At 43.7% G+C, this 57,671-nt stretch carries 57 protein-coding genes and 2 tRNA genes (1 of these 59 running past the window's edge); 42 read left to right on the top strand and 17 right to left on the bottom strand.

The annotated features are described in order from the left end of the window. The 3 genes in view from CSW98_RS10600 to lolB are tightly spaced (at most 55 nt apart) and all read right to left on the bottom strand, a layout consistent with a single transcriptional unit that may run on beyond the window. Nucleotides 1-942 carry the 5' portion of a ribose-phosphate pyrophosphokinase gene (locus CSW98_RS10600; protein WP_100800667.1) on the bottom strand. Its footprint begins 6 nt before the window's first position, so 942 of the gene's 948 nt are visible here — the first part of the coding sequence; it begins with the start codon at nt 940-942; the stop codon falls past the left edge of the window. Nucleotides 943-997: 55 nt separating this feature from the next. Next, a complete protein-coding gene (gene ispE, locus CSW98_RS10595; protein WP_100800666.1) occupies nt 998-1,870 on the bottom strand; it encodes a 4-(cytidine 5'-diphospho)-2-C-methyl-D-erythritol kinase in 873 nt (290 codons plus the stop codon). Next, a complete protein-coding gene (gene lolB, locus CSW98_RS10590) occupies nt 1,867-2,487 on the bottom strand; it encodes a lipoprotein insertase outer membrane protein LolB (protein ID WP_100800466.1) in 621 nt (206 codons plus the stop codon). Before lolB ends, ispE begins: the two co-directional genes overlap by 4 nt. Nucleotides 2,488-2,646: 159 nt before the next feature. Between lolB and hemA the strand changes: the two genes are divergently transcribed. From hemA to ybaK, 7 genes are all read left to right on the top strand, one after another. Then, complete coding sequence (gene hemA / locus CSW98_RS10585) at nt 2,647-3,903, top strand: glutamyl-tRNA reductase (RefSeq protein WP_100800665.1); 1,257 nt, start codon at nt 2,647-2,649, stop codon at nt 3,901-3,903. 18 nt (nt 3,904-3,921) lie between these two features. Continuing rightward, nucleotides 3,922-5,010, top strand: a complete 1,089-nt coding sequence (gene prfA, locus CSW98_RS10580) for a peptide chain release factor 1 (protein WP_100800465.1) — start codon at nt 3,922-3,924, stop codon at nt 5,008-5,010. Between the two features lie 4 nt (nt 5,011-5,014). Further along, nucleotides 5,015-5,896 (top strand): peptide chain release factor N(5)-glutamine methyltransferase, encoded by an 882-nt coding sequence (gene prmC / locus CSW98_RS10575; protein ID WP_232733511.1) that lies wholly within the window; start codon nt 5,015-5,017, stop codon nt 5,894-5,896. Between the two features lie 6 nt (nt 5,897-5,902). After that, nucleotides 5,903-6,712, top strand: coding sequence for a SirB1 family protein (locus CSW98_RS10570; RefSeq protein ID WP_100800464.1), 810 nt, complete (start codon nt 5,903-5,905; stop codon nt 6,710-6,712). Nucleotides 6,713-6,731: 19 nt separating this feature from the next. Continuing rightward, nucleotides 6,732-7,583: a 3-deoxy-8-phosphooctulonate synthase gene (gene kdsA / locus CSW98_RS10565; protein WP_100800463.1), complete on the top strand. Its 852-nt coding sequence runs from the start codon at nt 6,732-6,734 to the stop codon at nt 7,581-7,583. A gap of 201 nt (nt 7,584-7,784) precedes the next feature. Continuing rightward, nucleotides 7,785-9,443 carry a bifunctional UDP-sugar hydrolase/5'-nucleotidase UshA gene (gene ushA, locus CSW98_RS10560; protein ID WP_100800462.1) on the top strand — a complete coding sequence of 553 codons (1,659 nt, stop codon included), beginning with the start codon at nt 7,785-7,787 and terminating at the stop codon, nt 9,441-9,443. A gap of 86 nt (nt 9,444-9,529) precedes the next feature. Further along, entirely contained in the window at nt 9,530-10,003 is a 474-nt protein-coding gene (gene ybaK, locus CSW98_RS10555) for a Cys-tRNA(Pro) deacylase (protein WP_100800461.1), read from the top strand. Here ybaK and rluF read toward each other — a convergent pair. Then, nucleotides 10,000-11,001, bottom strand: coding sequence for a 23S rRNA pseudouridine(2604) synthase RluF (rluF, locus tag CSW98_RS10550; RefSeq protein WP_100800460.1), 1,002 nt, complete (start codon nt 10,999-11,001; stop codon nt 10,000-10,002). The genes ybaK and rluF overlap by 4 nt on opposite strands. 59 nt (nt 11,002-11,060) lie before the next feature. Beyond that, nucleotides 11,061-11,642, bottom strand: a complete 582-nt coding sequence (gene smrA / locus CSW98_RS10545; protein WP_100800459.1) for a DNA endonuclease SmrA — start codon at nt 11,640-11,642, stop codon at nt 11,061-11,063. A gap of 493 nt (nt 11,643-12,135) precedes the next feature. Here smrA and CSW98_RS10540 point away from each other — a divergent pair. Continuing rightward, nucleotides 12,136-12,212: transfer RNA gene (locus tag CSW98_RS10540), tRNA-Pro, on the top strand. Nucleotides 12,213-12,280: 68 nt separating this feature from the next. On the opposite strand, the gene CSW98_RS10535 is transcribed toward CSW98_RS10540, so the two are convergent. Beyond that, on the bottom strand, nt 12,281-13,147 hold the full coding sequence (locus CSW98_RS10535; protein ID WP_100800458.1) for a TraB/GumN family protein: 867 nt from the start codon (nt 13,145-13,147) through the stop codon (nt 12,281-12,283). A gap of 223 nt (nt 13,148-13,370) precedes the next feature. Between CSW98_RS10535 and gltX the strand changes: the two genes are divergently transcribed. Continuing rightward, the gene (gltX, locus tag CSW98_RS10530) at nt 13,371-14,798 is read left to right on the top strand and encodes a glutamate--tRNA ligase (RefSeq protein ID WP_100800457.1); all 1,428 of its coding nucleotides are present in this window, start codon (nt 13,371-13,373) and stop codon (nt 14,796-14,798) included. A gap of 42 nt (nt 14,799-14,840) precedes the next feature. Here gltX and CSW98_RS10525 read toward each other — a convergent pair whose 3' ends face one another. Then, entirely contained in the window at nt 14,841-15,347 is a 507-nt protein-coding gene (locus CSW98_RS10525; RefSeq protein WP_100800456.1) for a Fe3+-citrate ABC transporter substrate-binding protein, read from the bottom strand. Between the two features lie 220 nt (nt 15,348-15,567). Here CSW98_RS10525 and CSW98_RS10520 point away from each other — a divergent pair, with 220 nt between their 5' ends. From CSW98_RS10520 to CSW98_RS10470, 11 genes are all read left to right on the top strand, one after another. After that, nucleotides 15,568-16,188, top strand: a complete 621-nt coding sequence (locus tag CSW98_RS10520) for a thermostable hemolysin (RefSeq protein WP_100800455.1) — start codon at nt 15,568-15,570, stop codon at nt 16,186-16,188. Then, nucleotides 16,185-17,699: an AMP-binding protein gene (locus tag CSW98_RS10515; protein ID WP_100800454.1), complete on the top strand. Its 1,515-nt coding sequence runs from the start codon at nt 16,185-16,187 to the stop codon at nt 17,697-17,699. The genes CSW98_RS10520 and CSW98_RS10515 overlap by 4 nt, the downstream gene beginning before the upstream one ends. Nucleotides 17,700-17,709: 10 nt before the next feature. Continuing rightward, nucleotides 17,710-18,393, top strand: coding sequence for an iron-containing redox enzyme family protein (locus CSW98_RS10510; protein ID WP_100800453.1), 684 nt, complete (start codon nt 17,710-17,712; stop codon nt 18,391-18,393). 9 nt (nt 18,394-18,402) lie between these two features. Continuing rightward, nucleotides 18,403-19,236 carry an SDR family oxidoreductase gene (locus CSW98_RS10505; protein WP_100800452.1) on the top strand — a complete coding sequence of 278 codons (834 nt, stop codon included), beginning with the start codon at nt 18,403-18,405 and terminating at the stop codon, nt 19,234-19,236. Then, nucleotides 19,233-19,868 (top strand): tetratricopeptide repeat protein, encoded by a 636-nt coding sequence (locus CSW98_RS10500; protein ID WP_100800451.1) that lies wholly within the window; start codon nt 19,233-19,235, stop codon nt 19,866-19,868. Before CSW98_RS10505 ends, CSW98_RS10500 begins: the two co-directional genes overlap by 4 nt. A 3-nt stretch (nt 19,869-19,871) precedes the next feature. Beyond that, nucleotides 19,872-20,528: a response regulator gene (locus CSW98_RS10495; RefSeq protein WP_100800450.1), complete on the top strand. Its 657-nt coding sequence runs from the start codon at nt 19,872-19,874 to the stop codon at nt 20,526-20,528. After that, a complete protein-coding gene (locus tag CSW98_RS10490; protein ID WP_100800449.1) occupies nt 20,518-21,936 on the top strand; it encodes an ATP-binding protein in 1,419 nt (472 codons plus the stop codon). Before CSW98_RS10495 ends, CSW98_RS10490 begins: the two co-directional genes overlap by 11 nt. 304 nt (nt 21,937-22,240) lie before the next feature. After that, the gene (locus CSW98_RS10485; RefSeq protein ID WP_198517326.1) at nt 22,241-24,202 is read left to right on the top strand and encodes a methyl-accepting chemotaxis protein; all 1,962 of its coding nucleotides are present in this window, start codon (nt 22,241-22,243) and stop codon (nt 24,200-24,202) included. Between the two features lie 201 nt (nt 24,203-24,403). Further along, nucleotides 24,404-24,640, top strand: coding sequence for a hypothetical protein (locus CSW98_RS10480; protein WP_100800447.1), 237 nt, complete (start codon nt 24,404-24,406; stop codon nt 24,638-24,640). A gap of 59 nt (nt 24,641-24,699) precedes the next feature. After that, complete coding sequence (locus CSW98_RS10475; RefSeq protein ID WP_100800446.1) at nt 24,700-25,182, top strand: DUF2059 domain-containing protein; 483 nt, start codon at nt 24,700-24,702, stop codon at nt 25,180-25,182. 212 nt (nt 25,183-25,394) lie between these two features. Next, nucleotides 25,395-26,282 carry an energy-coupling factor ABC transporter permease gene (locus tag CSW98_RS10470; RefSeq protein ID WP_100800445.1) on the top strand — a complete coding sequence of 296 codons (888 nt, stop codon included), beginning with the start codon at nt 25,395-25,397 and terminating at the stop codon, nt 26,280-26,282. A 46-nt stretch (nt 26,283-26,328) separates the two neighbouring features. On the opposite strand, the gene CSW98_RS10465 is transcribed toward CSW98_RS10470, so the two are convergent. After that, on the bottom strand, nt 26,329-26,931 hold the full coding sequence (locus tag CSW98_RS10465) for a helix-turn-helix domain-containing protein (RefSeq protein WP_100800444.1): 603 nt from the start codon (nt 26,929-26,931) through the stop codon (nt 26,329-26,331). A 44-nt stretch (nt 26,932-26,975) separates the two neighbouring features. Here CSW98_RS10465 and CSW98_RS10460 point away from each other — a divergent pair, with 44 nt between their 5' ends. The 3 genes from CSW98_RS10460 (at nt 26,976) to CSW98_RS10450 (ending at nt 30,011) form a co-directional block, all read left to right on the top strand. After that, nucleotides 26,976-27,680, top strand: a complete 705-nt coding sequence (locus CSW98_RS10460) for a B3/B4 domain-containing protein (RefSeq protein WP_100800443.1) — start codon at nt 26,976-26,978, stop codon at nt 27,678-27,680. Between the two features lie 259 nt (nt 27,681-27,939). After that, a complete protein-coding gene (locus CSW98_RS10455) occupies nt 27,940-29,277 on the top strand; it encodes a tyrosine-type recombinase/integrase (protein WP_100800442.1) in 1,338 nt (445 codons plus the stop codon). Continuing rightward, on the top strand, nt 29,274-30,011 hold the full coding sequence (locus CSW98_RS10450) for a hypothetical protein (RefSeq protein ID WP_100800441.1): 738 nt from the start codon (nt 29,274-29,276) through the stop codon (nt 30,009-30,011). Before CSW98_RS10455 ends, CSW98_RS10450 begins: the two co-directional genes overlap by 4 nt. Nucleotides 30,012-30,372: 361 nt before the next feature. Here CSW98_RS10450 and CSW98_RS10445 read toward each other — a convergent pair whose 3' ends face one another. The 4 genes from CSW98_RS10445 to CSW98_RS10430 are packed head-to-tail and all read right to left on the bottom strand — an operon-like array spanning nt 30,373 to nt 34,331. Next, entirely contained in the window at nt 30,373-30,936 is a 564-nt protein-coding gene (locus CSW98_RS10445) for a phosphoribosyltransferase (protein WP_025524475.1), read from the bottom strand. A gap of 13 nt (nt 30,937-30,949) precedes the next feature. Beyond that, entirely contained in the window at nt 30,950-32,200 is a 1,251-nt protein-coding gene (locus tag CSW98_RS10440) for an AAA family ATPase (RefSeq protein ID WP_157810382.1), read from the bottom strand. Next, complete coding sequence (locus CSW98_RS10435; RefSeq protein WP_100800439.1) at nt 32,197-33,105, bottom strand: radical SAM protein; 909 nt, start codon at nt 33,103-33,105, stop codon at nt 32,197-32,199. Before CSW98_RS10435 ends, CSW98_RS10440 begins: the two co-directional genes overlap by 4 nt. Continuing rightward, nucleotides 33,102-34,331, bottom strand: a complete 1,230-nt coding sequence (locus CSW98_RS10430) for an ankyrin repeat domain-containing protein (protein WP_100800438.1) — start codon at nt 34,329-34,331, stop codon at nt 33,102-33,104. Before CSW98_RS10430 ends, CSW98_RS10435 begins: the two co-directional genes overlap by 4 nt. A gap of 805 nt (nt 34,332-35,136) precedes the next feature. Here CSW98_RS10430 and CSW98_RS10425 point away from each other — a divergent pair. The 3 genes from CSW98_RS10425 (at nt 35,137) to CSW98_RS10415 (ending at nt 38,015) form a co-directional block, all read left to right on the top strand. Next, nucleotides 35,137-35,349, top strand: a complete 213-nt coding sequence (locus CSW98_RS10425) for a helix-turn-helix domain-containing protein (RefSeq protein ID WP_232733510.1) — start codon at nt 35,137-35,139, stop codon at nt 35,347-35,349. Between the two features lie 13 nt (nt 35,350-35,362). After that, the gene (locus CSW98_RS10420; protein ID WP_100800436.1) at nt 35,363-36,631 is read left to right on the top strand and encodes a VapE domain-containing protein; all 1,269 of its coding nucleotides are present in this window, start codon (nt 35,363-35,365) and stop codon (nt 36,629-36,631) included. A gap of 412 nt (nt 36,632-37,043) precedes the next feature. After that, a complete protein-coding gene (locus tag CSW98_RS10415) occupies nt 37,044-38,015 on the top strand; it encodes a competence protein CoiA family protein (RefSeq protein ID WP_100800435.1) in 972 nt (323 codons plus the stop codon). A gap of 146 nt (nt 38,016-38,161) precedes the next feature. Here the strand turns inward: CSW98_RS10415 and CSW98_RS10410 are convergent. Together CSW98_RS10410 and CSW98_RS10405 are read right to left on the bottom strand one after the other, a co-directional pair. Further along, a tRNA-Arg gene (locus CSW98_RS10410) sits at nt 38,162-38,237 on the bottom strand. Between the two features lie 180 nt (nt 38,238-38,417). Further along, nucleotides 38,418-39,557, bottom strand: coding sequence for a flagellar assembly protein FlgT (locus tag CSW98_RS10405; RefSeq protein ID WP_100800434.1), 1,140 nt, complete (start codon nt 39,555-39,557; stop codon nt 38,418-38,420). A 206-nt stretch (nt 39,558-39,763) separates the two neighbouring features. On the opposite strand from CSW98_RS10405, the gene CSW98_RS10400 reads away from it, so the two are divergent. Together CSW98_RS10400 and CSW98_RS10395 are read left to right on the top strand one after the other, a co-directional pair. Continuing rightward, nucleotides 39,764-40,399, top strand: coding sequence for a FlgO family outer membrane protein (locus CSW98_RS10400; protein ID WP_100800433.1), 636 nt, complete (start codon nt 39,764-39,766; stop codon nt 40,397-40,399). An 18-nt stretch (nt 40,400-40,417) separates the two neighbouring features. Continuing rightward, nucleotides 40,418-40,852, top strand: a complete 435-nt coding sequence (locus CSW98_RS10395; RefSeq protein WP_100800432.1) for an LPP20 family lipoprotein — start codon at nt 40,418-40,420, stop codon at nt 40,850-40,852. 106 nt (nt 40,853-40,958) lie between these two features. Here the strand turns inward: CSW98_RS10395 and CSW98_RS10390 are convergent, their stop codons facing one another. The 3 genes from CSW98_RS10390 to flgA form a co-directional block, all read right to left on the bottom strand. Beyond that, on the bottom strand, nt 40,959-41,384 hold the full coding sequence (locus CSW98_RS10390; protein ID WP_100800431.1) for a flagella synthesis protein FlgN: 426 nt from the start codon (nt 41,382-41,384) through the stop codon (nt 40,959-40,961). Nucleotides 41,385-41,434: 50 nt separating this feature from the next. Continuing rightward, nucleotides 41,435-41,746, bottom strand: a complete 312-nt coding sequence (flgM, locus tag CSW98_RS10385) for a flagellar biosynthesis anti-sigma factor FlgM (protein WP_100800430.1) — start codon at nt 41,744-41,746, stop codon at nt 41,435-41,437. A gap of 120 nt (nt 41,747-41,866) precedes the next feature. Beyond that, nucleotides 41,867-42,586, bottom strand: a complete 720-nt coding sequence (gene flgA, locus CSW98_RS10380) for a flagellar basal body P-ring formation chaperone FlgA (protein WP_100800429.1) — start codon at nt 42,584-42,586, stop codon at nt 41,867-41,869. 103 nt (nt 42,587-42,689) lie between these two features. On the opposite strand from flgA, the gene CSW98_RS10375 reads away from it, so the two are divergent. The 14 genes from CSW98_RS10375 (at nt 42,690) to CSW98_RS10305 (ending at nt 57,237) form a co-directional block, all read left to right on the top strand. Beyond that, nucleotides 42,690-43,637: a chemotaxis protein CheV gene (locus tag CSW98_RS10375; RefSeq protein WP_100800428.1), complete on the top strand. Its 948-nt coding sequence runs from the start codon at nt 42,690-42,692 to the stop codon at nt 43,635-43,637. After that, complete coding sequence (locus tag CSW98_RS10370) at nt 43,637-44,464, top strand: protein-glutamate O-methyltransferase (protein WP_100800427.1); 828 nt, start codon at nt 43,637-43,639, stop codon at nt 44,462-44,464. Before CSW98_RS10375 ends, CSW98_RS10370 begins: the two co-directional genes overlap by 1 nt. A gap of 346 nt (nt 44,465-44,810) precedes the next feature. Next, nucleotides 44,811-45,206, top strand: coding sequence for a flagellar basal body rod protein FlgB (gene flgB / locus CSW98_RS10365; protein WP_100800426.1), 396 nt, complete (start codon nt 44,811-44,813; stop codon nt 45,204-45,206). A gap of 4 nt (nt 45,207-45,210) precedes the next feature. Then, entirely contained in the window at nt 45,211-45,627 is a 417-nt protein-coding gene (flgC, locus tag CSW98_RS10360; RefSeq protein WP_100800425.1) for a flagellar basal body rod protein FlgC, read from the top strand. Between the two features lie 18 nt (nt 45,628-45,645). Further along, nucleotides 45,646-46,350 (top strand): flagellar hook assembly protein FlgD, encoded by a 705-nt coding sequence (gene flgD, locus CSW98_RS10355; RefSeq protein ID WP_100800424.1) that lies wholly within the window; start codon nt 45,646-45,648, stop codon nt 46,348-46,350. Nucleotides 46,351-46,378: 28 nt separating this feature from the next. Beyond that, nucleotides 46,379-47,683: a flagellar hook protein FlgE gene (gene flgE, locus CSW98_RS10350; protein ID WP_100800423.1), complete on the top strand. Its 1,305-nt coding sequence runs from the start codon at nt 46,379-46,381 to the stop codon at nt 47,681-47,683. A 270-nt stretch (nt 47,684-47,953) separates the two neighbouring features. Beyond that, nucleotides 47,954-48,703, top strand: coding sequence for a flagellar basal body rod protein FlgF (locus tag CSW98_RS10345; RefSeq protein WP_100800422.1), 750 nt, complete (start codon nt 47,954-47,956; stop codon nt 48,701-48,703). Nucleotides 48,704-48,724: 21 nt separating this feature from the next. Continuing rightward, a complete protein-coding gene (gene flgG / locus CSW98_RS10340; protein WP_100800421.1) occupies nt 48,725-49,513 on the top strand; it encodes a flagellar basal-body rod protein FlgG in 789 nt (262 codons plus the stop codon). A gap of 43 nt (nt 49,514-49,556) precedes the next feature. Next, a complete protein-coding gene (flgH, locus tag CSW98_RS10335) occupies nt 49,557-50,333 on the top strand; it encodes a flagellar basal body L-ring protein FlgH (RefSeq protein ID WP_100800420.1) in 777 nt (258 codons plus the stop codon). Nucleotides 50,334-50,381: 48 nt separating this feature from the next. Further along, nucleotides 50,382-51,473, top strand: coding sequence for a flagellar basal body P-ring protein FlgI (locus CSW98_RS10330; protein WP_100800419.1), 1,092 nt, complete (start codon nt 50,382-50,384; stop codon nt 51,471-51,473). Nucleotides 51,474-51,484: 11 nt separating this feature from the next. After that, nucleotides 51,485-52,420 carry a flagellar assembly peptidoglycan hydrolase FlgJ gene (flgJ, locus tag CSW98_RS10325; protein ID WP_100800418.1) on the top strand — a complete coding sequence of 312 codons (936 nt, stop codon included), beginning with the start codon at nt 51,485-51,487 and terminating at the stop codon, nt 52,418-52,420. 79 nt (nt 52,421-52,499) lie between these two features. After that, nucleotides 52,500-54,425 (top strand): flagellar hook-associated protein FlgK, encoded by a 1,926-nt coding sequence (gene flgK, locus CSW98_RS10320; protein ID WP_100800417.1) that lies wholly within the window; start codon nt 52,500-52,502, stop codon nt 54,423-54,425. An 11-nt stretch (nt 54,426-54,436) separates the two neighbouring features. Then, nucleotides 54,437-55,657, top strand: a complete 1,221-nt coding sequence (gene flgL, locus CSW98_RS10315; RefSeq protein WP_100800416.1) for a flagellar hook-associated protein FlgL — start codon at nt 54,437-54,439, stop codon at nt 55,655-55,657. 422 nt (nt 55,658-56,079) lie between these two features. Further along, on the top strand, nt 56,080-57,237 hold the full coding sequence (locus CSW98_RS10305; RefSeq protein WP_100800414.1) for a flagellin: 1,158 nt from the start codon (nt 56,080-56,082) through the stop codon (nt 57,235-57,237). Nucleotides 57,238-57,671 lie beyond the last annotated feature (434 nt).

Raw genomic sequence — 57,671 nt, 5'->3', positions numbered from 1 at the left:
ATTAAACATCGCTGATACTGATTCTTCATTACTGATACGGCGAATTGCTTCAGCCAGCATGCTGGAAAGAGTTAACTGAGTCACTTTACCGGTCGCAGCCATCTCTTTGGTCAATGGTATTGAATCGGTAACAATAACCTGATCCAGTACGGAGTTTTTGATGTTTTTCGCAGCGCTGCCAGAGAAAACCGGGTGTGTCGCATAGGCAAATACGCGTTTTGCGCCCCGTTCCTTCAGTGCCTCAGCTGCTTTGCACAGAGTACCACCGGTATCGATCATGTCATCAACGATCAGACAGTCACGACCTTCTACTTCACCGATCAGGTTCATTACTTCAGAAACGTTTGCACGAGGGCGACGTTTATCGACGATAGCAATATCGATGTTGTTCAGAGCCTTCGCAGTAGCACGAGCACGAACAACACCACCCAGATCCGGGGAAACAACGACAGGGGACTCCAGATCACGAGCCAGCATATCTTCCAGAAGTACCGGAGTACCGAAGATATTGTCTACAGGAACGTCGAAAAAGCCCTGAATCTGTTCTGCGTGTAGGTCAATAGTCAGAACGCGGTCAACACCAACGTTGGAAAGGAAATCTGCAACAACTTTAGCAGTGATTGGCACACGAGCGGAACGTACACGACGATCCTGACGCGCATAACCGAAATACGGGATAACAGCGGTAATACGGCCCGCTGAAGCTCGGCGCATTGCATCAATCATTACAACCAGTTCCATCAGGTTGTCGTTGGTCGGGGCACAAGTTGATTGAATGATGAAAACATCACTACCACGAACATTCTCATTGATCTGCACTGCGATTTCTCCATCGGAGAAACGGTCAACAGTAGCATCACCAAGAGAAATGTATAGACGGTCAGCAATACGTTGGGCTAGTTCAGGTGTTGCGTTACCAGCAAATAGCTTCATATCAGGCACGGTGGAAACCTCAGGGTTGCGTCCAGTTTTTAAAAGAGGGTGGCTAGGGGACTGATTATTCATCTGAACAGTATTTCGTCAGGTATTCAGTCAGTGTCTCATGCAGGGGAGAAACATTTTTTCCCTGTGCGATAAACGCAGAGACATCGTCAGATAGTTTAGCACGGATTTCTTGCGCTTCCTGTTGAGTATCAAATACGGAAAAAACGCAGGAGCCGGTGCCCGTCAATCTTGACGGCGCGTATTGTAGCAGCCATGAAACTTGCTTATCAACCTCTGGATACAGCATTCGGACGATTTTTTCGCAATCGTTTTCCTGTGATCTGCTTAACAGCTCCGGGAGAGCGCGTTTTGGGGTGTTTCTGGGCAAATCCGGGTGAGTGAAAATTCCAGCGGTAGAGATACTGACATCCGGACGAACAACCAGATACCATTTCTCATCCGGCTCAGATTTTATCAGTTTTTCGCCCACCCCTTCGGCAAAGGCAGCAAATCCTCTGACAAAAACAGGAACATCTGCGCCCAACTGTAGCCCGAGCTCTGCCAGTTGTATTTCACTGAGACCGGTTTGCCATAAAAAATTCAATGCGACCAGAACGGTTGCTGCATTAGATGATCCCCCACCGATACCGCCTCCCATTGGTAGATTTTTTTCCAGTTCAATATGGGCTCCACAGTGACAGCCGGTTTTTGCCTGTAATGCTGTGGCGGCTTTCCAGATCAGATTATCCTGCAATGGTACGCCTTCGAGAGCCGGGCTCAGGGATATATCACCGCTATCATTCGCAGTGATCGTCAGTAGGTCTCCGTAATTCAGAAACTGAAACAGAGTCTGCAGATCGTGGTAACCATCGGCTCTTTTTCCTGTGATATAGAGGAAAAGGTTTAGTTTTGCCGGTGATGGCCAGCGGGTGGTATCGGTTATCATTGATTTAGAACCCATTTTGAAATCATGATCTTCAGCGTAAAGTTACCTTGATCCAGCTGCATTTTATACGGCAGAGGAAGGGTTTCTGCTTCGGTTGGTGTGATAGCCTGATATCCCAGATAATGTACGTTCCAGCGTTGTGAGCCGGCTCGTTTATTCAGTGTTGCCAGGGTATTGGTTTCATTGAGAGTATACTGGTCAGCAGCAGTAGGCAGACCTTTTATCCAGTCCCGCATATAGGTGACGGGAAGAATCAGCCCCGTCAGTTCGTATACCAGTGCTTCTGGGCTGCTATGATGATGGGTGATACCGTCACGGGTTATCGCTTCTGTCCCTTGTGCTGTAACGGTTAGGTTAAGCACTGTTTGTCCCAGAAAAGTTGTCAGGCGCAGTTCACTGCTTTCGGCGGATTGTTTCCAGGAAAAATTCAGATTCTGTCTTTGTTCCGGAGAAATGATGCCCAGTTTACCGCTAAGCTGATATTCCTGCAGCTCGTCTAAACGTCGATGGTGGGATTGCCACAGGACACTAAGACCGGGTTCTTCCGGGACGGATTCACAGCCGGCCAGATAAAAAACGGTCAGAAACAGGAGAAAATGCAGTCTGAGGGTTTTCATTACAGATTAATCTTTATTCATTTCGGAATCATCAGGCTGCAAACTATATCATTTAAATCACGAACACAGGAAAACAAATCCCCTTCACTCTTTTATTACAACAGGCCATCAAGTAAAATTCATTTTTCATTTATATTTCAGACCGAGAACTTCGAGTTAATGTCTTTGCTTGCCATTGGTATCAATCACAATACGGCATCGGTTGAGTTGCGAGAAAGAGTTGCATTTTCCCCTGAAAAATTGACAGAGGCATTAAAGCAACTGAAAGCCAGCTCAGATGTCGGTAGCAGTGTGATTATATCCACCTGTAACAGAACAGAGATTTACTGTGATGTGAAACACGCTGATCAAAATCAGACGGTGAACTGGCTGGCAGCATTTCATCAGGTATCAGCGGAGGAACTGATACCGAGTCTGTACCTGTATGAGGATCAACAAGCGGTACAGCATTTGATGCGGGTAGCCTGTGGACTGGATTCGCTGATACTGGGTGAGCCGCAGATCCTGGGACAGGTGAAGCAGGCGTATTTTTCCGGACGGGCACATCAGACGGTTGACGGAGTGATGGAAAAGCTCTTCCAGAAAGTATTCTCGGTGGCAAAAAGGGTTCGGACAGAGACAGAGATTGGTGGTAATGCAGTATCTGTCGCTTATGCTGCCTGCACACTTGCCCGGCAGATCTTCGAAACTCTGGACCATTCTACAGTTTTGCTGGTTGGGGCTGGAGAGACTATAGAGCTGGTTGCCCGGCATCTGGCGGACAATGGCTGCCATAAGATGATTGTGGCAAACCGCACTCGGGAAAGAGCCCTTGAACTGGCTTCCGCATTTGGTGCCGAGGTGATCAGTTTGCCGGAAATACCGGAACATATGCATAAGGCGGATATTGTGATCAGCTCTACTGCCAGTCCGTTGCCTATTATTGGTAAGGGGATGGTGGAAACGGCACTGAAAGCCCGCAGGCGTCAGCCTATCTTGCTTATTGATATTGCGGTACCCAGAGATGTGGAAACGCAGGTGTCTGAGCTTAATGATGCGTATCTTTATACTGTCGATGATCTGCAGTCTATCGTGCAGCAGAATCTGGAGCAGCGTAAAGTTGAGGCGGTTCAAGCGGAAGCTATCGTGGATGAAGAGAGTGAACAGTTTATGAACTGGCTGCGTTCTCTTCGGGCAGTAGACAGTATCCGGGAATACCGCAGCAGTGCAAACAGTATTCGGGAAGAACTGATAGAGAAGAGTATTCAGGCACTGGTTTCCGGGGCAGATCCGGAACGAGTGCTGTTGGAACTGAGTAACAAACTGACGAACAAATTGATCCATGCTCCGACCAGAGCACTACAAAGTGCGGCTGAGCAGGGAGATTCTGAAAAATTATCTGTCATCAGACAGAGTCTGGGTCTGGACGACCTATAACACACTTTAAGAAGACGTATGAAAGCATCCATTTTAACTAAGCTTGAAACCCTTGTTGAACGCTACGAGGAAGTTCAGCACCTACTTGGTGACCCTGGTGTTATTGGTGATCAGGAGAAATTCCGCGCCTTATCCAAAGAGTATTCTCAGTTGGAAGAAGTCACCAAGTGTTTCCAGTCTTATCAGCAGGCACGGGAAGATCTGGCTGCTGCCGAAGAAATGGCAAACGAAGATGATGAAGAGATGCGTGAAATGGCACAGGAAGAAATTAATGCTGCCAAAGAGAGTATCGAAACGCTGACCGATGAGCTGCAAATTTTGTTGCTGCCGAAAGATCCGAACGATGAGCGTAACTGTTTTCTGGAAATTCGTGCCGGAGCCGGTGGTGATGAAGCCGGAATTTTTGCTGGCGACCTGTTCCGTATGTACAGCCGGTATGCAGAGAAACGTGGCTGGCGTATCGAGGTGATGAGTGCCAACGAATCGGAGCAGGGCGGTTATAAGGAAATGATTGCTAAGGTTATTGGTGACGGAGCATACGGTATACTGAAATTTGAGTCAGGTGGTCACCGTGTACAGCGTGTACCGGCAACTGAATCTCAGGGGCGGGTACATACTTCGGCCTGTACCGTTGCTGTGATGGCTGAGATCCCGGAAGCCGATCTGCCGGAAATTAAAGCCAGCGATCTGAAAATTGATACCTTTCGGGCTTCCGGTGCCGGTGGTCAGCACGTTAACACGACTGATTCCGCTATCCGTATTACTCACTTACCGACCGGAACCGTGGTCGAGTGTCAGGATGAGCGTTCTCAGCATAAGAACAAAGCCAAGGCTATGTCTGTTCTGGCTGCTCGTATTATTCAGGCCGAAGAAGCTCGCCGGGCGGCGGCCGTTTCAGACACCCGACGTAATCTGTTGGGTTCGGGTGACCGAAGTGACCGTATCCGTACTTATAACTATCCGCAGGGAAGGGTGTCTGATCATCGTATTAACCTGACACTGTACCGCTTATCTGAAGTAATGGAAGGTGACCTGCAATCCCTTGTTGAACCCGTTCTGCAGGAATATCAGGCGGATCAACTGGCGGCTTTGGCTGAGCAAAATTAAACGGATGACGGGTAAACAGACGATGCCGACAATTGAGGTGGCGTTAAAAGCAGCCGTCATAGCTCTGCAAGAGAGTGGAAGTGATTCGCCGTCTCTGGATGCTGCGGTTCTGCTTTGCCACATCCTCGGCAAACCACGTAGTTATTTGCTGACCTGGCCGGATAAAGATTTGACAGCGGATGAATATCATTATTTTCAGACGACTCTTTCCCGGCGTATTGCCGGTGAGCCTGTGGCTTATATTATCGGAGAAAGGGAGTTCTGGTCGTTGCCGCTTAAAGTTTCCCCTTCGACACTGATCCCTCGCCCGGACACGGAACGCCTGGTTGAAGTCGCTCTGGAAAAAGCGGCTGTTTGCCCGGGCGAAATACTTGATCTGGGAACCGGTACCGGAGCGATTGCACTGGCTCTGGCATCAGAGTTGCCGGAATGTCAGGTCACTGGGGTCGATATTCGTCCTGAAGCACAGCGGCTGGCAGCAGAGAATGCTGAACGCCTCCATCTTGTTAATACCCGTTTCCTGCATGGTAGTTGGTTTGAGCCTGTTGAAGATGGAACAAAGTTTGCTTTAATTGTGTCAAATCCGCCGTATATTGAAAAAAATGATCCTCACCTGAAGCTGGGAGATGTTCGTTTTGAACCTCTCAGCGCTCTGGTTTCTGAAGAGAAAGGTCTGGCGGATATTCGCTATATAGCAGCAGAAGCACGTAATTACTTGCAGGAGAATGGCTGGCTTTTGTTTGAACATGGCTATGGGCAGGGTGAAGACGTTCGTAATCTGATGAAAACACTTGGTTATCATCAGGTTAGAACAATGAAGGATTATGCCGGAAATGACCGGGTAACCCTTGGCCAGCATACATTATCTCCTGCACGCACTGGATAAAGAGATATGTTTAAACTGTTTGATGAAGATCTGGACAATATGGAGCTGGTGGAAGGTGCTCTGGCACTGAATCAGGCAGTCAATCCTGACACCCGGGTGCACTGGGCTGAGCAGGAGCTTTCTCGTCTGCTGAAAGAAGCCGAGTCCTATCTGGTTCATGAGTCAGATCCGCAACAGAAATTTGACGCTTTTCTGCGCCTCTTTTACCATGAATGGCAGTTTAAAGGGGATAATGAAGCTTATTTTTCCTCTGATAATGTCTTTATTGATAAGGTACTGGAGCACAGGAAGGGTATTCCTGTCAGTCTTGGCTCATTGCTGCTGTTTCTTGGTCGTAAACTGGGTTTTCCACTTGAAGGCGTGGCTTTCCCGACGCAGTTTTTGCTTAAAATATGCTGGCACACTGAACGTCCCCGTTATATCAATCCCTATGATGGTGAATATGTGGCAGAACACATTCTTCAGGCTTGGTTAATCGGGCATGAAGGGCCTTTAGCCAGACTGAAATCCAAACATTTGCAGTCAGCAGACCATCCGACACTGATTGGACGCTGGCTGGCGATTACCAAAAGTGCATTGCTGCGGGAAGAACGCTATACGCTGGCACTGAGATGTACCGATCTCGCACTGACTTTTGTCCCGGATGATCCGTATGAGATCCGGGATCGCGGTTATATTTATCAGCAACTGGATTGTATGCAGGTTGCTAAATCTGATTACCAGTATTTTATTGACCAGTGTCCGAATGATCCCTCAGCCCGGGTACTGAAGCTTCAGGTGAATGCGCTGGATGAAGCCCCTGTAACTATTCATTAATACTATTAGAGAGAACAACATGGAACAGAAAACAGTTCATATCGGCAATATTCCGGTAGCGAATGACAGACCTTTTACACTGTTTGCCGGAATGAATGTGCTGGAATCCCGGGATTTGGCAATGCAGATTTGTGAGCACTATGTGAAAGTGACCGATAAACTGGGTATTCCTTATGTTTTTAAGGCGTCCTTTGATAAAGCAAATCGCAGTTCTGTTCACTCTTACCGTGGGCCGGGTCTTGATGAGGGGATGAAAATCTTTCAGGAACTGAAAGATACCTTCGGCGTAAAAATTATTACAGATGTACATACAGAAGCTCAGGCTCAACCGGTAGCTGATGTCGTTGATGTTATTCAGCTTCCGGCATTTTTGGCTCGTCAGACAGATCTGGTTGAAGCGATGGCGAAGACTGGTGCTGTAATTAATGTAAAAAAACCTCAATTTATGAGCCCCGGACAAGTAGGTAATATAGTAGAAAAATTCGCCGAATGTGGTAACGATAAGGTTATTCTTTGTGAGCGTGGTTCCTGCCACGGTTATGATAATTTAGTGGTGGATATGCTGGGTTTTGGGGTAATGAAGAACGTGTCTCAAGGCAGCCCGATTATTTTCGATGTTACGCATTCTCTGCAAATGCGAGATCCGGCCGGAGCAGCATCCGGTGGTCGTCGTGAGCAGACGGTTGAACTGGCTAAAGCCGGTCTGGCAACTGGTATTGCCGGCCTGTTTATTGAAGCACATCCTAATCCTGATAAGGCTCGCTGTGATGGTCCTTCTGCTCTTCCTTTAGACAAGTTGGAACCTTTCCTGAAGCAGATGAAATCTCTGGATGACCTGATCAAAGGATTTGAACATATCAATATTGGTTGATTGACTTAACAGTTGATTGAGAAATTATTAAGAGAAAGCTGACGATAAAGTCAGCTTTTTTGATCTTGGTTGCATATTCGTGTAATGACAGTGAAGCAATGAGAATGCTACCTTAAACTGGCTTAATACCAAGTAGGTTTAACACCAAGTAAGTGGCTATCCGCATGGGTAGCCTGTAATTATAAAAAAAAGGTAAATAGAATGAAGGGACACTTAATTCTGAAAACAGCATTGAGTGCTGCGGTTATTGCGGCACTTTCCGGATGTGCGTCACAGGCACCGGCATGGGAAGAAGACCATACGTACAAATTAACGGTATTACACACCAATGACCATCACGGTCGTTTCTGGCATAACAAATACGGCGAATACGGTATGGCTGCACGTAAAACGCTGATTGATGAACTGCGTGAAGAAATTCGGGCAGAAGGCGGTAGTGTACTGCTGTTGTCGGGCGGGGATATTAATACTGGTGTGCCTGAATCAGATTTGCAGGATGCAGAGCCTGATTTTAAGGGAATGAATCGTCTTGGATACGATGCGATGGCACTGGGTAACCATGAATTTGATAATCCTCTGTCCGTACTTGAAAAGCAGATGCAGTGGGCTAATTTCCCGATTTTATCAGCAAATATTTATGATAAAGCGACAGGCAAACGTAAATATCAGGCTTACCAGATGTTTGAAAAGCAGGGTATTAAAATTGCGCTGATTGGTCTGACAACTGAAGACACGATGAAAATCGGTAATCCTGAATATATTAGTACGCTGGATTTCCGAGATCCGAAAGAAGAAGCGAGGAAATTGATTGCTGAGCTGAAGCAGACAGAAAAACCGGATCTGATTTTTGCAGTTACCCACATGGGACACTATGCCAATGCAAACAGCGGAGTGAATGCTCCGGGTGATGTGGCTCTTGCCCGTTATCTTCAGGAAGGTGATCTCGATATGATTGTGGGTGGGCACTCGCAAGAGCCTGTCTGTATGGAAGGTTTGAATACGTATGATAAGAACTTTAAACCGGGTGATGACTGTAAGCCAGACAACCAGAACGGAACATGGATTGTTCAGGCTCATGAATGGGGAAAATATGTTGGCCGTGCCGATTTTGAATTCAGAAATGGTGAACTGCAGATGGTCAGTTATGACCTGATCCCTGTAAACCTGAAGAAAAAAATTAAGGTTGATGGTGAATCGAAAAGGGTCTTTATCGACAAGGAGATCCCTCAGGATCAGGAAATGACGGCTTTCCTCCAGACTTATCAGGAGCGAGGACAGGAGCAGTTGAATGTTAGAATTGCAACCATCAGCGACCGTCTGGAAGGGGAGCGTAATGTGGTACGTTTTCAGCAGACTAATCTTGGCCGTTTGATTGCAATGGCACACATGGAGCGGGCAAAAGCTGATTTTGCCATTATGAACTCTGGAGGGGTCAGAGCATCGATTGATGCAGGTAATGTGACTTATAAAGATGTGCTGACGGTTCAGCCATTTGCTAATGCATTGACCTATACGGATATGCAGGGCAGTGAAGTGCTGGATTATCTTAATGTGGTAGCAACCAAAGAGGTAGATTCCGGTGCCTATGCACAGTTCGCCGGTATTTCCATGACCGTTCAGAACGAAGAGGTCAGTGATGTACTGATCGGTGGTCAACCTTTGGATAAAACGAAAGTATATCGTTTCACGGTTCCGAGTTTTAACGCTGCTGGTGGTGACGGTTATCCGAACCTGACCTCTCATCCGGGATATGTGAATACGGGCTTTGTGGATGCAGAAGTGCTGAAAGCTTATCTGGAGAATCATTCACCTCTGGATGTAACCCTCTATCAGCCTCATGGTGAAATCGTTTATAAATAGCCTTGCCTGTATAAAGCAAAAGGCATAGATTAAGGCGATACTTAGGTTTTACTTAAGTATCGCCTTGTAGTTTGGAAAGCCAAAAGATGACACCTGCAATTAATATCGCAAAAAAGAAAAAAATTCCCCACACCGTACATCAGTACCAGCATGACCCGAATTGTAAAAGTTACGGGCTGGAGGCTGCTGAAGTTCTGGGTCAGGATCCCAATCATGTATATAAGACATTACTGTTTTGTGTGAACGGTGAACCGAAAAATCTGGCTGTCGCTATTATTCCTGTTGCACAGAAGCTGAATCTGAAAGCAGCAGCAAAGGCGTTTAAAGCGAAAAAGGCGGAGATGGCTGATCCAGTTATTGCGCAGAAAACGACAGGTTATGTTGTCGGAGGAATTAGCCCTTTAGGACAGAAGAAGTTACTGCCGACTTTTATTGATCTTTCAGCCGAATCCCAGGAAACCGTTTGTGTGTCTGCGGGTAAAAGAGGACTGGAAATTGAACTCGCGCCAAAGGATCTGGCCGCTTTGACACGAGGACAATTTGTTCCGTTGACGGTCTAATTTTTTTTCAGGCTGAGTGTTCCGCCAACTCGTGGTTTAGCCGCTGGTTTATCTGACCGTGTTTTATCATGTTTTTTGTGCGGGCTATTTTTAGATGTAGAACGTTTTTTCGCCGGTGAATGGCGAAACTCTTCAGCGCCTTTGCCCTGAAAAGTTCGGTGTTTCTGATTACGTCTGGCCTGTGACGCCTTATTTTCATCCCGGCTGTCAAATAGCTTGGCATCTGTTGCTTTTTTAATTCTTTGGCCTGTTGCATCAATTTTAGAGGCTTCTTCTGTTCCGCAGGAAGCCTCACTCATGCGCAGAATTTCTGCTACTTCATCATCGGTCAGATAGCGCCATTTTCCATTCGGAATACCATCAATGGTGATATTCATAATTCGTACCCGGCGCAGTTTAAAAACTTCGTAACCCAATGCTTCACACATCCTACGGATCTGACGGTTAAGTCCCTGAGTCAGTACAATACGGAAAGAAAATTTAGTTTCTTTACTGACCTTACATGGTAGCGTCACAGTGTCAAGAATATTGACTCCAGATGCCATTTTCTGCAGAAACTCTGTAGTGACGGGCTTATCAACCCGTACTACATATTCTTTTTCATGATTATTACCGGCTCGCAGGATCTTGTTGACAATATCTCCGTCATTAGTCAGAAAAATCAGTCCGTCAGAGGGTTTGTCCAGTCGGCCGATCGGGAATATTCGTTCTTTATGACCAATATAATCGACAATGTTGCCGGGTACGTCTCGTTCGGTGGTACAGGTAATCCCTGTCGGTTTGTTCAGTGCAATATAGATGGGTTTTTCTTTCTTTCTGAGTGGCAGGCCATCGATAAGTACCTCATCTCCGGGTTGAACTTTGGTTCCTATTTCCGGAATTATTCCATTAATGGTAACCCGGTTTTGTTCAATTAGCTTGTCTGCTTCCCGGCGGGAGCAGAAACCTGTTTCACTGATAAATTTATTAAGACGGGTAGTCTGCGGGGTTTGTGGCATATTGTTCTCTTTTACGTTTCACAACGGCTGATAGTCGTTTTAAATTATCTGATTCGGGTTTAAGCCATACGTTTTTGATGTCTTTCCCGGTTTTCCTGTTTCTTCTCTGCACTTTTTCTCAGCAGAACATACACTGCACCGGTTCCTCCGTGGAAACGCTGAGCGCTGTGGTAACTCATGACTTCTTTTATCTGCTGCAGCCAACTGGCAGTATAGCTTTTCATCAATGCCGGAGGGTTTGAACGTTCACCTTTCCCGTGGACGATAATCACCGTGCGGATATCCATTCTCAGGCACTGGCGCAGAAAGCGGACAATTTCATCTCGAGCCTGTTCCAGCGTTTTTTTATGCAGATCCAGTCGGGCCTGAACCGGATATTTTCCAAGACGGAGCTTACGGAAGACCCCCTCCTGAACACCGTCACGCTTAAACTCGAGAAAATCTTCCGGTTTGACCATGGGGGCATTATCCAGAGAAAGGTACTCCGGGTCTTCTTCCGACAACCAAATGGCGGCTTCCCGGCGGGCAAGCTGAGCTTCGGTAACCTGATGGATTTTTTTTTGCTGAGTCGTATCCTGCCTGATGGGCTTAACATCTCCCATCATCTGCTGAAACAGCTGTGAATCATCATTGTGAGACATAGGTTCATCTCATATGGGCTCTGAATGGGGTAATTATACCTGTAATCACAGGGCTGTCATCAGAAGAAACTTTATTGAGGAAGTAATAATGAAGCGGATAAGTGACAGACAAAGAAAACCGGAGCAAACAATTTGTCTACTCCGGAGCAATAGGTCAAGGCTGTACTATTGTTCATAAAAAGTTTACAACTCTGACTATCACTTAAGCGATCTAGTGAGGAGATTTGTCAATCATCACTTTACCAACAGTCTGATGTTTTTAAATCAAGTGATAAAGTGAGAAGACAAGAGTTAAGGTATTACTTAATAACTCATCGGATGTTGATTCAGATCAAAAATCGCAAACTGGCTAAAAATGCATGTTCATTGTTGTGTTTTTAATCACATTTCAATCAGTTCTGGATGCAATCTGAGCGGTTGAACCTTAAAACTGAAAAAGTAAAGAAAACTACTTGCGTCTTTGCTGATAATCAGTAATATACGCATCCGTTCTCGGTGAATAGCGCAGTTTGGTAGCGCATCTGGTTTGGGACCAGAGGGTCGGGGGTTCGAATCCCTCTTCACCGACCATTTTAAGAAGCCTGTCCTTAGTGACAGGCTTTTTTGCGTGCGCAAAGAGTTATTACCTGTTTTGCATTTTATAGATTGCAATCAACCGGCTCGGGGTTGGACAATTGAGTAACCAGAAACCCTTTTTTCTGCAGAAGAGCCGGCAGACTTCGCGGTCCGGCTAAGTGTATGGCACCAACAGCTATGGTGTATTTACCTGGTTTGGTCAGAAATGTCGGATCGCTCAGTTTATCTGCCCAGTTTCGGTTTCTCTGGTAAATAATGCGTTCCGTCAGTTCAGATTCTATCTCACTTTTTTCTGTCAGTTTTTGTAATTGTTGCTGATCGCCTGCTTTCCAGCTTTTGATCAGACAGTGGCTGAGAGTTTTGTTCTTTTCCCAGTTATTGAGCGTATCGATTAACAATATTCGTCCGGTTCGTTTATCTCTGGTGAAAAGATCTAATTGATAATCTGATGTTTCCAGACCCAGAACCGGAATTCTCCGGCTTATAGCAATATCCTTCAGGTACAGATCAATCCCGTAATCAGGACTTAAACCGAGTTGTATAAAATAGGATAGTTGCAGGGTAAGGGCAGTCTGCCAGGGTGGTTTTTCCAGAATCTGAAGGGGAAGGGATAATTCGGATGTAATGTCCGAGAGCCGCTTTTTCTGTTTTTGGTTGAGGATATCACCTGTAGTTTCTTTTATTACCCCAAGCTTGTTTTCCGAGATCGTTGACAGGCCGACTTCTGTTATCAATCCCTGGCTATGATGCAAATGATCCATGACGGTCGCAGGAAGAGGGTACATATGCGGAGTTCCCATATGTATGGAGCCAAAAATGAGAAGATCATAGTTGTTTTTTTCTGCTTTCCAGTACAGGGGCTCTGCCAGTAACGGCTGAACAAACACCAGACTGAATAAAAAAACAGAAACAGTAATTTTTCTGAGCATTATTATTATCTGTTTGTAGTCAAGGGTAGATTATTTTAGCAGATTTTGTCTTTCTTTCCTGCGGTTATCCATTTTTCTGTCTGCTAGGTAGTTTTTATTCAATCGGGCAAATTGACGTGTATGCATACTCTAGTTGTAGAATTGCTATAGGGTGGTAAAATGCTGCCACTTTTTGCCCGTATCTGTGCGGTTTCTCTGCAAAATAATATCTAAGGTAACTCAAATGACGGTTAAAACTCGTTTTGCTCCTAGCCCGACAGGCTATCTGCATGTTGGTGGTGCGCGTACTGCACTGTATTCATGGCTTTATGCAAAGAATCAGGGTGGTGAATTCGTTCTGCGTATTGAAGATACTGATCTTGAACGTTCAACTCAGGAAGCGGTAGATGCTATTATCGAAGGCATGACATGGATGGGGCTGGAATGGGATGAAGGTCCGTACTTTCAGACAAAACGTTTTGACCGTTATAACGAAGTTGTTGACCAGCTTCTTGCCGAAGATAAGGCCTACAAGTGTTATGCCTCGAAAGAACTGCTGGATGAGATCCGTGGTGAGCAGGAAGCCAATAAAGAAATGCCTCGGTATGATGCAAATCATCCGAAAATCAAAGCGGTAAATGAGGCAGCTAAAGACGGCGATCCTTGTGTGATCCGTTTCCGTAATCCGAAAGAAGGCAGTGTGATTTTTGATGATCAAATCCGTGGCCGTATCGAAATCAGCAATGAGCAGATGGATGATCTGATTATCCGCCGTACCGATGGTTCCCCGACTTACAATTTCTGTGTTGTTGTTGACGACTGGGATATGGGGATCACTCATGTTGTTCGTGGTGAAGATCATATCAACAATACACCTCGTCAGATCAATATTTATAAAGCGCTGGGTGCTCCGGTTCCAACGTTTGCTCACTGCGCTATGATCCTGGGTGATGATGGTGCTAAGTTATCTAAACGTCATGGCGCTGTTTCTGTGATGCAGTATCGCGATGAAGGTTATCTGCCGAATGCACTGAATAATTATCTGGTACGTTTGGGGTGGTCTCATGGTGATCAGGAAATATTTTCCCGTGAAGAAATGATTGAGTGGTTCAGTCTGAACGCGATCAGTAAATCGGCTTCAGCTTTTAACACAGACAAGCTGTTGTGGCTGAACAATCATTATATCAAAACGTCAGATCCTGATTATGTAGCGGAGCATTTACAGTGGCATCTGGATAATCAGGGAATCAATAAAGAAAACGGTCCGATTATTACGGATGTGATCAAATTGGTTGGTGAGCGTTGTAATACTTTGGTTGAACTGGCACAGCAATCTCGTTATTTTTATGAAGACTTTGATGAGTTTGATCCGGCAGCCGCGAAGAAACATCTGCGTGGAGTGGCAAAAGAGCCTCTGGAAGCTGCTTTGGCTAAAATGGCGGCACTCACCGAGTGGAGTACAGATAATCTGCATAATGTTATTGCTGAAGTATGTGCGGAGCTGGAAATCGGTATGGGTAAAATCGGTATGCCGTTGCGTGTTGCTGTTACCGGTGGTGGTCAGTCGCCATCAGTCGATGATGTTATGCAACTGATTGGTAAGTCTCGGGTTATTGCTCGTATCAATAAGGCGTTGGCATTTATTGCTGAGCGGGAAGCAAACGCACAGTAATTGCTCCGAACAGAAAAATCCCGCTACCGATAGCGGGATTTTTTATTTCAGGTCGATACTGTTGATTCGTCCCATAAACATAAGAATTTCCAGATTGTCCTTATGCACTTCAAGTAGCTTTTTCTTAGTCTTCAGGTAGGCAGCAAGTTTGCCATATTTGTTAATGGAACAGAGTGTACTGCGGTGCTTGCATTTTCCGTCATCCGTATATTCCCGCCATTTAGCAATATAATATTTTTCTTTATGATCCGGATTTTCTTTCGTTGAGTGAGCCTTATAGATAATTTTGGGCTCTAATTCATGTGGTAGCCTAGTCATCAGATAAGGATCCTGAAGAATTCGTTTCCAGAATTTTCCCCACATCTCATAACCCAGTTCATTTCTTAGTGAGATGGCTTTCTGTAAGGCCTTTTCTTCACCGATTCTTATAAAACCGACAGAACGATGTAATACAGTATCATCAGGGGTGTGAATATGTATCTTAAATGCTGTTTTTCCTTTGGATATAAATCTGTGCCCGGTATTCGTTACTAAGTTACTTTTATTCATAAGCTAAATCAAAAATTCGTACATCTTTATTTGAGAGGGGATAATATGCGATTCCATACATCGATGAAAGACGATAACTCACAAAAACCATATTAACAGTTTGTTATTGTTGAGTTAATAGTCAATTGGGTCTTTGGGCTCTGTATTTTCTGTTTTCTTAAGTGTCTCTTAAGTTTGAAAAGATATCTTGTCACTATCAAATTCATAAGAGAGTAGCAAGATGAAGGCCAGCATCGATATAAAGAAGCTAAATCTGGAAGTCATTGACCGGCAGCACCCTCTTTGGGAACAGGCTGTTTCTCAAATACAGGAACGTTACAGGCAAGCTTTTGACGCCCGGTTATGTTCCTACATGCCGATTTTCACCGCATTAATGCAGTCTGAGCACATCATATCTCTGTGTGGGTATCGTATCGCAGAAGGCGAAACGTTATTTCTTGAACAGTATCTGGCTAAACCAGCTGACGTTATTCTGTCTGAAACTTTTGATACTTATGTTCTCCGGAAGTCTCTGGTGGAATTTGGACAGTTGGGTTCTTTTACAAAAGGTATTTCTTACATTCATTTCCTGAAAATGACGGAGACTTTGGTAGAACAGGGGATGGAATGGTGCATTTTTACGGCGACAGATCCTCTGTATGCGCTAATGAAAAGGCTTGGGTTGAGTCCAGTTGTTATTGCTGATGCGGATCCGGATAAGATCCCGCACGCACCCGAAATATGGGGAACCTATTACCAGTATCAGCCCAGAGTTTTCGCCGGTAACTTAAAGCATGGTCTTGAGTTACTGAGTTCTCGCTTGCAGAGTCCAGAATATTCAGATAGCAGGAAACAGATATGAGTAAGATTTTGCAGGCAATACAAAAATATGCTGATGAGAAACCGGATCAGACGGCATTTTGGGGAGAAAACTATACCGGTAAGGAACAGACTCTGACTTATACCGAACTCTATGATCGTATTCATTTGGCGGCAAAAATATTAAGAGAACAAGGTTCTCGCTGTATCGCGCTGAAAGCGGAAAATTGTCTGGAATGGGTTATTACTGACTTAGCGGCTATGCTGGCCGGTATCGCTATTGTGCCGATACCTACATTCTTCTCAGAGGAACAGGTTCAGCATGTGCTTAAAGAATCCGGCGCTGATGTACTGGTTGGAGAATGGTACGGATATGGCGAAGCTGTGACGTACCTTGATGGCTTGCCAGTGTATGAAAGAGTAACCAACGGAAGTAGCAGGCTTCTGCCCGGAACAGGAAAAATTACTTTTACCTCCGGATCAACCGGCACACCAAAAGGTGTTTGTCTGAGTATATCCAACCTTGAATGTATCACTGATACACTGGCGTCGAAATTGAGAGGGCAAAGTCATCGTCACCTGATATTTCTGCCGCTTTCCACGCTGCTGGAAAATATAACAGGTATATATGTGCCGCTATTATTGGGGGTAACATCTGTCATTTTTCGGGGAAATCATCTTGGTCTGACCGGATCCTGTCAGTTTGACCCGATACTTTTTGCTAAGGCTGTGGAGAAGCTGCGCCCTGATAGCTTGGTATTAACACCAGCTTTACTAATGGCGTTGATACAGATAGTTCAGACAAAATCTGATTTGGCAAAATCTCTTACCTTTGTTGCTGTTGGTGGAGCCAGAGTGTCTCCGGAATTAATTACAGTGGCGCATCAGTTGGGGATCCCTGCTTATCAGGGGTATGGCCTGTCAGAATGTACATCTGTGGTTAGCCTGAACACACCAGTTGCCGGTAAAGCCGGTAGTTGTGGAAAGATTTTGCCACATGCAGAAGTCAGGGTCTCTGCTGATGATGAACTCTTGGTAAAAGGAAATACGGCTCTTGGCTATTTAGGTGAACCTTTCTGTGGGGATTGGTATGCCACAGGTGATATTGGCTGGATTGATAAAGAAGGATTTCTTTTCCTGAAAGGCCGCAAAAAGAATCAGATTATCACTGGTTTTGGTCGCAATATTTCTCCGGAGTGGATTGAGTCACAGGCCCAAATTTATGTACCCGACTGCACCTTAATTGTTACTGGAGAGGCACAGAATACGCTTAGTGCGGTCGTGAATACACAAGTCGATATTATGGAAAATATCCGGAAACTCAATACTACTTTGCCTGATTATGCCTGTATACATCGCTTACTAGTGGTTCCAGAGCTTCATTCAATAACACACTGGTTTACTGCTAATGGCCGCCCGATTCGACCGGTTATTGAGTCTTGGGTAAATCAGACATTGTCTGCAACGTCGGACTTTCCTTACTTACCGTCTGGTGACCAGGACATCGATTATCAATTAATTAGAGTGCAACCGTCTGCTGCAGCGGTGGCATAAGGTGAATATTATGAGTGACTTTTTCCAGATATTAAAACAGCAGACATTACAAGCACAACAGCATATGTTGCAGGCTCCGGTCTTTGAGGCTTGTGTCCAGGGTGATATTAGCCGGGAAATGTATACAGCTTTCCTGACACAGGCATTTCACCATGTAAAGCATACCGTTCCCTTGTTAATGGCATGTGGAGGGCGCCTGACAGCGGATTATGAATGGGTGCGGGAAGCGATAGCAGAGTACATCAAAGAAGAGCAAGGTCATCATGAATGGATCCTCAACGATATTCGTGTATGTGGGGGAAATGCTCGGGATGTGAGCCTGAACTTGCAAGATGGTAAAGCAGGACAGGCCATCGAGTTGATGGTGGCGTATCTTTATCACCAGATTGACTGGCATAACCCAATGGCTCTGTTTGGTATGGTATGGGTACTGGAAGGGACAAGTGTGGGGGTAGGTGGACAGATAGCCCAAATGGTTAAAACGTCGCTGGATCTTCCGGACACTGCGATGAGTTATCTGATGTCTCATAGTGTATTGGATCAGGATCATATTCGTTTTTTCGAAGTTCTGATGAATAAGGTTGAAAATAAGGCCGACCAGCAGGCGATTATTGATTCTGCCAATATGGTGTTTTCGCTTTATGGACAAATGTTGCGAGAACTGCCACTCCCCTCGGTTTCACAAATAGAATAGGAGAAGCGTATGGATCTGAGAGGAAAGTATGTTCTGCTAACCGGTGCTTCTGGTGGAATAGGTCGTGCAATTGCTACTGAGCTGGAATCACAAGGTGCTCATCTTGTGCTGGTAGGCCGTAACGAAGTGAAATTGGAACATTTACACCAGTCCTTGGGGTATTCCGGAAGGCATATGCGTCTGAGAGCTGATCTCACGACGCTGGAGGGTATGAATGCATTACAGCAACAGATTATCCAGAATGCAGAGAAAGGCATAAAAATCAGTGTGTTGATCAATAATGCAGGCAGTAACCGGTTTAGTGCGTTGATTCGGCGCAGTTCTGAATCAATTGAAAAAGAGATCCAGCTCAATCTGACTACTCCCATTCTTCTTACTAGGATGTCATTAGAGTGGCTAGAACGGCCAGGAATTGTGTTGAATATCGGCTCAACGTTTGGCTCTATTGGTTACCCCGGTTACGCCACGTATTGTGCGGCTAAATCGGGTATTCATCGATTTAGTGAAGCGATGGATCGGGAGCTTAACGGTTCGGGTATCAGGGTTCTGTATTTGGCTCCCCGGGCAACCGATACAGAACTCAACTGTCGTGTTGTCAACCAACTTAATAAGCGGCTTGGTAACGCTTGCGATCAGCCGGAAACCGTGGCAGTGCATGTTTCTGATATGTTGCAGCGCGAGAAGAGCGTGAAGTGGATAGGCTGGCCGGAAAAATTGTTTGCACGCATTAACCAAATCCTTCCAGGTATGATTTCCCGTTCGATCAATAAACAGAAGGAAACGATATACAAATATATGGATCGGGCAACAGAAAGTTCTGACAAAGGAGTTAATGAGTTATGAAAGGTATAGTTTTTCTATTGTTATTCCTGGGGTTAAGCTGTCCTGCTGCGATATCTGCTACAATGGAAATCGATCCGTTAACACAGGTTCAGAAGGAGTGGGCTGAGTGTCAGTATCGGTCTGAGAGAAAGGACATTCAGGTTGTTTGTTTCGAGAACTTGATTGAACTGAATCAGGAAGTATTAAATCATTACCCAGAAGACAATGAACTTAAAATCTGGCTGGCGGTTAATAAAGCATCTCTGGCCGGAGCAAAAGGTGGATTGGGAGCGTTGTCGCTGGTTAAAGAAGCTAAGACGATACTGGAAGATGTGATTGCTACTGAACCGGAAACGTTGCATGGATCGGCCTATACCAGTTTAGGTTCACTATACTACAAAGTACCCGGATGGCCGATTGGTTTTGGTGATGATGATATGGCGGAAGAGATATTGCATCAGGCACTGGTTATGAACCCGGATGGTATTGATCCTAATTATTTTTATGGTGATTTTCTGGCTGAAAATGGGAGAAAGCAGGAGGCCATTAAATATTTGACCAAAGCATTAAATGCGGCACCCCGAGCCGGACGTTCGTTAGCGGATCAAGGCCGGAGAGAAGAAATTAAAAAACGACTGGAGAGCTTAAAATAGCTGATGCGTCTGTTACTTGTTGAAGATGATATATTACTTGGCCAGTCCATGGTGACATCATTAAGTCGTCATGGTTATACCGTTGATTGGGTAGAAAGAGGCGGAGGTGTTTCTTCTGTTCTGAATACAGAGCAATTTATGGCTGTTATTTTGGATTTAACCCTTCCGGATATGGATGGTCTTCAGGTTTTGCGGCAAATTCGGAATGGTGGTTTCGATTTGCCGGTACTTATTCTTACTGCCCGGGATGATATTGATGACCGGGTTAAAGGCCTGGACTGTGGAGCTGACGACTACCTCGGTAAGCCTTTTGCTCTGGAAGAGTTGCTGGCTCGTTTAAGAGTGTTGATCAGAAGACGTTCAGGCAGTTCTGAACAGCTTATTGAAGTCGGAGAACTTTCTCTCTCATTATCTGAGCAGGTTATTCGTTATCAACAACGGCCACTGAACCTGACTCGTAATGAATTTAAAATTCTTGCTAGCCTGATGATGAATGCCGGACGGGTCATGAGTAAGGAACAACTGATACAGTCTCTGCATGGTTGGGATGAGGCAGGTAGTGATAACGCAATTGAAGTTCATATTCATAATGTACGTAAAAAGGTACCGGATAAGTTGATAAGAAATATCAGGGGCGTTGGTTATATCATTGAGAAATAATAAGATATTCTCTATAAAACGCAGGCTCACGTTATCAATGGTTTTGATGGCGTTATTGCTGTTTGCCGTATCTATGTATTCCAGCTTTCTTACTGCCCGGCATGAAATAGAAGAAGTGTATGATGCCCGGCTGGGGCAGTCGGCTAAACTGTTGCTGGCAGTCACTGCTGTTCCTCGGGCTAAACGAAGCCGGACAGAACTGCAATACGATTTTGAGCAGTGGATTCGTTATACCGAACAGCAGGTGGAGTTGCATAAAGAGCTGGGATATGTTTACGGGCATCCTTATGAACAGAATTTGATGTTTCAATTCTATCAGAACGGCGATTTGCTATGGAGTTCTAACCAGAAGATTGCTGCACTAGCTGAGGATAAAACCCACTCCGGATTTGATAGTATCAGGATTAATGGCGAAGAATGGCGGTATTTTCAACTGTCACCTCAGGGGGAAACAGGGAAGGACGAATACATCGTAGTGGCAGAGAAGCAAAGCATCAGGAATGAAATGATCAATGAAATTATCCAGTCAAATGTGCTTCCTCAATTTATATTTATTTTTGTATTGATCACGGTGCTTATTCTGCTGATCAACAAGAATTTCCGTCCTATAGCAGAATTACGCAGAGCTATACAGAGCCGTAGTGTGCTCAAGTTTGACCAGATCTACGTTGCTAACCATACGACAGAATTATCACCTCTAGTTGATGCTCTGAATGAGCTTCTGGCTCAGTTGGACAGTGCCTGGCAGCGTGAAAAACGTTTTACCCGAATGGCTGCCCATGAGTTGAAAACTCCGCTTACAATATTAAGGCTTAATGCAGAGAATGCTCTGAACAGCAGCAATCCCCGGCAGTTAGAAGAGGATATGGGAAATATTCTGAAAGGGATCGATCGTACGGATCGTTTGTTGCACCAGTTACTTACACTGGCGAAAGTAGAAAGCCTTACCGATATTGAAAAGCAGGATGTCGATATATCTGATATTGTTCGGCAGGTAAGCGCAGAGCTTGTTCCTTTAGCTTTGCGCCATAAGCAGGAATTGAGTGTTGAGGCTAAATCCTGTCATCTGAAAGGTGATGCTACGCTACTGAGCTTGCTATTTCGTAACCTTATCGAAAATGCGATTTACTATTCCGGAGACAAGAGCACGATTGAAATAACGGCATACAAGGAACAGGAGTATGTGGATTTCTATGTTGCTGATACCGGAGATGCCATCACAGATGAAACCCGTAACAAACTGTTTGACAATTTTTACCGAGGAAATAGTGAAAGGGGAGATGGCTCTGGGCTGGGAATGTCTATAACACGCTATATTGCTTCATTGCATAACGCTGAAATAACTTTGCTTCCCAGAGAACATGGGAAAAATACGTTCAGGATCCGATTTTGGCTATTACCTGAGTGAGTTGGCCTATTTGTCACCAGATAAATCAGGACATTTTTTATTTTCCTCTCTGTCTTCCTATCTCCAGTGCGACTATTTCTCATTATTGCGAATTCTCCCCCGTATTTCATGGGCAAAGGCAGAACAAATCAGCAGGTTATTATACGTAATCTATAATTTATTTTATCCAACGATATCTCTTGCAGTTCTAAGACTGTCGAGGGAGAAAAGAATAAAGGATAAAACGGGTTCATGACGGTTTTATGGTTGTGTCTGGTGAGATTCATAAACAGTTTATCTAAGGCGATGCATTATGCAGTTGAGTGTGAAACAAAAACTTTTAGTGATCATTGTTCCCATACTTATGGCTTTGATTTACTTTGCCGGTGTGCAAATTTTACAGGCCAGAGAATCAGAGTCAGTGGCGAAAACTGTGGCCGGTTTTGTTGAGTTATCGGCTTACAATAGTCGTCTGACGCATGAGTTGCAGAAAGAACGGGGAATGTCTGCAGGTTTTCTTGGATCGGGGGGAAAAAAGTTTTCCCAGCAGCTATCTGCACAAAGAAAACAGACAGACAAACGTCTGCAGGAGCTGCAGAGTTATCTTATGCAGCATGATAAAACACTCAGAGAATATCCTGAGCTGTGGCAGGTCGTAGAGAAGGTCAATACTATGTCCAGCCGGATAAGCAGTATTCGCTCGGGTGTTACGGCATTAACTCTTCCTCTGAGCGAAGCCCTTAATTACTATACTACAATGAACCGTTACCTGTTATCTGTACCCGGTATGGCAGTGAAAGTATCCGGAGTGGCAGAAATTAGTCAGTTTTTAGTGGCATATTACGAGTTCTTACAAGGTAAAGAACGGGCTGGTATTGAGAGAGCGGTACTGAGTAATACGTTTGGTCAGAAGGCTTTTGCTCCGGGAATACAACGCAAGTTTATTACGCTAGTGAGTGAACAGAACAGCTACTTTTCTACTTTCTTAATTTATGCCAGTCATAAGCATGTGCAGAATTATAATAAGATACAGTCTGGCCCTGAGGGGCAACTGGTCAACCAGTACCGGGAACTGGCTTTTTCCGGAGAGCTGGATCAGAATCCGGAAGCCTGGTTTGCAGCTTCAACGAAACGAATTGAACTGCTGAAACAGGAAGAAGACCAGCTTACAGAGCATATTCTGTCATTGACGGATAAAATTGTGGCCAGTAAGACACAGATTTTCTGGTTCTATCTGGTTTTATCTGTTGCGCTGATTATTCTGGCTTTGTTTATCAGCTATGTTTTGTTAAGTGGAATCCAGCGTCAGGTTTTTTATCTGAACAGAACCATGGGGCAGGCAGCAAATAAAGATCTGAGTACCCGTTGTGAAGAGATCGGCAGGGATGAACTTGGACAGATTGCCACAAACCTGAATGCTATGCTGAATGAATTGACAGAAGCGGTGAATATTATCTCTGATTCCAGTGAACAATTAGCCGCTGCCGCCGAAGAATCCACATTTTCTGTTCAGCAGAATGCGGATAACCTGCAAAAACAGCAGGCCGATGTTGTCCAGGTAGTAACGGCAATTGAAGAAATGAGTGTTTCTGTGAAAGAGGTGGCTCAGAATATTCAGAATACCTCTGATGAAGCGGATACGGCAAACAGTCAGATTATCAGTTGTAATGCGTTGGTGGGAGAATCGACCCGTTCGATTCAGGAAGTCTGTAACAGAATCGAGTCTGTTTCTGTGGCAGTCCATTCCTTACATCAGAGTAGTAGTAATATATCCGGGGTGGTAGACGTAATTCAGGGGATTGCTGAACAGACAAATCTTCTGGCTCTGAATGCTGCTATTGAAGCCGCCCGGGCAGGAGATCAGGGACGAGGCTTTGCTGTTGTGGCTGATGAAGTTCGGTCTCTGGCACAGCGTACACAGGATTCCACGCAGGAAATCGAGGCAATGGTAGCTAAACTGCAGCAAGACAGCAACAGTACCTTTGACCAGATTAATGATGCCAGTGAATATGTAAATATCAGCGTACAAAAAGCAGATGAAGTAACAACAGCATTGGAGTTCGTTGTTGCTTCTATTAATACTATCCGGGATATGGCGACTCAAATTGCATCCGCTGCCGAAGAGCAGGTTCTGGTTAGTGGTGATATTGCAGCCAGAGCCCAGTCTATAGGAGATAGTGTCCAGCATACAACTGAGAGTGGGCAACAGATTGCTATAGCTGCAGAAGAGCAGGCTCGGTTATCGGATAAGTTGCAGCATTTGGTCGGGGAGTTTAAAGTCGGCTAAAGTGGACAGGCGATATGCATCTCTGATTCTTATACAGGATGCATTCGCTCTGCTGAATTGTAAAACAGCAAGAATTTATGATCTTAAAATATAATAAATAATCAGAAAATGAAATTATTGTTTTGTTTGTTAATTACATCTTCTATTATATTGATTCTTTTGAAGATAAATCACATTATTAGCATTTGACAGGGGAGATATATGTCTCAACGACAATCAGAAATATGTTATTGTTCTCGGTGTGGTGCAGAGACAAATCACATTGTTGTTTTAGTGAGAAAACCCAGCCCATTCAAAAATTCATCGCATAGAAAACTGAAAGAATTTATACATGGTGTCTTAAAAGGATGGTTTTTTGGTGCTTTTATCGCTTCAATGGATGACTTATCCCGGCATCTTATTTGTGAACAGTGTGGTGATAAAATAATTGATGAATAAGTCAGTATTACCTGTTGGCTAGTTTTATATATAAATAAAAAATTATAGATGGAAAAATGATGAAAAAAGTATTTGGAATGATTTTGTGGCTTTCACTAACCTGTTCGGCTTATGCGAATGTAAGTCCAGAAACACAAGCAGAGGAAGAGTTGATAAGCGTGATGGATATTGAGCGCCAGATGTTGGGTGGTTTTGATGCTATGCTACCGATGATTGACCAATTATCCGAAAATTTACAACTGAATGACAGTGAAAAAATCGAACTAACGGATATATACCGGGATTGGTTTAATAATTCTTTTGATAGAAAGAAAATGAAAAGCATGATAATTAATATATATTCTGAAACATTCAGTCAAGAAGAGCTGGAAGACATGATTCAGTTTTATAAAACGCCAACGGGAAAAAAAGTATTAGAAAAATTACCGGGTCTGTCTAAAGCTGCAATGCAGTTCGGAATGGCTGAAGCACAAGATAAACAATCTCTATTGATAGAAAAATTGACTCCATTTATTGAAAGTCATCAGTCAAAATATGAGTAAGTAGTAATCAGATATAAGTTATCAGTTCATCCGGAACACAGAAATTTTTGTTGTATTAACATCCGATTTTCTGTGTTCTTTTTTTGAATACTGCCGATGATAAAAAACACATTCATCAATAAGTGCAGCTGATTTTTATTGACTAAACTTAATCAATGATTCATTACTGAAATAATAGTAACTACCGTTCAGTCAAATGTAAGGAGAGCATCATGCATATTTCTGATGCCATGTTACAAGGAAGTATTTGTCCCGTAACGGCTGTTGTCAGTGTCATTGGCATCAGTGCTGCGACCTATTATACGATGAAGGGGGAAAAGCCATCAGCCTCTCGATTTGCTGCTATTACTGCTCTGATATTTGCTGGACAGATGATGAACTTTCCAATCATGAACGGTACATCAGGTCATTTACTGGGAGGAGTGTTGGTAGCAAGTTTACTCGGAATTCCCTTCGGGGTTTTATCTATTGCAATGGTCGTTGTTATACAAAGCCTAGTTTTCTCAGATGGGGGTATTGCGGTTCTTGGTGCAAACTTACTGAACATGGCAATTATTGGCGCTGGTCTTGGTGGTATGTTGCACTCCATACTGGCTATTAGATGTCCAGGAGCCAGAGGGGATATGACAGCCTTAGCAGTGTCTGCTTGGATTTCGGTCGTTATGTCTTCGTTTGCTGTATGTATTGAATTAGCTCTTGATGGAAAAATTGCCTTTGCAAATATCGTTGCTGCTATGGTAACTACGCATTCTCTGGTTGGGATCGGTGAGGCTATTATTACGGTAGTGAGCTATTTGCTGGTTCGTTCTATAAAAAGTCAGCAGAACCACTGTATTACCCCTATTACGGCAGCAATAGTCATCGCTTTTTTACTCAGTCCCTTTGCCTCTGAGTTTCCGGATGGATTGGCGTGGATGGCAGAAAAATATCGATTCTTGCATGAATCTGCCCCTGTATTTGTAGGGATGCTTCCCGATTACTCTATTTCCTTTATCAGTAACGAAATACTGTCAGTTGGAGTCGCTGGGCTGGCAGGTGTTATTATCTCGTTTTTTGCGGCATGGATATTCCATCGGGCTATTAGTTTGTTGTCAGTATGACTTTGCATTAATAAATCTTATTCAAGTTCAGCCAAAACTGGTGAGTTTATCGATGTAGTTCAGCAACACTCATTGTAAACACTAAATCCAACTCAGCCTGATTCGAATAAGAGTGAGGAACATCGGTCTTTGCGATCGCTGACTGTCCTTCATGAAGTACGGTTTCCTGTCCATCAATATTCAAAGTCAGTGTGCCCATTTCAACATGGAATAGTTCAAATGTACCGTGTGGATGGCCGGGTGATTCAAAATGTTCGTATGGTTTCATTACCCAACGCCAAAGCTCTATCATGTCGGGGCCAGTCGTTCCTGCCAATAGCTTAGCACTACCACCATGTTCTCCATTCCACAGAGTAGGAATATCTTCTTTAGAAATGACATTAATGGTTGGATTGCTAGCCACATTGACAATATCGGCTACTGAAATACCAAGCGCGGCGGATAATTTACACAAAATAGCAATACTTGGATTGGCAGAGCCTTTTTCGATTTCAACGAGCATTCCTTTACTGATCCCCGCCTTTTTCGCTAATACGTCGAGTGAAAGCTTGAGATGTTTACGATGTTCTTTGATTTTGGCAGCAACAGCTTGGTTGACGGACTGGGCATTAGAACCACTATCGGTCATTATATTGACTTTATCGGTCATAAAAATGTATCTTGTAGCAAATGAGTCATAACAGGAATTATCTAATGGTTACGCTACTACCGTCAATTGACAGCCGTATTTCTGATATTGCGCCTGAGTTTAAAGCGTTGAGTATCACAGTGAAAGGCACTGAAATCCAAGATCTTACGTATGCAAAGGACGTATTAAAGGAAGCTTGTGCATCTATCTTGGAAAGCGATTTTTATTGGGCTGAGTCTCACATCCATGCTTGGGGTGAGGTTTATCGTCAATTTGGATCGAAACCTAATCGAACGCCTTGCTCTGCGGCAGCGCTTCGTAAACGAGTATTGAAAGATGGAGCAATGCCAAGTATTGACCCTATTGTAGACATTTATAATGCCATCAGTATTCGATACGCCATGCCAGTGGGCGGTGAAGATATGGATAATTATCAAGGAACACCAACACTCACTATTGCAGATGGCACTGAATCTTTTGACACCATGAAAAATGGTGAGGCTTCAATTGAAAACCCTGATGTTGGGGAAGTGATTTGGCGCGATGAGATAGGCGTTACTTGTCGTCGTTGGAACTGGAGGCAAGGTGTCAGAACCCGAATTGAACCCAATACGCGTAATATGTGGTTTATTCTAGAAAGCTTGCCAGAAATGCCACTAGAACAATTACAGGAAGCGGGGCAAGAAATGATTAAACACTTGCAAGTAATCATGCCTGATTCCGTGATAGAGCAATCGCTGGTTTTTGCTCCAAAATCCATTGAAATTTGATGTGATAAATACTTTGTTGACTAGTGCTGTTGTTTCAGCAAGTTTGATTATCACAACTGCCTATTTTCCTAGTGAAATGGCGTCCCCTACAGGATGAGTTTTGGGTGTTTTGCCATATTTAATGATGTTTAATCATTTTTAATAAATCTCTCATTTTCAATGAGATACTGTAATTTTGAGTTTAACTCGTCTAAACTGGATTTATCGATTTTTCACGCCAGTGGCACCACTATGGCACCACCGGGAATAGGCCTGACTCATGGATACAGCCATCAACTTTACTAAAAAAGCCCTTCAGCAAATCCCCATTCCTGATAAACGTGTCCGCTATCGGGATAGTGGTGGTTCCCACAGTGTGCGTGGATTAGGGTTGGAGGTTTACACTTCTGGTCAGAAGACCTTTCGGTATGAGCAAAAGGTTAAGGGACGGAATATCAAGGTGACTTTAGGCACTTTTCCTGAATTGACGGTGGAGCAGGCCAGAAAGTTAGCTCAAGAAAATGCACAGAAAATCTCTCAGGGTATTAACCCTAATGAAGAAAAGCAAAAGGAAAGAGAAAAGCAAAAACAAGCACAGAGTTTTGATGACCTTTTTGAGCAGTATGTCGCATTAGTTCGGATTGACATTAAATCCGGCACTCGCCGTGAAAGTAGTCTTAAAGGATTTGAAGCCCGATACCGAATCCATTTAAAGCCGTTGATAGGAAAGAAAAAGGCTGAGGATTTCACTAAGGCAGATGGACGAAAGCTACTGAAACAGATTTTAGCAGATAAAGGGTACGCAATTCATAATCACTGCCTCACGCTTCTCAAATCCATGTTTAACCGGGCTGAGTTGGAGTTTAATCCTTTCGCAGATGGTAAGAAGGTGGATGAGTCTGTACACCGGAGAGAGCGGATACTGTCTCCTGATGAATTGCAAAGGTTGTTTGCTGCTTTAGATGAAGAGGAAGATATTTACCGGGATTGTGTCCTGATGCTGTTATTAACCGGACAGCGGAAATCATGTGTGTTGTCGATGCGTTGGAATGAGATTAATACCACTAATGAAACATGGATTATCCCAATCTCAAAAATCAAAACGAAGAAGCCCCATGTCGTCCCTCTCTCCGGTGAAGTAATGCGCATTCTTAACCGTCGTTCAGTAGATGCGGAGATAGGGGAGGAGTTTGTTTTCCCAAGCAATCGTTCAAAAGGTGGATATATTACAGATAAATCGGGTAAAGGAGGTTTCTGGCACCGGATTTTGGTTCGGGCTGGTTTGCATGACCCGGACAGCAAAGATAATAATGTAAGGGTACATGATTTGAGGCGAACAATAGCCAGTTATCAGGTACAAGGTGGTGGTAGCTTGCAGGCTACCAGTAAACTTTTAGGTCATGCGAGTGTGGGTATTACGGCTGACGTGTATGCGCACCTTTCGGTTGATAATGTACGAGCAGACTTGGAAAGAACAACGGCTCAGATGCTAGGTTATGGCTACAAAGAAAACAGTAAAGTAGATGATATTAAAGAGCAATTGATGTCACTAACACTGGAAGAACAAGCAGAAATACTAATATTTTTGCAGGGAATGACTAAGGCTGAAGTTGCATGAGTGAAACCGAAGTTAAAATACAGAACTTGAGAGCTTTAGGGTTAAGCGATGAGCAAGCTAATCAGGCTGTCAGTATCGTTCAGGTCATTCCTGAATGCATTAACCTGAAGAAATTGAAAGAAGTAATCCGGGCACTTAACAAAGCTAACACCCTTCTAAAGGGCTTGGCAGAATCTGACCCGCTATTAATCGCAGATATTAATCATCTTTTGCCGGAATCATTAGCTCTAGACAATCTTCCCATCGTAACTATTAATGAGGCACTGAATGCGTTTACGGATAATCAGGGTATCCATTTTACCCAAACAGTCGAGATGATTGACCCATCCAAACCTCAAAGCAGCCCAACAAGTAACTATGCAACCCCAACCAGTAAAAATTATCGCAGGTTTAAAGCCCTGACCGACCAATGGAATAGTTGGGGGAAAGATATAGCTCTATCTGATAGCAGTGAATTTATTATGTTTTTAACAATCTGCTTGTTTGGTGAATACTCGCTACAACAAGGTGGCAGAACGCGTAAGAACTATGAGCGTTATTTTATTGGACTGAAAGTAGGTAGTGATAGTCTGAACACGGATGATTACCAGCAGAGTCATATAGAAGTGAAGATTACCCGGAAGGCAAAAGAGGGACAAGAGCCAGAGACGGAAGTTTTGGAGGCTACGTTAATGTCTCCTGTGCGAGATACCCTTCAGCAAGGGGAAAAGGCGTTGAAGAAGAAAAGGAATTAGATGTAAAGAACCGACTGGATCTGGGGGATGAGGGGTGGTGATAACACATTTATGCCCCTTTCTTTGTTAACTCATTTACTCAGTGGCGGATCGTGCCACTGAAATCGCTGTACTTTTCCTTATGGCTGTCAGCGGAGGGGCGGTGCTCAGAAACTCCCAAAAGTGGTCATAGACGGCGTTCTTAATCAGCAATTTTCGTCTGAATTGTTATGCAAGTCCGCTGGCTACTATAACAATGAACGTCTCAGAGGTCGTCTCTAAGACGTTGATGTCGGATAAGGTGAGACAGGCAAGAATAGATCTTGTCACAGCACAAATTGAGATAATTACTTACTTTAGTCATTTAACAAGACAATTTTTCTTATTTGTATGTAGTAAACAATCTGTCGCCAGTATCGGGGCCCTTACCATCAGAAATGACCTGAACCTTAGCTCCCTCATACTTGTTGTTTGATATTCGTACAGTATACAAATCGTAGCTTTTAAGTAATTCTGTCGAAGAACTTGGAATAACCGTTGTAACAAGTTTTATAGGATTAGTATCTGGGAGTTGTTTCATCAGACCAAAAACGCTTTTCCCTGAATTTATTACTGCATCAACAATGATAATTTCTTTGCCTTGAACAAGTTCTAGATCTTCTCTAGAAACCTTATCATCATTAACGAAAATTATTGATACATTGCCGCCAAGCTGTTCAAGCTTGTCTGCAATGCCGTTACCAAAACACAAACCTGCTCGCATAAGAATCAATACAGCATAGTTCTGCTGTTGATTTGAAGATTTTGCTATTGGCTCTGCAATGATCTCTCCTAATTGATAATGTGCATTTCTGAGTTTGTAGCCCATCGACATTGAACTGCTTTTACAAATATTAATCAGTTGTTCAACACTATGCGTTTGGTAGCTTTCATTTAATATATACATGATTATACTTCTTCTAGTTCACCGCATTTTCAAGGTTATAAGACACCCCAACGTCAAATATTTGTTCAATATTTGCACACTCCACTCCAGTTAAATAAGATTCTACAGCTTTGTTTAATTTTTCGTGAGCGATCAAATACCCTTGATCTGCCGCTTCTAACATTGGAATGTCAATCATAGAATCACCAATAGCTACTACGTGTTTACCTTTTTCTCTTAGTAAACTCGCTATTTCTTTCTTGAATAATGGAGTAACAAGGTATTCAAATTCTGATTTACAAGTGTTACCTAACAACACATCAAAAATTTTATATTTTTCATTAATTAAATTCCAAATATCGAATACCCCTGACGTAACACCGATAACAACAGAGTCTTTCTGATTCGCTAAATAGTCGAATACACTCTGGCTCAGGTTTATATTTTGTACAGTTAGAGTAACTGATTCTTCTATTTTTACAGGATTTTTCTTTTTGTATAGATTCCAGACTTTAAAGAATTGATATGAAGTATACCTATCATTTCTAAATACAGATTTTAACTCTTCTTTCTTTATTCCTAAATATCTACAAAAATCATAAGTCCCATCATTAATTGAAACGGTCTTATCACAGTCAACAAGGATAATCTGGGTTGATTTTTTTAGTAACTCTTTATATTCTTTATAAAATCTAAGAGCGGAGGTTTGATTACAAAATTTTGATAAATATGAGTCCAACCAAAAAGAAATAAATTGAACACTAGATTCAGTTTCTTCATCTAAGATAACTAGCTCTTTGTTGTGATTATTGCAGATTTTATCTAACTCGAATTTCTCAAACTTTTTCCAATTTCGTACTTGTTCTACAGTAATATCTACGTTTCTTTTTTCTCCTGTGCTTTTTTTTGAAAATTCTACAATCATTTCTGATGGCGTATCCAAATAGAAGAAGTGGTCGTAAACATTTTCATCCTGTTCAGTGAAGACTACCTTATAAGAATCACCGTCTATAAAAGAATAATGGCCATCTACTAACACGAGATCGTATTCTGAATTTTTTTTATTCACAATCTCAGTGAATTTTTCTCGTAAAGTATTTTTGTTTGATTCATCGAGACTTTTAAAGGTTTTTTGGAACATTTCTTGAGCAAGAGCATTCAATGTCTTTGAACCTTCAATATGAATCGCAGTCAACAGTGTAGTTTCCTGTAAATGGGCTATTACGTTCTTGATTAGATAGTCTTTACCAGCTCTAGATACACCATAGATAGCTAACTTCATCATTTAACCTCAACATACTTATCGTAGTAACATTCACCGTCCTCTAGGGGCTTCATCTTACCCATTTGAAACTCTAAATTTTCGAGAGCCATATCAAATGCACCATAATTATAATCTTCATTCCCATAGAACCTGCCACACGGATAGATACCACGTTTAGTGACGAAGATATTGGTTCGACCTACTCCACATAGTGTGCCATACATTGTACAGTCATATTTCTTTTTGTTATTTTCATCGAGTTGGCGCACCTCGAACTGACTACCTTTAAAATCTTCAAGTAATGATTGATATTCGTCTTTTGATACCGTCATACTCTCATCGTGAGAGTCAAAAAGGCGTGAGAACGTTACATCTTTAAAGTTATTTTCTTCAAGATAACGTTTAAGTTTAGTTTTATTTGAGATTGTTCTATTATGTACAGTACAGTTTATAGGTGGCTTATGACCAAATTTAGACTCATACCTTTTTATACCTTTAATAACAACGTTATATTTTTCTCGACCTAGATTATGAAGCTCTTCATAACCATCTAATGAAAAACACATCTTTATCGAATCCTTGTGCTCAAAGAAAAAACTCAATATCTTATCAGTTAATATTGTTCCATTTGTTATGGTATAAAACGCTAACCGATCAAGATTGTTATGTTTTACATATTCGATAAGGCCAACAATCTTTCTATATTGTAATATTGGCTCACCTGAACCGACTATCCCAACCTTGAACGTGTTCAGATTGTTAATTACTGCATAGTCATTTAGGTTTTTAGCTATTTTTATTAACTCATCAGTAGTAAATTCCTGTGGAACTCCACTTAACTTTCCGTTATCTTCATTATGAAAATGACAGTAGGCACACTTCAAGTTACATTTCTCTCCTAGAGAGATACAAGCTCGATCAATCACTTTAACTTTCCCTTGAATAATTCAAATATCGCACTACTTTTCGGATTGTTAGCGTCTAAATAGTCAATTGCAGTTTTGTTATCTCTACATCTAATCATTAAATCGGTTCTGTCAATTAGCTTTTCCACCATTTTAAAATCGTGCTTAATGCAAGCCTTCATTAAAGGAGTGTAACCGTTATTATCTTGTTGGTTTGTACAAGAGTCGTGAGATAAAAAGTAATCTGCTGCTTGTAGAAAGCCGCTCCATGCAGCAATCATTAATGGTGTATTACCTGCATTTTTTCCTCCACTCCCGTAGTCAAAATCCGCTCCGTTTTCAACCAATAGCTTTATCACGTCAATTTTTTTTATCTGTGTGGCGTGGTGGATAGCTGAGAATCGGTATTTGTGCTTGTCCCTAACATCAAGATTAATTTCTTTTAGTGTAAGAAGGTATTTAATCATTGGGAGATCACGATTTCGTACAGCAGAAATTAGTGGTGTTAAGCCACTATCAGGACTATGAAAATTAACATCAACTCCTTGCATATCGAAATCCATAATTTGTTGAAGTTTCTTTCCTTTCACTAAAGAACCGAACTCAATAGAGCGCACAACATCATAATCGTTGTCTCTGGTGTGGAACTTCTCTATGTACATATTGGGGGTAATTGCTGCCAGGTTTCTTGGTTCTCTAGTTAAGAACTGAAAATAGATATCATCACTTAACAAATACACATCATCGTAAGGGCAAGCTTTAGATCTCTTGATTGCTACATCTGCGATCTTCTCATCATTGTTTCCATCGGTTTTGATGGTTTTTTCAATACGAAAATTGGCTTTCTTCTCAGTAATAGATTTCATTACCAACCAAGCTTTTTGTTTTGTAGAAGGGTTGCCCCTATCTTTCAAATTGTTCAATTCTGAGATGACTACTTCTGGTATCACTACTTCCTCGAAGAACTCTTCAAGTTCGTCAATGATCGAGGGTCTTTTGATCAATGCAGAAGTATCTACAACGATAACCTTCTTCTTGATTGAAGTGTTGCCGACTAACTCATCAGTTGAAGTTTTGAATATTTTCGACAGTTTGAGCAACTGGGACGAAGATGGCTCATTTTTCCCGTTTTCCCAATTTGATATCACAGGTCTAGCAACGTTAAGTTGTTCTGCAAGTTCTTTTTGGGACAGCTTTTGTTCATCTCTAAATGTTTTGATGTTCTTTCCTATTAGTTCTGTCAGCATAATTTACATTCTCATCCTTTTACTATGCAATTAGCGCCTTATGTGTATTGAAATATAACGGAGTGTTCGCATAGACACAAGAAACAAGTTGCTGATGTATAAATACTTTACAGCGTGTAACTGTGCGTGACACGTTTTTGGGTTGGGATATCTAAAATTTCTCAAACAGATTCTGCGGAACTTTTATAAGAGCAGTAGAGGCTTCCATGTATTGCACTTCACAATCCAAAGTTAAGATATTTAATCCCGAATGAATCACATAAGTAAAATTGGGAAGAATAAAATTCAGTTACGGCAGGGGGATAATCCTACTGGAAACTAACTTTATGGCGTAAGCGCTTCAGGGGGAGTGTTTTGAATGCTCTACCGAAAATTCTGCATCAAATTAACCTGATACCACAGAGCGAAGATGCTTCGAATTGTTCAAAACTGTGCATCTAAGCCACCACAGAAAGCGGTGGCTGATTACGTTTTGAGATACCAAAAGTTATCCGTGAATAGCTAATTTAGCAAAGTCACTGACTCAGAATTGTCCAAAAATGAGTTGGTCGATGCCGACGTGTTCTCTTTACCAACTGGGTAAGCCCTATACCTGAAAGAGAAGGCTGTGTATTTTACATACCCGGTTACTATAAATTTCATCTACGATCCGTCCTTCCTTAAAGCCCCTATTCACGGGGCTTTCAGCCCTGCTGAAAAATTTCCCTCTCCAAATCCGTCCCTCGAATTGAATTGGCTCTTGTCGCTGTTACCTCTAAATTAAATTCTGTCCAACACGGACTACTAAAAAACAGAGGAAATTAAAGTGATTAAACAACATAGAACAGGCAAATATTCAAACATGGTTAACCGCAAATCAGCGGCTGAGTATCTGGGGGTATCTGAAGGTACGTTAGCAGTATGGGCGAGCACAGGACGGTATCAACTGCCATTTATTAAGCTAGGTAGAAAGGTAATGTATTCAATCGAAGCTCTGGATGCGTTTCTGGAAAGCCGAACGGTTACTCAGACGTGCTGATTGGAGGGAAACTATGAATGCAATTTCAACCGTAGACAAACAGGAACTGGTTCGGGAAACGACTTTGGTATTTCCTGATACCAATGATTACGGAAAGCCAATCGGTACAGCGGAAAATTTAAAGGTGTTGTTGGATAGTTTAGGGATTACTCCAACCCAAAACCTGATGAACCTTGAGTTGGAGCTTTTTTCCTATGGTGAACCACTTGGTAAAAGCTACGAGTCGAAGCGGAGCTTTCTGGTTAGTGAATGTCTGAAAGCAGGATTACCAAAAACAATCATTGATGATCATCTTACCGCTCTTTGTGAAGGTAACCCCTATCATCCGGCAAGAGCTTATCTGGACGGAAATAAATGGGATGGTAAGCCGCGATTAAAGCCACTTATTGCTGCTATGAATGCAAAAGATTTGAAGCTTGCTGAGATTGTAATGAAGCGGTGGTTTGTTTCAGTGGTCGCTTGCCTGTATGAAGACCGTTTTTCCAGTAAGCTTGTTCCTGTCTTGCAAGGTGGACAATCTTTTAAGAAGACAGCGTTTATCAGCCGTCTGGCGAATTTTGCTGAAGGGATTTTCTTGGAAGGGGCAGAACTGAATCCTGATAATAAAGATTCTGTTTTAAGTTGTATCAAAAGCCTTATTGTTGAGCTGGGGGAGCTGGAAAGAACGTCTAAGAATAGCCAGGGTAGTTTAAAGGCATTTGTCACAAGATCAGTTGATAGTGTCCGTCCGCCGTATGCGCGCACAGACATTAAAAAGAACCGGCAAACTTTGTTTATTGCTACGGTTAACGGAACGGAATTTTTGCGGGATGAAACGGGTTCAAGTCGCTATGCAGTAATTGAACTGGATAAACCCGTTGATATGGATTGCGTGAACCAGTTGCTGGGTTGGGAATACCAGAATGGTCGTGTTGTTCAGACTCATCCAGAAGAGCTGCAACAGCTTTGGCTGGAAGTAAAAGCCCTTTATGAAGCTGGTGAGTCTTGGATGCTGACTGAGGCAGAATTACAACTAACGCAGGAAGCTAATAAGATCCATAACTTTAAACCTAATTGGCAGGTGGTTCTGGAAGATAGGTTTATTGGTGTAGAAGAAACGTCTGTCAGAAACTATGAGTGGATGACTGCAACGGATGTATGCTTGTATTGTGATATTGCTAAAAACAATGTCAGAGCTATTGGCAAAGCGTTGGCGGCAATGGCAAAGGATGGTCATATAGAAAAGAAATCCGGCAGAGCAAATAAGACCCTTTACAGATTGCCAGTTGTTTCTGAAAAATAGCGATGATGCCATCAGTTTATGGGGCTAATTTTTATCAAATAGTCAATTCTCATTAACTCTTTAACCAAAGCCTTATTAATCAAAGGAATATATTTAGATTAAAGAGTTTTTTCATTAACTCCTCATTAATTTTTATTGTGAATCCGGTTGTAAATATTGCCCTTTATTAATCAGAAAACTAACCATTCATTGTTTGTATGTAACTTGTTGATAATAAAGGTTTGATTGTAGAAGTTAATGGGTTAATGAAAAACGGTGACACTATGATTTACAACCGGTGGGCAAATAAGGGCAAATATTGTGTATTGGGATTCTGATTACTTGTATCGTTTATTAGATGAAATTTGCCCAAGTTAGTTTTATATTGTGCACTTAGGTTCTTATGAGTAATGGCTTTTCTTGAGGTTACGCAGTGCTAATTCCATTTGGTTTAAAAGACAATAAGTACTATGACGTGAGTGAGGTTGTACGGGGTAGGGCATGTGGTTGTATTTGTCCAAGCTGCAAGCAGAACTTAGTGGCAAAGAAAGGCGATCCAGAAAAGATGGTGCATCACTTTGCTCATGATAAGAAGGCCAAACAAGATCAAGAAGAAGCAGTCGAATGTGAGTATTCATTTTGTGTTGTAGCAAGGCTGGTTATCAAGCAGTGTTTTAGGGAATTAGGTACGTTTGAAATAGTGCTTCCAGAATGGAATGTTATTTTTACCGAAAACGATAATTTTGGGCGTGAGCACACGGTGACAGGGTATGTAACTCAAGCCCATAATTTGAAAATAGATAAGTTTGAAGTAGAACCATCTGCACCTTTTCATGAACTTGATATTTTGTGCCATGTTAACGGTTACCCTATAGGCTTTCATTTTAGTTACCATGGTCGTCCCGACTGTGTTGCAGAAGGGCAAAGTGGTGTTTCTATAGTTGATATAGATCTTGAACCACTGAAGTTGCTTTACAATCAGTATGATGGAAAGAGATATGACTCATTCAAAGACTTAGTCATGGACTATGTTCTGAAGACTGGAAAGCGCTATTGGTTGGCACACGTGCGTTATGTTTCAAGAGAGAAAGAGCTTAAAGCAAAACTTGCGGATATGATTGGAGAATCAAATATGGAGCCTCCAGCGTTGATAGCTGCAACTCCTAGTGAACAACTTAGATTTAACCCCAAACCTTATAAGAAGCCTAGAAAATCTCGGGGTTCTAACAGTCAAAAAAATACCATTGTGCGATCACTTGATGGATTATGTGTCCGTTGTCATCAAAATTCCGCTGCATATATTAATGACCTCATATGTGCACCTTGTTTACAGCACTATTATTCAGTGGGAATATTTCACACTGGTTCTATAAAGAAAGCTGTTAAGGAAGAGTTCTTCTCTTGATAAGCCTTTGGGTGAAAGCCTGACATACAAATAAAGTAAGTCTGGTATGTACCTCTAGAGTACCTTGTTTACCGGCACCACAATGGCACCACAAAGAAAACAATCTAGCTCTAACTTATTGAAAAATATGAGATTTTAGTGAAAAATGGCGTCCCCTACAGGATTTGAACCTGTGTCTAAGGCTTAGGAGGCCCTTGTTCTATCCGGCTGAACTAAGGGGACGCGGTAAGAACCTTTATTATATACAAGTTTCACCAGATTAAACAAATGGTTAAGGGGTTGGAACAGGATATAAATTCATCAATCAGCCCCGGATAGAGGAGGCTGACTGATGAAATTAACGGTTATTCTAATTCCAACATTGAAACTCTTTCAAAACGCGAAGCATTTAGCCAGCATTGTTCATTGCATTTCTTTATGCATGACATCACCAATTTGAATACTCTGCGCAAGCTGAGGCTGGTCAATGCTGGCTTCAGATTCCTGATCATAAGTGCGAGTAATGGTCAGTGTGATCTCACTTTGAGAGACCTTGTTTCTGGGCAGACCATATTGATCAATAAATGCGCCGGTATGCCACAGACGTAGCCTGTCACCAACTTCAACGCCATGAATCCGACCCAGATCAATCGTGACGAGGTTATTGCCGTGTTTGGCAATAATCTGAGGCAGAGTAATTTTACAGGAAAGTTCAGCTTCCAGATCCAGCATGATCTTACGGCTGACCCGTAATAACATTTCGCCATAGCTGGAATCCCAGAAGCGGGCGCTGCGGGTATCGACCTGACTGGTTTTCGGGAAAGGCCAGTGTGCTATTTCACGATAATTTCTGCTGTATATTTCATGCCCGGTTTTTCCGTCATAGACCTGCATCTCCAGAGCAAATTGCCGGTTGACTACATCATCAGCAAGGAGTTTTTGTTCAATGGTGGCACTCAGGTCGGTAATTGTGCCACCGATGATGTACTGTGCATTGTTATCTTCAGCGATCATCTTCAGCATCTCTGGCTGATTTTTGTCGATCATATAATCCGTAGTGCCGACAGAAATAAAGCTGACGGATTCGATATCCAGTTGCTGGTTAAGTACATGGCTAAAGTCATCGCCAATTTTATAGATTTGACCCATGACGGCTTGTGCCGGATGGGCAAGATTAATATTACCGACTAAAAATGTCTTTTTGTACTGCCCGACCTGGCAACCTGTTGCCGATGGGTAAATATCAACCCGGATCCTGACCTGTATCCGGTTATCGATAATCACTTTGTCAACCACTCTTAAATAGCGGACTTCATGATTGGTAAACTGGTACTCTTGTTTATCTTCTTCAAGAAAAGGAAGTAGTCCGCTGAGTGAACCGATATCCGCTCCTGCATATTTCATCGCCTGATATAGGGCATCTTCCAGTGCGTGGATTCTAGCCTCATTTTGTGAAGCAACAATCGTTGCTGAGCCGGTAACTTCGAACCAGGCCGCATTGGCGATATTGCCAAAGAAAAAGAGGATCAGCAGGGGGATATAAGTAAGAAGTCGTTTTTTCATCAGTCCATTCCCAAGTGGGTATAATTTTTGCTTATGTTCAAAGTAACGGTTTTAGGTGTTGGTTTTTTGTTCTGGGCAAAGACAGAAAAGCAAGGATTGTTCCAGTTAGCTGTTATCTTAATGAAATAAAGGTGATATCGGAACAATCAGCCAGATAACAAAGGTGTCATGGCAACACCTGACAAGTATATCCGGAGAAGAAGATAATGAAGAAATGGTTTATTGTAGCAATGACGGTGCTGATGGCATCCTGCTCGTATTCGCCCATTTACAATGGTAAGGAACCCTATCCGGGGAGCCGCTTTCTGCTGATGGACAATCCGCGCCACACAATGGATTTTTTCGTTGAAAGTATGACGGATGAACTGGTGGCGTCTAATACCAGTATTTCCGCCCGTACTCCGATTGCGGTTACGTCATTTGTTGATTTGCAATATATGGATACAACAAACTGGTTGGGAAATTCGGTTTCTGAAGGTTTTATTCATCAGCTTCAGCGCCGAGGTTTTAAAGTTGTTGATTTTAAAACTACAGGCTCTATCCGGGTGACTTCTCAGGGAGATTTTGCTCTCAGTCGTGACTGGAAAGAGCTGGCTCAAGAGCAGGAAGTTCAGTATGTGCTGACAGGCACCATGCTGCGTCAGGAAGGTGGTGTACTGGTTAATGCCCGGGTTGTGGCAATGCGCAGCCGGATCGTGGTGGCAACGGCACAGGCATTCCTGCCGGCGGATCGAATTGGCCGCGATCTGGACACGATGAATGCAATCCGGACTCAGGATGGACTGATTATCCGTTCGGATCCGACACGTACATCATCTAATACGATTGTTTTACGTCCGTAGTCAGTTCAGGAGAATATGATGAAAAAGTTTCTGGCCATAATTGCTATGGTGATCGTTGTTTCTGGTTGTCAGCCATTGCAGGCTATGCGCGATGATAATGTTCTGGTTGCCGTAGGCTATGCGAGTATCAGTGAGCAGAAAGGCCGTACTGATGAAGAAAAACGTGTACGAGCAATGCGGGCTTCAAAAATAGATGCTTATCGTGAGATGGCTGAACAGATTTACGGAATGAGAGTCAGTGGCAGAGCGGATCTGAAAGATCAGCGTCTGGGCGAAGAGCGTACCTCCGGCGCGGTTGATGGCGTGATCCGAGGGGCAGAGGTTATCCGTAGTTACCCGGTAGGGGACAGTTATGTAACTGAGCTGCAACTGGATATTGATAAAATGGATCGGCTGAGAGACTACGGGGAAGTTCAGCAGGTTCCGAAGAAAAGGCAGCAGACTCTGTTTTAGAGAACTTAATAAATCATTTCTTCTTTACATATACAAAAACAGCAGGTTATCAGCCTGCTGTTTTTGTATATGTATGAACTGAATGAATCCTGATGCAATTGGATGTTTATGCTTTGATATTCGTACCCAGAGTGGTGATATTTTTAGTTTTACCACCAGCATCATAAGTCATTCCCATTTTTCCCCGGCTGGCTTGCATCATATTATTCAGTTTATTAAAGCTGAGTTTTGCCCGTTGCAGAGCTTCACCATTGATTTCATTAACCTGTCGGCAGTCATGCATAATAGAACGGATAAGGGAAACTTTTTCTTTCAGCAATTCATCCTCAGTAAGCAGGCTGATATCCGGATGGGCTGCAATGCGTTGGTCGGTTTGCTGAAGCTGTTCAAGCAAAGTCAGCTTGTCTTTTGCCAACTGCTCTATTTCTTTGGAGACGCGCTTCACTATCGCCACTTTCTCTTTTTCCAGTAATTCAGAAAGTGAACGGGCGTTTTTTACCTGAAAGTCAATAAGATCTGCAAGTTTTGCCATAGCTTAGTCGGATCATCGCTTAGTCGGATCATTATTAAGACCGGCTGGGGTTACAGCCCGCCCAGCTCATTTTCAAATCTTATCATATTATCAGCAAGTCTTTCGGCATCGACCCGGTAAGAACCATTAGCAATGGCCTCTTTTATTGCTGCGACTTTTGCGCTGTCAAAGCTTGGCTGTGATGCCATTGTCTGATGAAGCTGACCCATAGCTTTACCCTGCTGGCTTAATGATACGGAATCCCGGCTGCCTTTTGCTTCTGGTGCAGAGTCAGAACGCTCCGAAGCCTTCGACTCTGTACGTGTCTGGCTACGACCTGTTGTCATAGTCTGACCCGCACGAATGTTATCTATGCCTGCCATAATAAAAGCCTTTTGCTTGTCTGGTTAGAATGGTGTATACAGGATATCGACCATGAAAGTCTGAACTTTAGACTTTTTTAGTCACAAATTATACTTATTACTAGTGTGCGTTATATCCCATCAAAAATATACTGTTATTTCAGCAACTCCGGTCACAACACCGTCGATTATACGATTAGATTTGTCATTTTTCACTCTGACTTGTTCGCCGATGGCTCCATCACTTAAAGCGGTTCCTTTTGTTGTGATCGCCAGTTCACCTTTGACTGCTTTGATCATCACTTTTTCATTTCTGCACACGACACATACATCATTACGTTCAAGTACATCACCTGTACGGATGTTTTTCTTCAGTTTAGCGCCTACAATTTGATCAGTGGCTGTAAATCCCTGCCGCCGGTAAGCATGCAGTTCAATCATCGACAGGGTAACATCTTCTGCCATGATCAGAGCCCCGCGGGTTAAAGAATGGGTCGCTGTGACTAATGGCATGGAGACAGATGTTCTGACCGGAACATAAATGCGCCAGTCATCTTCGGGGCATTCTACCAGAACAGTGATGTTACTGGTGGTGTGGCTGTGGGTATTGGATGATGTTTTGAGCGGAGAAGGACAATCTGTGGCTCTTATGCGGGTATCCAGATCCGCAGCTTCAGCCACTAGTTTGCCATTAACAGGAAGCTGAACGGTACTATTTACGTGAGCTTCCGCCGCTTTTTTAATGGTATCAAGCTGTTCTTGTGTCGCTGCATGGCAGAATAGGCTAAAGAAAAAGATCAAAAAACCGATAGATTTATTAAGAGATTTATATAAAGCTTTAGTATTAGAGGTCGAGTACATAGCGGATATACCTTATTGGACGACAGCCTGTTTGTGTGCTTTCTTTACAATAGCTTATTAGATTATCATTTTTTACCCATATGTTTGAATTGGAGTTGAGTTTATGAGCGGCATTCTGGATACAGTGAATCAGCGCACACAGCTAGTAGGTCAGAACAGGCTGGAATTATTACTGTTTCGTCTGATGGGCCGTCAGCGGTATGGCATCAACGTATTTAAAGTCAAAGAAGTCCTGCAGTGTCCCAAACTTACAGCAATGCCGAATCTGAACCCAATGGTGGTCGGGGTTGCTCATATTCGGGGACAGACTATCTCTGTTATTGACCTTAGCCTGGCGATTGGCGGACGTCCGACGCAGAATCCTGAAAAATGTTTTGTCGTTATTTCTGAGTTTAACCGTACGGTGCAGGGCTTTCTGGTGGCGTCTGTGGAACGCATTATCAATATGCACTGGGAATCTATTCTTCCTCCGCCTGAAGGTGCCGGTAGCAGTAATTATCTTACCGCAGTGACTAATATCGATAATGAACTGGTCGAAATTATTGATGTTGAGAAAATTCTGGCTGAGATTTGTCCTGTTAATGAGGCTATGAGTTCAACCATAGCGGATGAAATCGCCGAAGCAGAGCAGGAAGCAGAACAGCCTATCGTGCGCCGTATTCTGATTGCGGATGACTCGACAGTGGCACGTAAGCAGGTGCAAAGAGCCATTGAATCTATTGGTTTTGAAGCGGTTGCTGTGAAAGACGGAAAAGAAGCCTACAATAAACTTGTTGAAATGGCAGCAAATGGTAGTGTGTATGAGCAGATATCTCTGGTAATATCCGATATCGAAATGCCTGAGATGGATGGTTATACTCTCACTGCTGAGATTCGCCGCCATCCGGATTTGAAAGATTTGCATATCATTCTTCACACTTCTTTAAGTGGTGTTTTTAACCAGGCTATGGTTGAGCGTGTCGGCGCAAATGAATTTATTGCTAAGTTTAATCCGGATGAGCTGGGCGCAGCGGTTAAGGCTGCAGTAAGTAAAAATAAAAAGAGAAATTGATGACAGCTATATCAATAAGTGACCAGGAATATAAAGATTTTAGTCGCTTCTTAGAATCGCAATGCGGGATTGTTCTGGGGAACAGCAAGCAGTATCTGGTTCGGAGCCGTCTGAGTCCACTTGTTTCTAAGTTTAATACGGGGTCTTTGTCTGATCTTCTGCGTGATGTGGTTACGGGGCGGAACCGCGAACTCAGAGTTGCAGCTGTTGATGCAATGACAACCAATGAAACACTCTGGTTTCGTGATAGCTATCCATTTTCTGTTCTGGCTGAAAAATTATTGCCGGAAGTGGCACAGAAAAAACGGCCGATAAAGATCTGGTCGGCCGCCAGTTCGTCAGGACAGGAACCGTATTCCATCGCGATGACGATTCTTGAAACCCAGCAGAAAAGACCGGGGCTTATTCCTAATATTGCCATTACGGCAACCGATATTTCTGCCAGTATGCTGGATATGTGTCGTGCTGGTGTGTATGACAATCTTGCTCTGGGTAGAGGATTGTCGCCCGAACGTCGGCGAGCTTTCTTTGAAGAGGCTGGCGGCGGCAAGATGAAGGTAAAAGATAATGTTAAGCGCATGGTCAATTTCCGGCCGCAGAATCTGATGGAAAGTTATGCGTTACTGGGTAAATTCGACATTGTTTTTTGCCGCAACGTATTAATCTACTTTTCGCCAGAGATGAAATCTCAGGTATTAAACTCTATTGCTAATACGTTGAACCCGGGCGGTTATCTGTTGCTTGGGGCATCAGAGTCTCTGACTGGCCTGACAGATAAGTTTGAAATGGTTCGGTGTAATCCTGGCATCATTTATAAACTGAAATAGTCTGTATTCAGGTATCCAGAAGCTACTTAGGTACAGAGAACCGGCATTAGCCCGGTACTCTGAAGGAACAGCATATTCTCCCTTCATCATTAACAGCCTCTTTCCCACGCTTTTGCGTGGGAACTACATTGCGCCATTTTCAATGGTTATGAAACATCTTCTTCCCTCGAAGGAATGCATGCAGCACTTAACTATTGGTTAAATACCGGGTCATTTTATCCTCATTGATTCTGGCCTGAGAATTGCTCATCTCTGAATAAATAAAAAGACATTGGGTAAACATGCATTCTGGCATGATGATTGCTAACTTTTAACTGTAAGTCATTTATAAACGCAGAGGCACGGTATGGCCATTTCTTTCAACAACGCACTGGGAATCCACCAGCATACGGTCGGAGTTCGTGAGCGCAATGCAGAGATCATCTCAAGCAATATTGCTCAGGCGAACACGCCCGGTTTTAAGGCGAAAGGAATGGACTTTGACAAAGCACTTCAGGCGGCAACGTCGGGGGCAAACTTTGGTCTTAACCGGACAAATGAACGGCATATTGCTGCCACTACGAATGTGACCGGGGAAAAGATGTACCGTTTGCCGACTCAGCCGGATACCGGTGATGGTAATACGGTTGATGTGGATCTGGAGCGAAATCTGTTTATGCAGAATCAAATTCGTCATCAGGCATCTCTGGATTTCTTAGGAAGTAAATTCAAAAACTTAACTAAGGCAATTAAAGGGGAATAATTAGATGAGCTTATTTAATGTATTCAATGTGACTGGTTCAGCAATGAGTGCCGAATCTGTTCGTCTAAATACGACCTCTAGTAATTTGGCCAACGCCGATAGTGTCAGCGGTTCAGCTAAAGAAACTTACAAAGCCCGCCATGCGGTATTTGGTGCTGAGTTGAGTAGAGCGAAATACAATCGGGATCATACTATACCAGTTAAAGTTCTGGGGATTGTTGAGAGTGACAAGCCTCTGCAGGCTGAGTATAACCCGGAGCATCCATTGGCTAATGATGAAGGGTATATATACAAACCTAACGTTAATGTAATGGAAGAAATGGCAAACATGATTTCTGCCTCTCGTTCGTATCAGACGAATGTTCAGGTGGCAGATGCAAGTAAACAAATGCTGCTGCGTACGCTGCAGATGGGTCAATAAGGATAAGGAGATAGCGTAATGGCAATCAACAATGTTGGTCAAAGCGGCTTGTCCTATGTTGATCAGCTTAAAAATCTTCAGGAGCAAAATAAAGCAAGTGAAACCACTGGTAAGCAGGATCTTAAACAAGAAGACTTCTTATCGCTGCTCACTAAGCAACTTGCTCAGCAGGATCCTTTTAAGCCGGTCAGCAATGACCAGATGATTGCGCAAATGGCTTCATTTGCAACCGTTGATGGTATTAACAAGATGAATGGTCAGTTTGAAAGCTTAAATTCATCGATGACCTCTAACCAGGCTTTGCAGGCGTCATCGCTTGTCGGACGTGATGTTTTAGTCCCCGGAGCTGCCGGTATTAAGCAAGACAACGCAAGCATGGCGGCAATGGTTAAGCTTCCTCAGTCGGTGGATAACTTGTTTGTCCGGGTGGAAGATGAGCTTGGTCAGTTAGTACGTACTCTGGATATGGGGGCGACTCCTTCCGGTGATAACCGGATTGAGTGGGACGGTAAAGATGAAAACGGTAATCCATTGCCGGCCGGCAAATACAAAGTGAAAGCGGCAGGTTTGCTTAATGGAGAGAATACGGAGTTTGAGGTTTCGACCTATGCAAATGTAAATAGTGTTCTTCTCGGAAAAGGTGATGGTAATGTACTGCTCAATCTGGCTGGTTTTGATTCGCCAGTTCGACTTGCTGAAGTACTCGAAGTTGGCAAAGCGTAACCACGCTGGCTAGATAGGAGATTTTGAAATGTCATATATATCTTTAAGCGGCTTATCTGCTGCTCAGTTAGACTTAAACACGACCAGTAATAACATTGCGAACGCCAACACCTTTGGCTTTAAAGAGTCTCGTGCTGAATTCGGTGATGTTTATTCCAGTTCTATTTTTACTAACGCGAAAACCACTCCTGGCGGTGGTGTTCAGGCATCCAAAGTTGCCCAGCAGTTCCATGAAGGGTCAAGTGTTTATACTAATAACCCGCTGGATTTGCGTATCGGCGGCACCGGATTTTTTGCTGTATCAAAAGATCGTATGAATCCAGCTCAAAGTGAATTGACCCGTAATGGCGCATTTCACCTGAATAAAGATAACTACATGGTTACTTCGAATGAGGAATATCTGCTGGGTTATCAGGTGAATCCGGATACAGGTGATGTTCTCTCCTATGAGCCTACGCCGCTGAATGTTCCCGCGGAGTTTGGTAAACCAAAGCAGACCTCCAATATAGTCGTTGGTGTTAACCTGCCAGCAAATGGTGATCTGCATGATCCCGCGCTGTTTGATTTTTCTGATGCGGAAACTTATAACCGTTCTACCTCATCGACCATTTATGACTCGATGGGACAGTCCTACAAGATGACGACTTATTATCTGAAGGATATGACTCAGCCGAATACCTGGCAGGCGTACTACACAGTAACGGATAAAGAAGGGGAAAAACCTCTGAATATTACGGGTGGGGATGCGAGCGGCGGTAATGGTCAGGTCGGACATACACTGAAATTTAACAATGATGGTACACTGGCCAGTCTGAATAACGGGCAGCCTATTGTGTCTGATGCATTAGGCTCAGGTACACCACCGATTGATCTGAACGGCGGTGACCCGACTCAGATCCTCAGTTTCGGTCTGGATGCAGCTACTCAGTTTGCGGCTCCGTTTGAGCTGACCAAGTTTGATGAAGACGGAGCGACAACCGGCTTCCTGACCAAACTGGATTTTGATGAAAACGGCAGCGTGCTGGGTACTTATTCCAACGGCGAGAACGTGACTCTGGGACGTGTTGCTCTTGCCCGGGTGGCAAACGAGCAGGGGCTGGATAAAAAAGGCGGAACTCAGTGGGATTCTACCGAATATTCCGGTGATAAAATCTGGGGGGAATCGAATAAAGGTTCGTTCGGTTCGATCTCCAATGGTGCTCTGGAACAATCGAATATCGATATGACTCAGGAACTGGTTGACCTGATCTCTGCTCAGCGTAACTTCCAGGCGAACTCCCGTTCTCTTGAAGTACATAACCAGACTCAGCAAACTATTTTGCAGATTCGTTAATCTGCTATCAAATCTAACGAATAAATTGTGCCGGCAGGGTGAAGTCGATGTCCTGCTGGTATCATTACTGTTCATCATCTGGGTACCAGACGCAGGGACGCTTGCCGTCTGGTATGGTTGCCGCATCCGGCGGCAAAGAAAGGTATCTATTTTTTGCCTCTTTCAAAAAAACTCACCAAATTTCATTCTATCTACTTGTTAAATAAGTATTAATTTTCTTGGCACATCTATTGCTTTGTCTTAATCAGAAATGACTTTTGGAGCAATATTATGGATCGTGCACTGTTTCTTGCCATGAGCGGCGCTAAACAAAATATGCAGGAAATGCAGCTCAGGGCGAACAACCTTGCCAACGTCAGTACGACCGGGTTTCGTGCCGATCTGGCTCAGGCCCGTTCGATGCAGGCTTACGGTGACGGTTTGCCATCGCGTGTGTTCAGCATGACAGAGCGTCCGGGAAATAATTTTGCTCAGGGTAGTGTTATTACTACAGGGCGGGATCTTGATGTAACCATTGAAGGTGACGGCTGGATCTCGGTTCTGGATAAAACCGGTAAAGAAGGCTTAACCCGTAACGGTAATCTGCATATTGATGAAACCGGTCTGCTTTCTAATGGTAATGGACATTTAGTGCTGGGGGATAACGGAGCCCCGATAACTTTGCCAATTCCTCTGGCAAAAGTTGAAATCGGTCGTGACGGTACCATTTCTGTTTTGCCTCAGGGCGCACCTGCGAATGCGATGGAACAGGTTGACCGAATCAAGCTGGTTCGCTCTGATAACCGTACCTTATTCAAAGGGGCGAACGGTCTGTTTCAGTCTAAAGATCCTGCCGGAGAGTATATTGCTGATGCCGGAGTCAAGTTGCTGACCGGAGCCGTCGAGGGCAGTAACGTCAATGCCGTCAGTGAAATGACAAATTTAATCGATTTACAGCGCCAGTTTGAAATGCAAGTCAAACTGATGAGCAGCGCAGAAGATATGGATAAAGCATCCGATTCTCTGCTGCGTATGAGCTAACGGATAGAAAAGGGGTAAGCTATGCATCCTGCATTATGGGTAAGTAAAACCGGTCTTGACGCTCAGCAGACCAACATTGCAACTATTTCAAACAACCTGGCTAACGCCTCAACGGTAGGTTACAAAAAAAGTCGGGCAGTGTTTGAGGATCTTTTCTACCAAAACATCAATCAGCCCGGAGGCCAGTCATCACAAAATACCGAATTGCCGAGTGGTCTGATGCTGGGGGCGGGGTCTAAGGTTGTTGCAACACAGAAGATTCATACGCATGGTAATGCGCAAACAACCAATAACAGTCTGGATATGATGATTGAAGGAGATGGTTTTTTCCAGATCCTGATGCCGGATGGCAATATTGGTTATTCCCGTAATGGACAGTTTACTCTTAACGACGAAGGCATGATTGTTACCTCCGGTGCCGGTTATGCACTGCAGCCGGAAATCACCATTCCTGCTGATGCAATTTCTATTACTGTTGGCAATGATGGTGAAGTGTCGGTTAGAGTGCGTGGTCAGCAGGATAACCAGGTCGTCGGACAGATAACAACGGTTGATTTTATCAATCCGGGTGGTCTGGAACCGGTCGGGCAGAATCTTTACCTGCCGACTGGGGCAAGTGGTGAACCACAGGAAGGGGTTCCGGGTCTGGAAGGTCTGGGCGACATTCGTCAGTCCATGTTGGAAACCTCTAATGTTAATGTCACAGAGGAACTGGTCAATATGATTGAAGCGCAGCGTGTTTATGAGATGAATTCTAAAGTAATTTCTGCAGTGGATAAAATGCAGAGCTTTGTAAACCAGCAGCTATAAGCTGATGTGTAGCGGATATCCTGATTAAAGCGAGTAGGCTGTTATGAAACGATTGTTTGGATGCTTATTGATACTGATCCTTTCCGGTTGTTCTGCATTATCAACAGAAGAAACGACAGAAACGGCTCAACCAACTACGGTTGTGGATGCGATCGAAGGGGACAAGTCGGATGATACTTCTACCGGGCTTGTTGATACACTACGTGACAGAACGGATCCGGTTGCCGGAGACCCGGCCTGGTCACCGGTACATCCAACGGAAAAATCTTCCCATTATGCCGCTGCGACCGGCTCTCTGTTCAATACTGCCCATGCCAGCAGTTTGTATGATGATTCAAAGCCCCATGGTGTCGGCGATATTGTGACGGTGCTTTTGCAGGAACAGACTAAAGCAGCTAAAAGTGCAGATGCTGGGTTATCAAAAACGAATGATGCTTCAATGGATCCGCTGTCTGTCGGGGGGAACGAGTTAAAAGTTGGCGATTACAACTTCTCTTATGAACTGTCTAATAATAATAACTTCACCGGAAATGCTTCGGCCAACCAGAGCAACAGCATTAGTGGCTCGATTTCGGTTGAGGTTATTGATGTACTGGCTAATGGCAATCTTGTTATCCGGGGGGAAAAATGGCTGACGCTGAACACAGGGGAAGAATATATTCGCCTGAGCGGCACAATCCGTCCGGGTGACATTGCTTACGATAATACTATAGATTCAACCCGCATTTCCAATGCCCGTATTCAGTATTCCGGCACCGGCGATCAGCAGGACATGCAGGAACCTGGATTTTTGGCACGATTTTTTAATGTCTCGCTTTAGTTGAAAGAAAAAGTCGAATTTTTGGCAACAGGCAGAAGGTTTTCGGGAATGAAAAAGTTAACTGTGGTTATTCTTAGCTTAATGATGATGGCAACCTCAGCCTATGCAGCGAGAATTAAAGATGTAGCAAAAGTTGCCGGAGTCAGAAGTAACCAGTTGGTGGGTTATGGTCTGGTTACCGGATTGCCGGGTACTGGCGAGTCTACGCCTTTCACTAATCAAAGCTTCAGTGCCATGTTGCAGAATTTCGGCATCCAGCTGCCTCAGGGAACCAAACCTAATGCTAAAAATATTGCTGCCGTTATCGTTACGGCAGATATGCCGGCATTTACCAAACAGGGGCAACAGATTGATGTTACCGTTTCTTCCATTGGTTCTGCAAAAAGTTTGCGTGGAGGCACCTTGTTGCAGACCTTCCTGAAAGGTCTGGATGGTGAAGTCTACGCTGTTGCACAAGGAAATTTAGTGGTTAGTGGTTTCAGTGCAGAAGGTGCTGACGGTTCAAAAATTGTGGGAAATAACCCAGTTGTCGGTATGATTTCCGGTGGCGGAATGGTCGAGCGAGAGATCCCGAATCCGTTTGGCCGTGGCGATTATATTACCTTCAATCTACTGGAATCTGATTTTACAACGGCTCAGCGTATGGCTGATGCTGTGAATAATTTTCTTGGCCCGCAGATGGCTTCCCCAGTTGATGCGACATCAGTAAAAGTCCGTGCTCCCCGGGATTTGAGTCAGCGAGTGGCTTTCCTTTCCGCTATCGAGAATCTGGAATTTAATCCGGCAGAAGGGGCAGCAAAAATTATTGTTAACTCCCGTACCGGTACGATTGTGGTCGGTCAGCATGTCCGGCTGAAACCTGCCGCCGTAACTCATGGGGGGATGACGGTGGCAATCAAAGAAAAACTGAATGTAAGTCAGCCTAATCCTCTGTCGGATGGACAGACAACGGTTGTACCTGATTCTGATATCGAAGTCAGTGAAGCATCCGGCAAGATGTTTAAGTTTGAACCCGGATTGACTCTGGATGATCTGGTTCGTGCGGTTAATGAAGTGGGAGCTGCACCTTCTGATCTGATGGCGATTCTGCAGGCGCTGAAACAGGCCGGAGCGATTGAAGGCCAGCTGATTATTATTTAAGGAATAAGGCAATGGTGAACAATCCAAATGACATCGGCTTTATCCATGATATTGCCAGCCTGGATAAACTGCGTCAGAACGCCATAAACGGTGACAGTCGTGATGAAAAAGCGGCACTGAAAGCCGCGGCCAAACAATTTGAATCTATCTTTACCAGTATGTTGTTTAAATCCATGCGTGACGCCAATGCCACATTTGAATCCGATCTGATGAAAAGTCAGAATCAGGATTTTTATCGTCAAATGTTGGATGAGCAAATGGCCAGCGAGCTGAGTGCATCCGGTTCTTTGGGCTTGGCTGATATGATTGTGGCTCAGCTTGGTGCTGGTATGGAGAGTGATGAGTCAGAAATTGCAATACGTGAAGCGGCTCTGAACGGTATTCAGCGTATGCCGGTAGACCAGAGTCATGCTGTGAAAGCGGCAGAAGAGACTCTACAGGTGATGCGAACCCGGCGAATGGCTTCTGAGAAGGAACCATCTCCTGTTTTCGAATCACCGGAACAGTTTGTTCACTCTATGAGACCATATGCAGAGCAAGCGGCAGATGCTCTGGGTGTTGATCCGTCGTTGCTGCTGGCTCAGGCCGCTCTGGAAACCGGCTGGGGACAGAAAGTCGTTAAAAACTCTCAAGGCAGCAGTAATAACCTGTTTAATATTAAGGCAGATCGCAGCTGGAAAGGTGATAAAGTTGCTACGCAGACTCTGGAATTTCATGATAATATTCCTGTGCAGGAGCGTGCTGCTTTCCGTTCTTACCCTGATTATCAGGCAAGTTTTAACGACTTTGTTCGTTTCCTCAACCAGAATCCGAGGTACCAGATGGCACTGGCACATAATGGTAACTCTGAATCCTTTATTCGTGGTATTCATCAGGCAGGGTATGCTACTGACCCTGATTATGCTGACAAAATACTGGATGTGAAGGCCAGAATCGATCGTATGTAGCAGTCTGGCATACATATTGCAAAATCCCCACATAGATGAATTATCTTAACCTATTTCTTTTCACTGTGTTGGGGGCTTTATGGCATCGGATTTGTTGAATGTTGGTACTCAGAGCGTATTAACCGCTCAGAGACAACTCAACACCACAGGTCATAACATTTCAAATGCCAATACCGATGGTTATAACCGCCAGTCGGTTATTCAGGCTACCAACATGCCGAGGCAACTTGGCGGTCAAAACTACGGCATGGGCGTGCATGTGGAAAATGTTCGCCGCTCGTGGGATCAGTTTGCCGTCAATGAACTGAATACCTCTACCACGGAATTCAATAAGAACAGCGATACAGATCTCAATCTGGAATCGTTGACCGGTCTGCTCTCATCTCAGGCATCAACTAAAATTCCGGAAAATTTGAATGAATGGTTCGATGCCGTCAAAACCCTGACCCAGAATCCGAATGACCTTGGAGCCCGTAAGGTCGTACTGGAAAAAGCAGAACTGATTTCCAAAAGTATGAACAACTTTTATGAAGTTGTGCGGCAGCAATCAGCCGATACCAATAAGAAACTGGATGTTGCAGTGCAGCGAATGAATCAGCTGGCTGTTGAAATTCGTGATGTACATCGTCTGATGATGCGTACACCGGGGCCACACAATGATTTGATGGATACCCACGAAAGATTGATCAAAGAGCTGTCTGAATACACCAAAGTGACGGTAACTAAGCGGGAGAATAATGAAGGTTTCAATGTGCACATCGGTAATGGTCACACGCTGGTCTCCGGCTCAGAGGCTAGTACGCTAACCATGGTGCATGGTTCTCCGGATGCCAATCAGCGTCGGTTGGCTCTGATTGAAGGGGAAGGAGTGAAAGTGATTACCAATGATGGTATTGACGGCCGTCTGTCTTCCCTGTTCAGAATGCGGGATGAACTGGTTCCTCTGGTTCAGGATGAACTGGGTAGGGTGTCAACTGCAATGGCGTATGAGGTCAATAATCTACAGGCTCATGGTCTGGATATGCGTGGTGAAGTTGGTGCTCTGATGTTTACGGATATGAATTCGGATGAGATTCAGAAATCCCGGGTAATTCAGGATAAAGATTCACAAGCGGAGATGCGTGTTGCAATCGAAGATATCAGCCAAATTCAGGTTGGTGATTACTCACTGCGCTATGCTGATGGCGGTTATACGCTGACGAAACCAGAAGGTGAAGTTGTACAACTGAAACCGCGCTCCTATGACGGAAAACTGGTGTTTGACGGGCTGGCGATTGAAGTCAGAGAGCCACCAGAGGACGGAGAAAAACTGATGATTCGTCCGGTTCGCTATGGTGCAGAACAACTCAGATTACTGATTAATGACCCGGAAAAGATTGCGGCACAGAGTTATGAAAGCTCAAAGACCTTTGAGAGAGGGGAAGCTAGTTTCAGAGTAACAGAAGCCGGGGATCTGAAAGAATTTCAGGTTCTGGTTTCTCCTAAAGGTGATCAGTTTGCCGTACTGGATATGCAGGGTAACGTGCTGTTGAAACCGCAGGCTTATCCGCCGGAAAGTGCGGTGACCGTCTATCCTCCTGCCGGTATGTTGAAAGACAACGGGGAACCAGCAACAGAGGCAACTACGTTTGTATTAACTGCCGGTGCTCTTGCCGATGACCGCTTTGCGGCAAATTTAGTCCGCTCTGAAGGTGACAACGGCAATCTGCTGAAGATGCAGAATCTCAGTACGGATAAAAAACTGGATGGTGGCAGCTCAACAGTGATTGATGTGTACCACAACCTCAATACTGAAATGGGACTGAAAAAGTCAACGTCAGAAAGGCTGACAGAGGTTTCTCGTCTGGAAAAAGAAGCTGCTGAAGAACGTATTGCTTCCGTTTCCGGGGTTAACCTGGATGAAGAAGCCGCCAATATGATGCGTTTTCAGCAGGCTTACATGGCTTCATCGCGGATAATGCAGACCGCTAATGATACCTTCAACACAATTTTGCAACTGAGATAGGAGGCGGGTAGATGGTTGGTCGAATTTCAAGCTTCCACAGTTTTCAGGCTGTACAGAATGACCTGAGAAATCAGGAAGTAAAAATCCAGCACAATCAGGAACAATTGGCTTCAGGTAAAAAGCTGCTGAATTCTAGTGATGATCCGCTGGCAACACATTATCTGCAGAACATTGGTCAGCAGGAAGAGATGCTGCGTCAATATATGGATGCCATTGTTTTGGTACGTAACCGCCTGGAACATAATGAAGTACTGATAGGTAATTCCGAAGAGCAGGTTGATACCGCTAAACGTACCGTAATGGAAATGATTAATGGTGCGCATTCTGAAGAAGATCGGATAGCGAAGTGTCGTGAACTGCAGGAAATTTTTACTAACCTGATGAGTACGGGCAATAGCCAGGATGAACTGGGAAACTACATCTTTTCCGGTACTAAATCTAAGGACCAGCCTTTTTTCCGTAATAGTCAGAATGAAGTGACTTACGCTGGAGACCAGTATTACCGTGAAATGAAAATATCCAATCAGATTGAAATGCCGCTGAACAGTCCCGGCAGTGCCGTGTATATGGAAGTTGAAAATCCGTTTGGTGATTATGTACCGGAGTACAAACTGCAAAGTGGCTCGGAACTTCTGTTGGAAAGGGCAACCAATAGTTATTCACTGGTTTCCGATAACATCGCTGCAGAAGATAAGCCCGAGTACACAATAACGTTTGTAGATTGGGGGGATGGTGGCTACGGCTATCAGCTGGAAGAAGATGGTAGTGTTGTCGCGGCGGATAAACTGGATCTAAAAGAAGGTATTCAGTACGAAGATCTGAATATTAAGTTAAAAGGGCAAATCACTGCCGGAGACAGTATTACTCTGAAAGCGAAGGAAAAAATCAGTATTTTTGATTCACTGAAAAGAGCCATTGATTTGCAGGATGCCTCTGTATCGGATGCATCATCTACGGCTGATCTACACCGGGTGACCGAAGAGCTGAATGCCGGCTTTGTACATTTGACTAAGGTTCATACCGATATCGGTTCACGGTTAAAGACACTGGATATCCAGGAAGACCAGCATGAAGACTTTAAACTGACGTTGGCAAAATCAAGAAGTAGTTTTGAGGATCTCGACTATGCTCAGGCGGTTGTCGAGTTCAACGAAAACTCACTGGCACTGGAAGCTTCACAGAAAGCATTCGGTAAAGTGAAAGGATTGACCTTGTTTAATTATCTGAACTGATAACTGACCACTGCCTTATGTGCTGATGCCGTATGTGCGGTCAGGAAGTGATGAAAGACAGGAAAGACAAGGCAGGCAATTTCCAGAAGAGATATTGCCGGGCGGAATATAAAATGCGGCAAAACTTGCCGGTTAAAATATTGCCGCTTTTCTGTTGTCTTAAGGGGGGAGATTCAATGGTAAATGATTTTGAGGTTGAATCTAACTTACTGTATAAGATGATGTTTTTGTTTATTTTTAAATTCATCAAGAAAAAAATAAAAAGTGGCACGCTACTTGTATATATGTAAGTAAGGTAAAAATACATATTGGATCGGGTGTTGTCATCCGATTCAGCAAGTAAACACTCGGTCAGTGCTTATCCAAATGAGACTATAGCTGGCCGCTTCGCAGAAAGCTTGCGAACTCAAAGGAGAGCAAAAATGGCTGTTACAGTAAGTACTAACGTCGCGGCAATGACGTCTCAGCGCTATCTGAATAAAGCGACTGATAATCTGAATACCTCTATGGAGCGGTTATCATCTGGTCACAAGATCAACAGTGCAAAAGATGATGCAGCAGGTTTGCAGATTTCGAACCGATTGAAAGCTCAGTCTCGGGGTCTGGATGTGGCGATGCGAAATGCTAATGATGGCATCTCTATTGCGCAGACTGCGGAAGGTGCGATGAACGAGTCAACCGCAATCCTTCAGCGTATGCGTGATCTGTCACTGCAGTCAGCGAATGGATCAAACTCTTTTTCAGAGCGTCAGGCGCTTAATGAAGAGGTCACTGCTCTGCAGGATGAATTGAACCGTATTGCCGAAACGACTTCATTTGGTGGTCGTCGTCTGCTGAATGGTTCATTTGGTGAAGCTGCATTCCAGATTGGTTCTAACTCTGGTGAAGCGATGATTATGGGGCTGACCAGTATCCGTGCTGATGATTTCCGCATGGGTGGTGCTTCTTTCTTCTCTTCTCTGCCGGAAGGTGAAACTATTAGTAAAGACTGGCAGGTACGACCTGAAGCGAGTGACCTTAAGTTTACGTTCGCCGGTGCAGCCGAAGATGGTGAAGATCTTGTTATCGATATTCAGGCAAAAGCCGGTGATGACATTGAAGAGCTGGCAACCTATATCAATGGTCAGACTGATAAGCTCAAAGCGTCGGTTGGTGAAAACGGTATGCTTCAGGTCTTTGTTGCTACACCTGATTTAGCACAGGGTCTGGATATTTCCGGAGGGCTTGCCAGTGAAGTTGGTCTGGCCGGAGCTGAAGCGGTGAGAACCACAGCACAGGATGTTGATGTTACATCAGTAAAAGGTGCGCAGAATGCCGTCGGTATTCTGGATGCGGCACTGAAGTATGTAGACAGTCAGCGGGCAGACCTGGGTGCCAAACAGAACCGCTTGACGCATAGTATCAACAACCTGTCGAATATTCAGGAAAACGTTGAATCGTCGAAGAGCCGGATCAAAGATACGGACTTTGCCAAAGAGACAACAGAATTAACTAAAAACCAGATTTTGCAACAGGCAGGTACTTCCATACTTGCTCAGGCAAAACAGTTGCCAAACTCTGCCATGTCACTGCTTCAGTAGTGGTTATGGCAGAAATAGCCGGACTTTACATTAACAGGGGGTTCAGACGTGAACTCTCCGGTAAAGGAAGCTATTTGGCAACAGCATTATTAATAGGATAGTTGGAGGCTCTCTCACTCTCATATTGCTGAAGATTTAAATATTATTAATGCGCCCCGCACAGCCGGTTATGTGACATTTCTCTCGATCTCCACATAGGCATCTGGCTTGCAACCAGCCCCAGTTCTCTCAAAGAATGGGGCTTTTTTTTTATAAAAAACAACCGCTATCGACCAGATACTCAGCAACTTTAGTTTTTTTCCTCCAAATAGCGCTGTTCAGTGCAAAAATATTTTTTTTGAAAAAAATCCTAAAAATCTCCTAAAGGATTTATTTTCCGCGCCGTTAATGAAAGTAACTTTGAGAGAACTACTTGGTTTTCCGAGACGTCGGAA

The organism is Vibrio sp. HA2012 (assembly GCF_002812955.1).
Taxonomy (GTDB): Bacteria; Pseudomonadota; Gammaproteobacteria; order Enterobacterales; family Vibrionaceae; genus Vibrio.
This window is presented reverse-complemented; position numbering and strand designations above follow the sequence as displayed.

What these genes read in the sequence shown, in the direction of transcription:
- ispE (WP_100800666.1), bottom strand. Translation starts at nt 1,870, where the DNA reads ATGATAACCGATACCACCCGCTGGCCATCACCGGCAAAACTAAACCTT.
- lolB (WP_100800466.1), bottom strand. Translation starts at nt 2,487, where the DNA reads ATGAAAACCCTCAGACTGCATTTTCTCCTGTTTCTGACCGTTTTTTAT.
- hemA (WP_100800665.1), top strand. Translation starts at nt 2,647, where the DNA reads ATGTCTTTGCTTGCCATTGGTATCAATCACAATACGGCATCGGTTGAG.
- prfA (WP_100800465.1), top strand. Translation starts at nt 3,922, where the DNA reads ATGAAAGCATCCATTTTAACTAAGCTTGAAACCCTTGTTGAACGCTAC.
- prmC (WP_232733511.1), top strand. Translation starts at nt 5,015, where the DNA reads ATGACGGGTAAACAGACGATGCCGACAATTGAGGTGGCGTTAAAAGCA.
- CSW98_RS10570 (WP_100800464.1), top strand. Translation starts at nt 5,903, where the DNA reads ATGTTTAAACTGTTTGATGAAGATCTGGACAATATGGAGCTGGTGGAA.
- kdsA (WP_100800463.1), top strand. Translation starts at nt 6,732, where the DNA reads ATGGAACAGAAAACAGTTCATATCGGCAATATTCCGGTAGCGAATGAC.
- ushA (WP_100800462.1), top strand. Translation starts at nt 7,785, where the DNA reads ATGAAGGGACACTTAATTCTGAAAACAGCATTGAGTGCTGCGGTTATT.
- ybaK (WP_100800461.1), top strand. Translation starts at nt 9,530, where the DNA reads ATGACACCTGCAATTAATATCGCAAAAAAGAAAAAAATTCCCCACACC.
- rluF (WP_100800460.1), bottom strand. Translation starts at nt 11,001, where the DNA reads ATGCCACAAACCCCGCAGACTACCCGTCTTAATAAATTTATCAGTGAA.
- smrA (WP_100800459.1), bottom strand. Translation starts at nt 11,642, where the DNA reads ATGTCTCACAATGATGATTCACAGCTGTTTCAGCAGATGATGGGAGAT.
- CSW98_RS10535 (WP_100800458.1), bottom strand. Translation starts at nt 13,147, where the DNA reads ATGCTCAGAAAAATTACTGTTTCTGTTTTTTTATTCAGTCTGGTGTTT.
- gltX (WP_100800457.1), top strand. Translation starts at nt 13,371, where the DNA reads ATGACGGTTAAAACTCGTTTTGCTCCTAGCCCGACAGGCTATCTGCAT.
- CSW98_RS10525 (WP_100800456.1), bottom strand. Translation starts at nt 15,347, where the DNA reads ATGAATAAAAGTAACTTAGTAACGAATACCGGGCACAGATTTATATCC.
- CSW98_RS10520 (WP_100800455.1), top strand. Translation starts at nt 15,568, where the DNA reads ATGAAGGCCAGCATCGATATAAAGAAGCTAAATCTGGAAGTCATTGAC.
- CSW98_RS10515 (WP_100800454.1), top strand. Translation starts at nt 16,185, where the DNA reads ATGAGTAAGATTTTGCAGGCAATACAAAAATATGCTGATGAGAAACCG.
- CSW98_RS10510 (WP_100800453.1), top strand. Translation starts at nt 17,710, where the DNA reads ATGAGTGACTTTTTCCAGATATTAAAACAGCAGACATTACAAGCACAA.
- CSW98_RS10505 (WP_100800452.1), top strand. Translation starts at nt 18,403, where the DNA reads ATGGATCTGAGAGGAAAGTATGTTCTGCTAACCGGTGCTTCTGGTGGA.
- CSW98_RS10500 (WP_100800451.1), top strand. Translation starts at nt 19,233, where the DNA reads ATGAAAGGTATAGTTTTTCTATTGTTATTCCTGGGGTTAAGCTGTCCT.
- CSW98_RS10495 (WP_100800450.1), top strand. Translation starts at nt 19,872, where the DNA reads ATGCGTCTGTTACTTGTTGAAGATGATATATTACTTGGCCAGTCCATG.
- CSW98_RS10480 (WP_100800447.1), top strand. Translation starts at nt 24,404, where the DNA reads ATGTCTCAACGACAATCAGAAATATGTTATTGTTCTCGGTGTGGTGCA.
- CSW98_RS10475 (WP_100800446.1), top strand. Translation starts at nt 24,700, where the DNA reads ATGAAAAAAGTATTTGGAATGATTTTGTGGCTTTCACTAACCTGTTCG.
- CSW98_RS10470 (WP_100800445.1), top strand. Translation starts at nt 25,395, where the DNA reads ATGCATATTTCTGATGCCATGTTACAAGGAAGTATTTGTCCCGTAACG.
- CSW98_RS10465 (WP_100800444.1), bottom strand. Translation starts at nt 26,931, where the DNA reads ATGACCGATAAAGTCAATATAATGACCGATAGTGGTTCTAATGCCCAG.
- CSW98_RS10460 (WP_100800443.1), top strand. Translation starts at nt 26,976, where the DNA reads ATGGTTACGCTACTACCGTCAATTGACAGCCGTATTTCTGATATTGCG.
- CSW98_RS10455 (WP_100800442.1), top strand. Translation starts at nt 27,940, where the DNA reads ATGGATACAGCCATCAACTTTACTAAAAAAGCCCTTCAGCAAATCCCC.
- CSW98_RS10450 (WP_100800441.1), top strand. Translation starts at nt 29,274, where the DNA reads ATGAGTGAAACCGAAGTTAAAATACAGAACTTGAGAGCTTTAGGGTTA.
- CSW98_RS10445 (WP_025524475.1), bottom strand. Translation starts at nt 30,936, where the DNA reads ATGTATATATTAAATGAAAGCTACCAAACGCATAGTGTTGAACAACTG.
- CSW98_RS10440 (WP_157810382.1), bottom strand. Translation starts at nt 32,200, where the DNA reads ATGATGAAGTTAGCTATCTATGGTGTATCTAGAGCTGGTAAAGACTAT.
- CSW98_RS10430 (WP_100800438.1), bottom strand. Translation starts at nt 34,331, where the DNA reads ATGCTGACAGAACTAATAGGAAAGAACATCAAAACATTTAGAGATGAA.
- CSW98_RS10420 (WP_100800436.1), top strand. Translation starts at nt 35,363, where the DNA reads ATGAATGCAATTTCAACCGTAGACAAACAGGAACTGGTTCGGGAAACG.
- CSW98_RS10405 (WP_100800434.1), bottom strand. Translation starts at nt 39,557, where the DNA reads ATGAAAAAACGACTTCTTACTTATATCCCCCTGCTGATCCTCTTTTTC.
- CSW98_RS10400 (WP_100800433.1), top strand. Translation starts at nt 39,764, where the DNA reads ATGAAGAAATGGTTTATTGTAGCAATGACGGTGCTGATGGCATCCTGC.
- CSW98_RS10395 (WP_100800432.1), top strand. Translation starts at nt 40,418, where the DNA reads ATGAAAAAGTTTCTGGCCATAATTGCTATGGTGATCGTTGTTTCTGGT.
- CSW98_RS10390 (WP_100800431.1), bottom strand. Translation starts at nt 41,384, where the DNA reads ATGGCAAAACTTGCAGATCTTATTGACTTTCAGGTAAAAAACGCCCGT.
- flgM (WP_100800430.1), bottom strand. Translation starts at nt 41,746, where the DNA reads ATGGCAGGCATAGATAACATTCGTGCGGGTCAGACTATGACAACAGGT.
- flgA (WP_100800429.1), bottom strand. Translation starts at nt 42,586, where the DNA reads ATGTACTCGACCTCTAATACTAAAGCTTTATATAAATCTCTTAATAAA.
- CSW98_RS10375 (WP_100800428.1), top strand. Translation starts at nt 42,690, where the DNA reads ATGAGCGGCATTCTGGATACAGTGAATCAGCGCACACAGCTAGTAGGT.
- CSW98_RS10370 (WP_100800427.1), top strand. Translation starts at nt 43,637, where the DNA reads ATGACAGCTATATCAATAAGTGACCAGGAATATAAAGATTTTAGTCGC.
- flgB (WP_100800426.1), top strand. Translation starts at nt 44,811, where the DNA reads ATGGCCATTTCTTTCAACAACGCACTGGGAATCCACCAGCATACGGTC.
- flgC (WP_100800425.1), top strand. Translation starts at nt 45,211, where the DNA reads ATGAGCTTATTTAATGTATTCAATGTGACTGGTTCAGCAATGAGTGCC.
- flgD (WP_100800424.1), top strand. Translation starts at nt 45,646, where the DNA reads ATGGCAATCAACAATGTTGGTCAAAGCGGCTTGTCCTATGTTGATCAG.
- flgE (WP_100800423.1), top strand. Translation starts at nt 46,379, where the DNA reads ATGTCATATATATCTTTAAGCGGCTTATCTGCTGCTCAGTTAGACTTA.
- CSW98_RS10345 (WP_100800422.1), top strand. Translation starts at nt 47,954, where the DNA reads ATGGATCGTGCACTGTTTCTTGCCATGAGCGGCGCTAAACAAAATATG.
- flgG (WP_100800421.1), top strand. Translation starts at nt 48,725, where the DNA reads ATGCATCCTGCATTATGGGTAAGTAAAACCGGTCTTGACGCTCAGCAG.
- flgH (WP_100800420.1), top strand. Translation starts at nt 49,557, where the DNA reads ATGAAACGATTGTTTGGATGCTTATTGATACTGATCCTTTCCGGTTGT.
- CSW98_RS10330 (WP_100800419.1), top strand. Translation starts at nt 50,382, where the DNA reads ATGAAAAAGTTAACTGTGGTTATTCTTAGCTTAATGATGATGGCAACC.
- flgJ (WP_100800418.1), top strand. Translation starts at nt 51,485, where the DNA reads ATGGTGAACAATCCAAATGACATCGGCTTTATCCATGATATTGCCAGC.
- flgK (WP_100800417.1), top strand. Translation starts at nt 52,500, where the DNA reads ATGGCATCGGATTTGTTGAATGTTGGTACTCAGAGCGTATTAACCGCT.
- flgL (WP_100800416.1), top strand. Translation starts at nt 54,437, where the DNA reads ATGGTTGGTCGAATTTCAAGCTTCCACAGTTTTCAGGCTGTACAGAAT.
- CSW98_RS10305 (WP_100800414.1), top strand. Translation starts at nt 56,080, where the DNA reads ATGGCTGTTACAGTAAGTACTAACGTCGCGGCAATGACGTCTCAGCGC.